This window comes from Desulfogranum marinum (assembly GCF_963675105.2).
GTDB classification, from domain to species: Bacteria; Desulfobacterota; Desulfobulbia; order Desulfobulbales; family Desulfobulbaceae; genus Desulfogranum; species Desulfogranum marinum.
The window spans coordinates 461,372-519,042 of record NZ_CAXXRO010000004.1; the positions used below are offsets into that span (position 1 = coordinate 461,372).

A 57,671-nucleotide genomic window follows, 5' to 3' on the forward strand; every position below is an offset into this window, starting at 1 on the left:
TTAATTTACCCCGAACTATACAGCAATGCTCCTAATGTTCACAAGCTGACCGATTAGCAAATAAGCCCCGACCTCGATACATCTGTATACTGGGGGCGTATCATGGAGAGTTGGAGTGCTGCTGAACAGGTACTGCAATAATTATATTATATGAGTAAGCAAACAAGTCATGCCAGAGCTGACACAAATCATAATCGACTGTATATAAGGATTGGCAGAAAGTTAACCAAACCAGATCTAGACAACCTGTACACTGATATCAGATTTTGCGTTGCTGATCTATCACCCGGTTTTAGCGTTATTACAGACCTTTCCCAATGCACTATCGCCTCGCTGAGCGGCCTGCCTACCTTAAGGAAAATATCGAATTTTCTCATTGATAATCAGGTCGGTACCGTTGTCAGGGTGATGAATGATAAAAGTGTTGTTTTTCGGCAATTCATGAACCTGACGGATAGAACACAAGGGTATAAGCCCATCAATGTATCGACGGTTGATGAAGCGGAAAAAAGATTATTGGAGGCTGAAAAACGAACCGCACCACGATTTCGTTTATATAAACAACCGGTAGAAATCCATAAAAAAGACATTCAATATACTGGAGTCGTGATTGATATCTCAACAGGCGGTTGTGCCATTCAAACAGACACATCGTTGCCGGAGCTAGGTGATGATTTATCCATAAAAATACATTTTAATGATCACGAAGAATTCATATCAGAATTCAATATCTCCGCTCAAGTCGCAAAAGTTATGGATGATTGGTTCGCTGTAAAGTTTATCTCTCTTGGCGAGGAAGTAGAAAAACAGCTAGAGCAAAGACTACTGCATGAATCAAAGAGTGATTTAATACTCTAACGAGGCAATTCATTGTAAGTGTCGCTGCCTCTCAATTACGTTCTCCATCCTCTCGCCTTCAGCGAGATCCATTTCATTGCAAAACCAAGCTACCTTTACAGAAAACACGTTAAGCCTGGGGCTTTTACAAACACAGTTAAAAATGCCGGAGAGAAGGTTAAATCAGCTGTTGTTGGAGATGTTACACCTTGGCTTTGTTTATTCCCCCTTTGAGTCAGCCATACAGCGCCAGCGATTTCAAAACATGTTGTATAGAGCATGATGATATTGCCCGGCTGACACCCCTCAAGGGACTTCTGCCTGAATTTACAACGACATCTGAGAGGATTCAGGTGCCGTTGCAAATTTGACTGTCTGTTTCTAAAACAGCCGGACAAGTAAATTGGATTTACCCGGTAGCGTCAGTAATAATTGCATTGAAACCACATTCGGGTTCGCATGCGCCGCAATCAATACAATTCTCATTTATCTCATAGTAATTTTTTCCTGGGGGATTGAAGATTGCATCAGCAGGACAGGCGCTTATACATGCGCCACAAAATTGACATTCATCAGGGTCGATTTTATGCATTTTTTCTCCTTTAAACGACTAAAAAAGTTAATATTCGAGAATAAAAAATATACATTATCGTAAGAGAATGTCAACAGGTAACCCCCACAGAAAAAGCCGCGTTTTTTCAAACGAAATTGTTAAACTTGAAGGTGAATAGAGGCAGTTTAATCTGCACTACGCCCGGCGAACCGTAGAGTTCGCCTCTGTTATTCGTCAAAACCACTTTTGATTACCACACGCCGGTTTGCTAAAAATTTCTCCGCAGCACATGAACAGGAACCGTCTTCAATTGCGGAAAAAACAACCTTTCGCAGGACGTCCTTTCCAAAAATGAAGGTGAAAATCCAGTACCAGACTTTTCAATCATATTGGATTGATTACCTTGAGCGTCATCTCCAGGACTTAAAGCTGTCTCAGTTGCTCTTTCATGCGGGTTATTGTCACTTCCTGCGATCACTGCGAAACAGTCATACTGACAACTGTAATGAATACTGCTAAAATGGAGATCCATAATAAAACAATTGACATGAAAGAAAGACAACTGAGCTGATTGACATGGACATGCGATATTTACTCTACAAATTCTGCAAAGACGGTGATCGCCATCTCATCACCTGGCTGACTGCCTCAGGATTTGAGGAGGCCAACTTGGCAGTGAAGCTATTGCGCAAAAACCATCCCCAGGCTCAAGACCTGACCTTGAGCGAGGGAGAGTTTTTTGAGATAATCGAAGAAAACCAGCTCAAGCCTGGTGAGTGGGAGCAGGCTATAGAGATATTGTCCCAGCGCAAGGAGGGCCTGCATTCCGATGTTGAGAAGGGTATAGGGAGACCCAACGCCGACTGAGCGACGAGGAGCTCTCTTTTGCTGAAAGGTTGGCGGATTGCCTCGGATTGTAGATACAGGAAGAAAGTGAAAAATGGACGAGCGGAGCTTCTGGAGCCGGTGTGATAGGGCAATTTTAGCCATGCTGCTGTTGCACCTTGCTCACAATACGAACCAAAGCAACACAGGCATTGCAGCCTGGCTAAACTATTCAAAAATCTATCTTGGCTATTCCCTGTTCTTCCGAACATCGCCAGGTCGTGCACCCGCCCACGGCCAAACTTATCAAACCGCACTTCCTATTCAGGTACAGCACGGTCGAGCACAAGATCCTGCTCTATCACGCTGCTCATCCGATGCCGGAGAACAGCGCCCCCATCATGATCCACAGCGAAATCAGCAATTGCATGAGCGCTACGTCCGATCTCCATTGATGCGCTGTTTTAGCCGAGTTATATAAGCCAGCCCAATCAGCAAGGGTTTCAAATTGCCGGCAACGGTGAATCAAATGAACCCGGCTGGCACAGACTACCCATCATTCGTATCCTCTCGCTGTTTGCTGTAATGTTTGCCTGATGTCTTGAATAAAACTATCTGGAGATAATACCTGAGCATCATTTCCCCACGATAAGACCCAACGCTTGAATTCCAGCAGATGGTTTACAGTTAGCGACAAGATGATATCACCATTTTCGCAATCCTCCAATTTCTGGCTTACATGCCATGCCCTCTCACGGACATAATCTGCAACCCGCATTGTAAAACGTATTTTCACCTCGACTTCGCCATCACTCCAATGAATACCGAAATGACTGCCTGTCAATTTTTGAAAATCAAAGTCGTCAGGAACCTGAAATGATTTACCCGTCTTTTTCGCTTTTATAATTCTGGATAAACTGAATGTTCGAATGGCATCACGCAGGTGACAATACCCCATCACGTACCAATCGCCCTCAAAACGAACAGCATGATACGGGTCAAGAGTTCAACCCGAATTTCTCATGAACTTTTTGACTTTAAACTCAACTGATTGATATTATTTCTTAAAAATTAATTGCCCAATTAACAGTATGTTTTTCGTTTTCAATCAAAAAGTATCCCCTTCGGGTCAATAGATTTTTCCGCAGGGTCTACGTTACAAACCACTTGCGGTAGTTTACTATCGGAGTCTGCGCTTACCTGCTGCGCGGCCTGTGCCTTGCCCTGCGAAAAACTTTATTGATGAGAAATCCGGGCTAGTCTCCGGTTCTTTTCCGGGTGTTTTGTATTGGATTCTCGCCTGCTGTGATGATCGCAAACAATTGATCATTGTTTCCCAAACAGCAGCGTCAATAGTGGTAGAGAATGGCGGGATAACAGTGAATTTTGCTTGCTCTCTCGCCGGATCCATGGAGATTTTATCAGGCAGGGACGCTTCAATCTTATTAAAAACAGAGCAGAGACTATCGTAAATGGGCGTGCCTTCGTATTGAACAAGCAATTTTTCGGCTAAATACACCCCAAACAGATCACTTTCCCGAATTTCAATGGCCGGCAACTGATACTGTTCTTCAGTGTAATAATAACCACGTTTTTTGGCCAAATATTGGAGAGGCGCATCAAGCTGATAACGCATGTATTCCAGGTCTCTCTGGATGGTCTTGGGACTCACCTCCCATTCTTCCGCTAGTGAGGAACAATTTGGATACCTCCCTTCTCTTATCTTGCGATCAATAAAGAGCAATCTTGAATGCTGCGGTTTGTATTTTGCCACAATAATTTCCATTGGTTATCTGGTGGGACGCTATTTGTCCAACCAACTGGAGTATTCTCTTTTGCACATCATTGCACCAAGGTATCGTTTGCTGTGGTTTTAATGGTACCCGTTGCAGTAACTCAATCCATAATGTTACTGAGGAAAAATTATGGAATACATTTCACAGCCTGCGCACAACTTGATACAGTATACTGTCTGAGTGGCGGTACTTTCTGCAAGATATATCTGTTTCGGCGGGAATTGATCCTGTTGATTAGCGGTACTATGAAAAAATCAGACACAACCAATACCAGGCAACTCTGTAGGGTGGAGAAGCGCAGCGCATCCACGCTGAATCCGGCGGATGGCATTGATGGATGCGCTACGCTTATTCATCCGTACTATCCTCTTGCAAACTATTTTTGCGGTATCCATTGAGGGCCAACCTTTATTATTCAACCGGTTTGGAGAGCATTAAATGCTAAAGCATTTATCTGTAGTACTCACGGCAATATTCATTTTTTTATTCTTCTTCACCGTTCAGGCAGAGTCAGAAGAATGGTCGGATCTGGCAAGAGAGGCGGCAGCATATTCAAAAAGGGTTGGCATTGAAAAAGAAGTACGCCCCAAACCAGGACAAGCCGGAATCATGCGGTTGGCTGCCGGAATGATGATGGAGGAAAAAGACTGCTATACAGCTCTGAAGCTCTACAAGCAGTCTGTCCGATATAAGTCGCAGAGAGATACTGCCGACTGGCTCAACATTGCCAAGGCTGCTTCTTGTGATAATCAGTGGGATGAGGCGAGTATGGCCTTGTACCTTGCCTCCCAGAACCCGGATAATCTTGAGCAGCAAAAAACCACCTTACTCCAACTCGCTCAAAGCCTTGAGAAGAGAAGAAGTTACAGCAATAATTGGAATCCGGCAGCACTGACTGCCTATAACGCTCTGCTTGAAATAGAGAATACAGCATTCATACAGCAAAAAATAACCTCACTGCAAGAGCAACAACCTGTACTAGAACTCAATCGTTCTTTTTCCAGGATCAAAGGCAAACACCCCTCTCTCTGCCTTCGGTTTAATGAACGACTTGTAGAAGACGACAGTGTTTATTATGGCGATTACATTCGAATAGTCCCGGAGTTGCAGTCAGAATTTATTGTCGACGGCAGGGAGATTTGTATCGGTGGCGCCGAGTACGGAACACAGTATGCTCTCACCATTCGTAAAGGATTACCAGCAAACGAGGTAACGCTGCAAGAAAGCAAACAGCTTACCATAGAGACGGACCATCGTTCACCTGCCATATGGTTCGAGCAAAATGCGTACGTCTTACCCATGTCATCCCAATCCAGTATCGGACTCCATTCTGTCAACGTAAACAAAGCCGAATTGCAGCTCTATCGCATCTATGAACGAAATATCCTCAGTGATTTCGTTCGCTCAAAGTTTCGAAAAAAACTCGATCAGTACAATCTCGACAAAATACGCAACTCAGTTGGAGAAAAGGTCTGGCAGGGAAACACTGAAATTGAAGCGCCGGAAGACGTCGAACATACCAGTGCTTTAGTGCTGCCGAAGAGTGTTATCCAAACACCAGGTCTTTATGTCCTTGTTGCTGATGATGGCGATCAGGAGTTTGGAAGATGGCAGGATCGTTCAAGTCAGTGGCTGGTGGTAACTGACGTCGGCCTTACCACCTATAAAGGTGATGACGGCATGACCGTTGTTGCCCGCAGTTTGGCAAGCGGCTTACCTGTCAGCGGTATTGATGTCACCCTTTATGCCCGTAACAACAAGCTGTTGTCAGCTGCTGTAACTGATCACCAAGGGGTAGCTCATTTTGCTCCCGGCCTCCTTGAGGGTGAAGGGGGGATGGAGGCCGTGTTACTCGTTACAGAGAGTCCTGAACGCGGTTTTACTTTTCTGCAGCTTGGCCGCGCACCCTTTGATCTCAGTGATCGCGGGGTCAATGGTCGTCCGGCTCCTGGCCCCATTGATGCTTATGTGTACAGTGATAGAGGTATGTATCGCCCCGGTGAAACGGTTAACCTGGTGGCTCTGATTCGTGATCAAAAGGGGGGTGGGATTGATGGACCGCCACTGACCCTGCGCCTGCTTTCTCCGGACGGTAAAGCTGTATTGGAGCGATTGTTGCCTCAAGATGCAACCGGCAGCTATGCAACAGCCCTGCCCCTTGCCGACTCCGCCCGCACCGGAGATTGGACGGCAGCTCTGTATGTGGATGTACACAACAAACCCGTGGGCAAGGTCAATTTTCAGGTCCAGGCCTTTGTCCCGCCACGTTTAGAGGTCAAAGTAACGCCGTCAGGTATTGTGGGATTCGTGACCAACGCAGCGTTGCAGGTGCAGGCAGATTACCTTTACGGCTCCCCCGGATCGTCACTTCAGGTCGAAGGCAGGATGGAATTGGTTCACGATCCGTCCCCCTTTGCACCATATAAAGGATATTATTTTGGCAGAGAAGGGGCTCGCCTGGATATCCCTGCTGTGGATCTTGACCCCGTTGAAACAGACAGCAAGGGCAGCGCAAACCTCCTTTGCCCCCTGCCTGATATACCACTCAGCCAACAGCCGCTTAAGGCGGTTGTCCACGCCAGAGTGGTTGATGTGGAGGGGCGAGCTGTTACGGCCCATGCCTCACTACCAGTACGACATCTGCAAAAATATGTTGGCATCAAACAACTTTTCCCCAACCAGCATGTTGCCGAGAACAGTCATGCCGATTTTGAGATAATCGTCCTTAATGCCGATGGCGAACCTGTTCCAGCTGCTGACTTCCACTATCGTCTGGTGGAGGAAGAGGTTGACTACCAGTGGTTTATAAAAAACGGCAACTGGGGCTACGAGCGAATCATGAATGACCTGGAAATGGAAACAGGAAAACTTGATGCCACCAGCGCTACCCTTGCCGCCCTTTCCATTTATGTTGCTCAAGGTTCCTATCGTTTAGAAGTACGCGGCGCAGATTCATCTCTGCTTGCCTCAAGACGTTTTGTTGCCGGTGACCAGGTGCAGGGGACAAACAACGCTCCAGATGCGGTGAAACTCGTCCTTGAACAGCCACAGTACAAGGTTGGCGAAACTGCCCATATTCGGATCAAAGCCCCTTATTCCGGTGAAGCAAGCCTGATTCTTGCCGGAACCGGTGTCCATTCCATTCAACATTTTCAGCTGGATGCTCTGACCCATGAACTGGACATTCCAGTGCAGGCCGAATGGGGATCAGGTACCTATGCTCTGGTAACCGTGTATCGCCCTGGTGCCGGCAACAAGAAAGGTGCGGGAAGAGCCATGGGCTTGGTCTGGATTGGGGTTGATCAAGCAGATAAGCAGTTGGGAGTACACCTGGAGGTACCTGAAAAAACAAGACCGCGACAGACCATCGACATTCCGGTGACTATAGAAGGCGGGACTCCTGGAGAGGCTATCGGCATGACCTTGGCCGCTGTGGATGAAGGTGTCCTGCAGATGACAGGTTTCGTCTCACCAAATCCACAGGCCTATTTCTTTGGCAAACAGCAGCTTGGCACCGAAATCCGTGATCTTTACGGACAATTGATTATCGGCCCGGACAGTCGGCCCCTTTCTCTTCGAACCGGTGCCGGAGATACCTCTCGTCGCGGTGCAGCCGAATCAAATGTTCGGGTAGTGTCATTGTTCTCCGGCATAGTACGGGTAAGTGATGAAGGGGGCGTCAACATTCCCCTTACCTTGCCTGATTTTAATGGTCGGTTGCGCCTGATGGCCGTAGCGTGGAGCAAGACCAAAATAGGATCGGTCAGTGATGATCTCCACGTGAGTGATCCTGTGGTGGTGTCTCCGTCGCTGCCACGTTTTCTCGCAAGAGGCGACAATTCGACCATACAGGTGCTGCTGGAAAATATTGACGGCCCGGAAGGCGAATACCATATTCAATGCACATCTTCTGGTGCGGTCAGGTTAAACGGTAAAGCCGGGCAACAGGTCATTTTACAGCACGGCAAACGCAAGAGCGTTGACTTCTCTGTCATGGCGCAGAGTATCGGCTCAGGAAAAATACACGTAAAGGTCAGCGGCCCGGAAGGCTACAGCTACAGCGGCGACTTTGCCCTCAATGTGCGGGGGAAATACCTTCCCTTGTTGACCAGAAATTTTTCACGACTTAATCCGGGCGATACCCTGACTGTTGATTCGCAACTCACCCAAGGATTGTATCCGGAAACCGCGCAAGTAGCCGTGAGTATCAGCAGCACGCCTAATCTTGACGTCCCGGGCCTGCTGGCAGAGCTTGATCGTTATCCCTATGGTTGTCTGGAACAGCTTACCAGTCGGGCGATGCCTCTGCTGTACGCCAACATCCTCGCTCAGCGATGGCAGTATCCCTTGGACACGGACCTTGCTGGACGGATTGCCGAGGCCATAGATCTCATCCTGCAGAAACAGCGAATCGATGGCAGTTTTGGTCTCTGGTCCGACAGAAGTTCTCCAGAACCCTGGCTGACTTCTTATGCCATGGAGTTTCTCAGCCGAGCTCGTGAGCAAAGCTTTGCAGTGCCCGACTATTTTTATAACAAGGGCATACAGTGGCTTACGCAGCTAGTCGTTGAAGCTCACCAGCCAAATCCAGATGACTTGGCAGCACTGGCGTATGCCCATTATGTGCTTGCCGGGGTTGGACTGGGAAAACCAGAGGATGCACGGTACCTGTTTGATAACTACCCGGCTGCAGCTTTTACGCCTCTTGCTCTTGCTCAACTCTCAGGAGCCCTTGCCTTGCAGGGAGATATAGAGCGGGCAAAAAAGGGATATGCTGCAGCCTTAGAGCATGATGAAAGCGAAACCAAATATTGGCAGAGTTATGGTACCCGTTTGCGTGATCTTGCAGGTACGATCAATGTGATGCATGCATCAAATCCAGCCCTTGCTGATCCGGCTGCTGCCTGGGAAGAACTCACAAGACTGCTGGCAAACAAACAATACCTTTCAACCCAGGAACAGGCGTGGTTGGTGATGGCGGCTCTTACCCTGGAGGCAAGTCAACCGCTGCTCCTGGAGGTTGACGGCAAGGCCGTTGCCCAGGATAAAGACTTTTTCCTGCTGCAGCGTAGCGGGCAGGAGCTTGCAACGGCCACCAGCCTGCTCAATAGTGGTCAAACCGCTGTCTGGGTATCGACCACTCTCCAGGGATCACCTGCTCAAGAACCACCAGCAGCAGCCAAAGGGTTCAGTCTGCAACGCAGGTGGTACAATGATGATGGTGAACCGATAACCATGAATATGGAATGCCAACAGGGAGATCTTTTTGTGGTTGTACTGGAGGGCAAAGTTGCGGCATCAAAAGAGTATCGCGCCCTGATCGTAGACTTACTGCCCGCAGGGTTTGAGATTGAAAAAACAACGATAAACACAGATCAAGAGTCAATCTTCAGCTGGCTGGCAGAGAGCAGCCCGACTCTTTACGAAGATGCGCTTGATGATCGCTATGTGGCAGCGTTTAACACGGAGGCTCTGGACAGGGACGAGTATGACACAAGCAGTCGTACATTTAGGCTGACGTATCTCGTGCGCGCTGTCACTCCCGGAACCTACACCCTGCCGCCATCAGAGGTGGAAGATATGTATCAACCAGAGTATCGGGCCAGGACCAAAGCCGGACAAGTAACCATTGGCAAGTAAACCTGTTTGGCGTGTCCTGCACGTAACCTGTATAGGTCTTACCCTCTTGCTGGGTGCATGTTGGTTCCTGGATCGTATTCTCCCCTCGCCGGTCCCGGAAGAGGTCGCGTGGTCGACCAGGGTGGTCGACCGGCAGGGGGAGATACTTCGCCTCTTTACTACTGATGATGGATTCTGGAGGTTGCCCGCCCGTTTGCAGAAAACCGATCCAGAATTCATCGACCAGCTCCTGGCTTATGAGGATAAGCGGTTCTGGACGCATCCAGGAGTAGACCTCCTTGCTGTTGCACGTGCAACCTTACAAACTTTAGCAAGCGGCAGAGTAGTCTCAGGCGCCTCTACTCTTACCATGCAGACGGTACGACTACTCGAGCCCCGTCCCCGGACAATTGCCGGCAAGCTGGTAGAGATGGTCCAGGCACTGCGCCTTGAACGAAGCCTAAGCAAACAGGCTATCCTGGAATTGTATCTCAGCCTTGCACCCTATGGTGGCAACATACAGGGCATCGAAGCAGCAAGTCATTTTTATTTTCACGCAGCTGCTACCCATTTTACCCCTTCCCAGGCCGCACTGTTGATCAGTCTGCCCCAATCACCTGAAAGCAGACGTCCGGATCTCCACCCCTTGCGGGCAAAACGGGCTCGTCAGGGAGTGCTTCATCGCCTCAGAGATTCAGGGCTGCTGAGTACAGAAGACGCTCAGCTTGCCGCTCTCCAGCCGATACCGGCAAAACGATACCCTGCACCATTTTCAGCACCCCAGTTGAGCCAATCCCTGCGAAGGGAATACGCCGGTAACCATCGTATTACAACCACCCTTAACTATAAGCTGCAGAAAAAGGCAGAGGCGATTGCAGCCCAGGTGCAGCAGGAATTACCATCCGGCAAAACCCTGGCATTACTGGTGGTGGACAATCAAACCCGCCAGATATTGGTCCATGTCGGTTCTGGTGACTTTCAAACCAGCCAGCTCGATTTGACCCGCGCTATCCGTTCACCAGGTTCAACACTCAAGCCCTTTATCTATGGCCTTGCCTTTGAACAAGGGAGACTCCACCCTGAGACCAGAATCCTTGACAGGCCCCGGCGTTTTGACGCCTATGGGCCAGCCAACTTTGACGGCAACTATCATGGATGGATCTCAGCACGGCAGGCATTACAACAATCCTTGAATATACCCGCAGTGCAAGTGTTGGAACACGTCGGTCCTCAGCGCCTGCTTTCCCGTTTTTCGCAACTCGGGGTTGCTCTGCACTACCAGAAATATCCTGGTTTATCGCTTGCCCTTGGCGGAGTTGGCTGCAGCCTGCAAGATCTGGTAGCTCTCTATAGCGGCCTTGCAAATAATGGCGATTATCAGGCCTTACAAACAATTCTCAAGAGAGAGCCAACTAAAAACGAAAAACTGCTCTCACCGCTTGCAGCGTGGTACGTGGATGCCAGTCTGCCCACTTTGCCTGCATCTGCCAACCAGCCGGGTATTGGGGGACGGAGCAATACAGTACGTTTTAAGACCGGAACCTCATATGGATTTCGCGATGCGTGGGCGGTTGGCTATAACCGCGACTATACGGTAGGGATCTGGGTGGGACGACCCGATGGAGGTTACGGTAAAGAGACCACTGGCGCCAACACTGCGGTGCCGGTTCTGCGCCGTGTTTTTGCGAGTTTGCCCCAGACAAGCTCCCTGGATGGAGATGCAGCGCCTCCACCTGGTGTCCTTTTGGTTGATTACGATCAATTACCAGCTCACCTTCAATGGTTTGCTGGTGAACAGCCGGATACCTTTGCAGCGAGAAAACCAAAGATTTATTTCCCTGTGGACGGCAGCACTCTAGACCTTACTGAAACCGCAAAAAATCCAGCGGACCTTGCACTAAAGAGCTACGGCGGAACCCCACCTTTTTACTGGCTGATTAATGGCCGGCCTCTTGGTCCCGCCACCAGTGATTCTGTTGCAGCCTATACTCCACAGGGACCAGGCCAGACACAAATCACGCTCATCGACAGCAAGGGCAAACGTGACAGCGTTGCTGTCTGGCTGGAAACGCGGCCTGTGGACAATTGAGCTTACACAGGTAACGCAAAGTATGTATGAGTTTTTTTGATCGGTCACTATCTGTCCTACCACCTATGCTAAGGTGGTTTTCAATAGAGCAAACACATATTCGATTTTTAAGGAGAACATCATGGCATATGTTTTTTTGCTGATCGCACTGTTGGCCGTTGCAGCGATCTATGGTTACAGACAGGTGGAACGGATCAAAACCCGTAAAGGCTGGTTAAAAATTAACCGATGCAGCGAGCGGGGCATTACCTTTGGCTTTCAACCATTTAACAACTGGGAATCCTAGACTGTATTCGCCTTGAAACTTTTGGGATAATCCTGAAGCCTTGCTCAATATGTTGAACCAATACCGAGGCGATCAAATTTCTCCCATTCCTTATGCCATATTTCACTTATTTGTATTTACCAGCAGAGAAATATCCTGCTGTACCAGCCTATTTCTTTATCTCTAGGACTGATGTATATCAAAACAATGAAGAAAAAATACCCCCTTACAACAAATATCTACTTTAAAGACCGACTCAAGCGGGACGCTTTCCTGCGCAAAACAGTCATTACATCCAGTGCAGTGGAAGGTGTCGGCAAGTCAGCTGCAAAAGCACTCAAAACGCCTGGCAATGCTCCCACTTCAGCTTGACAGTCTCTTCCAAAACACCACCAGTGAAAAGGTTGGAGGATCCGACACAACCTGTCCTGCCTTATTTGAAGAAGGAGTTACAGTTCTGAGTTACTGAACCGGAATGTAGAGAAAGTCGACCTGTAATATGGCCGATTTTATGTGTCGTCATTCAATGTGAGTGGGAGTGAATTTTAGCAAGATATTCACCATCGGAGCCGGCAATGATCCGTTCACATTGAAAACCGTAAAATTCAGCGAATGATTGAAGGGTGTCGAAATCGACATACAACCAACTGAATTGTTCGGAAGAAATCTTTTTGTATTTCATTATAAAATCAGTCTCACCAGGGTAAATTTCAGAAGGGTGGTAATCTTCCCTCGAAATACCATCAAGCACAAACGGGTCGGTTGAATCGACAAGAATCTGACCACCTTCTGCCAGTAATGTCGGGATGAATTGAAAAAAAAAGTGAAGACCGTCGACAGTACCGCAGATGCCTATACCGTTCATTAACATAAGAACTGTGTTGTATTGACATGTTTTAAGTGAAAAAAGATTCTGATGAATAACATGCTGTATCTTGCGTTCATTTAAGACCTGCACGCAACCTGGGGAAATATCAAGAGCATGGACGTCTTTTCCCTGTTGTTGCAAAAACAGACTGTGACAACCGCTACCCGCACCAACATCAAGGATTTTACCTTTACATAATGCAAGAGCATGCTGTTCGAGTTGTTCCATTTCGGAATACTCTCTGAACATGGTTGCGCCAGTCATGGTTGTCATCTCGAAATTTTCTGCTTCTACTGTAATGGATACTCCTATATTGCCATGCATATATTCAAGCAGCATGGCACCTAGTGGGTCTTTTGCTGCATCTGTTTTGTTTATATTCATAAGTTGTTTGCCAGCGAGGGGTAGTGCTCCGGATATTAAAAGTAATTTATGTTGTAAATCGTCATTTTTTTCACGTTATCCTCAATGCATCAGAGTAATTCAATTTCTTTTCTATAACATGACAGAAAACAATGGGAATCACACTCAACTGGGAGCATCCGACGTTTATGGAATCACTTGACTACGCGGAGCCTCTTTTCCCGTAAAACTCGTTTACCTTGTTCGTTTTTCTCGTACAGTGGATGTACAGGAATAGTGTAAATGTGCAGAATTGCTTAAATGGTTAACATTGCCAATACTAGCCTCTTTCATTGTGATATCATGCGTCCCTGTAACCTCTCATGGATAAGGTCAACTCTCAGGTTGCACTTTTGTTGTTAGGATTTGAAGGCAGCGTAACTTTATGGATTCAGGAACAAGGTTAGTTGAGAAAAACCGGCAGATTGGCCAAGATTAGGTAAGGCAATATCTATTTCAAAATGAAAATGGATCGGAGGGCACGATCAATAATCATTGTCTGTTAAGTAGATTAGTTGTTAGAATTTCTCGATACAGGCTCTATATCTATATGCAACACCGCCGGGTTGCCAAGACTCTGGATCACTCGCTCATGAAGTTTTTTGTGTTCTTCGGCTGTGAGGCTTCTTGGTGACTTGAGTGTCACATCGACCTGGCTATTACCAGAGCTGGTGGCTGAAAGTTTCCATTCAGTGAGAACGGCTGGTATTTCGAGCGCTTCAAGAAAGGATGTGAGTTCATTTTCAACTTCTTCTTCAAAGCTTGTTTGGTTAATCTCCTGTCTCGTTTCAACGATAAGTAGCAGTAACATTACGATTACCAGAGATCCCGAGGCGCTGAATATCCGGGTGAATATCCTGGTTCTGCGCTCTCTGGTGGTCGCATTGAAATCGGGCCTGAAGCCGAAACTCGCGAACACGACGGCACTGGCAAAAACAATTGCCACCATGTTGCTAAGAAACAGCTTGAAAGCCCCCCACGCCATCAAGAAATAGCCAATGGATAGGCATACCCCAACCGTTGCCAGCGGTGGCACGAGCGCCACGGCAATGGCAACCCCGGGAAGTGAGTTACTGACATTTTTGTTGCAGATGGCGTACGCGGCTGCTACGCCGGAAACTAAAGCGACGGCAAGATCGAGTATTGAAGGTGCCGTCCGCTGCAGCATCTGAGCGGTGGCCTCGCCGTGAAAATTGATCAGGCCGAGCAGAAAACCGGTTACAATGGCAATCAGCGTTCCTTTTAACGTTGCTCTTAACGTTTGCTCCAGGAAACGGGCATCACCTTGTATGATGGCCATTCCCATCCCGACAATCGCGGACATCAGAGGAGCCACCAGCATGGCTCCGATAATCACGGCGCCACTGTCGAGAACAAGACCAAGACTGGCAATGGCAGCCGACAGGGCGATCATGGTAAAGAAATCGCGGCTTGGTCTGCCGCCGCGGCGAATCGTACGATATGCTTCGATGCGGTCTGCCTTCGAGAGGGTCGGCAACAGATTGTCCAAGAACCGCCAGCCAGCTGAAAAAGAAGCGCCAGCCCGCCCCTGATACTCTCTGATAATGATACCCGGACCATCGTACTCGTTGATCAGTTCGACCCGGGTATCGCCGAAAAGCGTCCGAGTCAACCAGTTACCTTTACTCGCCCCGACCAGAAAAAAATCGTAGGTGCGAGCCTCGCCAAGCAGAGTAGCCCGCACATCCGTGCCCCGCAAAATTTTGCGATGAAAGCAGGGGCTATCGCTCCACTTCTGAGTTTGCTGGCAGAACGCTTCTTCCTGCATTGCCAGATCTGCTGTATCGGCTTCCTCTGGTACGACTATTGCGCAGGTGATGTGTAATTGTGGATTAACGGCAAATGCCGTATCGATGGCAAATCGAGAGTTATCATCGTCCCAGAACGGAATAAAGGTTCGCGGCGAAGCGGGAAGACTCCATTCCCGTTCGCTCTTGACCAGATATACCGGACATCGAGCCTGCTGAACGATCTGGTCGAGTTCCTTTCCTGCGGGATACCGAGGATCGTGCTTCTCAATCTCGAGCGCTAAGCCAATAAGAATAGGATGGAAAGGTTTCAGACTGCGAAGAATATGGGCTGCCGGTCTTTTGCTGTCTACTCGTTCGATGGTAATCCGATCTTGCTCGATTCGTGCCAGTGAAGCACTGAGTTTGGAAAGATCCAACTCCGGCAATGCATATACGATGAGATGGGCGTCGCTGTCTATCGCAATCCCTATTCCGGTTGAAATGAGTGCCGATATATGATCGCTTCTGTTGATGACGATAGCGATGATATCTTGTTCACCCGGTTCTAATAGGTCAAACGGTGTGCCGAATCCATGCATCAAACAGCCCCCCTCTTTACCTCGTTTGTCGGACAGCCACAAGATCTTTAAGAATGCATATGCCGTGCATCAAGGGCTGCTGCGAGCCACGATATTGCTTTATTCTCGGTCCCAGTGCATTGCGAGTTATCGGTTAAGTTCCGTTTACTTTATGGCGGAAAAGGGATTGCAGCTTATCCCAAAAGTCTCCTCCGAGGACGAAAAAACTGGTGATGAACATGAGATCCCCGGCCATGGCATAGGGCAACGGATTCTGCTGAAATCCGGGAAGGAACCGGGGAATATACACCGATACCCAGCCGAAGATCAGTGGTAAGCAGAACAGCACCAGGCCAATGCGGTAGCGAAACCTACTGACGTGCTGTAGCGAGCCGTGGCGCTTGAGCAGGGCGGCGGCTTTGCCTTTCAAATAGATATAGCCGGGTTTACCCATAACCGCAACCGCCGCCAGACCGAGCAGTTCACCGGCCGCCAGCAGCCCCCCGGACAGGGTCGCGGTGAGCGTTCCGTCCAGGTGCAGGAAGCCCACCACGGGAACGCCGACCACCGGCACCGCGAGGCTGAGCCCGAACAGCACTACCCCGGCCTGTAGCCGCCAGCCGAATGGAGCCGAGCTCTTCGTTTCAGCAGATTCAGTTTTCCGCGTGCTGTTCATCCCTGTCACCAATCATCCCCGTCTACCGTTGCCGGATGCAGTTCCGGGAGCCACTGACTTATGGGTAAACAGGTTACCAAGCTTATCCCAAAAATCACCCCCCAGCACCAAAAAGCTGGCAACGAAAATAACATCGCCGCCGATGCTCAACCCGAGCCGATACTGTGCAATTGCCGGCAGTATCTCGTCTAGGTATGGATATGCCCATCCTATGGCAATCGGCAAAAAAAAACATGACCAGGCCTACCCGATAGCGGAGCTTGCTCACCCTTGCAGGCGGCGCCAGGCGATGCAGCAAGCCAAACAGGAGCTCTTTGAGACGCGTAAAGCCTTGCTTGCCGAGCACCGCTGCGGCGAGAACGGTGAACAGATCGGGCAACTCGAATACGCACTACACCGAAAGCACATTTTTCCAACCCTTATCGAGAGAAGAACTGCGTACGAGCGGAATCAGCAAAAACGTTAGACGGCCGCAGACAAACAGAAACACCCCGAACATGAATCTCCGCCTGGAATAAGCAGGCGGCAGACTGGCGCTTGTGGCCTGCACCTGACTACCTGCCCGGTGTGATATCCTCATAGTCCTGCACTTTCTCCTTGTCGAGAGGGAGATGGACGATGGTGTGAGGGTTCTTCGCAAAATCGAGTTCCGTTACACGCAACATCCTTACCCGACGATTGTGCTGTGTGTGATAGTAGAGGATTCCCTTATTGAGGTCCCATGCCGAGGTCCATATGGTCGAACTGCGCATCCCCTCGAGCATTTTGTTTGCCTGGCCTGATCCTTCCGCGCTACCGAGCGGTAAATTAAAATTGTCGAGAATTCGTAGCAGTTCGTAAATCGTTTCCGTGGATGTTTCCGTGGGGCGGGCTGTTTGGGTCCAGGCTACCGCGCGAACAAAGCGTGATGGCGGAGTATTGTCTCCCGGCAAGCCGATCATGCCGCTGCCCGCGCCCAGCGGATGAAAGTCGATGTCCTCGAGTTTTATTGCCGGTAGGGCGATTGCCGACAGGTTGACATGATTTCGCAGGTTGGTCATGTGCCAGTGATACTCTGGAGAGTTGGTGATGACACCCAGCGGATTCTCGAAAATCTGCAGCTCACCTTTGAGATACTCAATGACGATCGACTTGCCGGTCCTGTCTACAACCATCCAGTGCAACGGAACTTCGATTCCACCCATTTCCTCCATCGCAAGACCGACGACCCGAACCCTTTTTATCCCCTCTGCCACCTCATCGACTGTGGCAAAATTTCCGAGTACATAAGCGCCAAGGTCAACGGCCGAAATGGTGTCAGCCACGCTGGCCTTATCGTACTTCATATATGACGCAAAGCCGGGCTGATAAAATGCACCGATGGCCAGACCTTTCTCGTTCATGGCATCGCCAAATTTGTCCTTCTCCAGTACGTCGATGGCGACGAATCCATACTTGGCCTTCCATTGCCTGCCATTGAATCCGTCGGGAGTCTGTCCGGTAAAGCTGTAACCGCGAGGCACGATCGCAACACGGGAATTCAGGTCGAAGGCTCCCCACTCCATGGTCCGGCCGTAAACAACCGTGTTATCCTTGGCTTTGAGCATTATGCCAGTGCATCCGTTGGAATTGACCGCAAAGAGGGCAAGGAATGAAAGCAAGCAGCATGTTGTTATGATAAATTTTATACTCTTCATGACCGGTTCTCCCTTTGGTCGAAATGACAACGAGTTACACAAAATAACATGATACCTTGCTGAGTTTTAGTGGTAATCAGGTAAATATTTATATTTCGCGAAATATCGCTACTGAATATCGCGAAAACTGGGATGGGTAAGGATCAAGTTGAACAGAATCAGGGCTTGCGAATTTCAAGTTGAATCTGAACATCTTACTTCACTTGCATGAATTCAGCATTGTATTCATCAAGCATGACCTTAAGCCGTTTGTTCTCCAAGGCATACTTGGCGTTAACCATATACCCAGGATTATTGATTATAAGGGTGTCACCCGCCACCCGGTAATGCTCTTTATCGGTCTTACTCGTACCATCGGAAAACGTTTCTGTCGTTTTGAGCCAACCGTCTTGTCCGAATTCAATGAGATATGTTTCGTACGGCGGGGACGGAACAGGGTCCATGCTGACCGCCTTCCATTTCGTCCCGCCCAGAACGCCGGTTTCAGGTGCCTGTTGCATGGATGCAGCTTTTTTATCCTGGTCATTGCCGATCAGGTAACCAACCCCGGCACCGATACCGGCACCGATAAGGGTACCGCCCGTATTCCTTCCGATCGCCTGGCCGATAAGGGCTCCCACCCCGGCACCGGCCAGCGAGCCTGTCTGGCCATGGGTGGCACAGCCATAGAGCGCGGCCGCCATAAGGGATACAACTGCACAAATCGAAATAAGACGGTACCGTATGGTTCTGTTCCATTGCATAACACTCCTCCTTTTATATTCATTTGGGTTTACCCTTTCCCCTGCCCGCTTTGTCCTGGGCAAGCTTGTAGGAGATATAATACTTGTAGATATTGCTGACGTACTGCACTGTTTCACGGCCGATCCGTTTTGCGGCAATGACCTCGACGTTCTGGAACCAGACATTGGGATCGAGTCCTTTCTTTTCTGCTTCCTGCCGCAACCGGTTCACTTTGGCCGGACCGGCATTGTACGCTGCGAAGGTGAACAGGTATTTATTGAGAGTATCAATCTGTGGATCGTTGAAATACCGGTCCTGAATAAACCGCAGGTACTTATGCCCGGCATGGATGTTTTTCTCAAGCTGTTCAATATCCGGTATGCCGACATTCTTGCCGGCAGCTGTTGAAGGTAGTATTTGCATGATGCCCAAAGCGCCGACATGGCTTTTTTTACTGTGGTCGAGCTGGGACTCCTGGTAGGCAAGCGCCCCGGTCATGAGATAGTCAAAATCATAGGTGTCAGCGTATTTTTCAAAAAGGCCGACCACTTTCTCAAATTTTCCCATCTCTTCGGGATCCAATGCATTGCGGGCCCACTTGTTGTCTTTCAGGTAGCGTTTGAAAATAATGTTGCCGAGCAGTGATCCTTTCCTGTGCTGCTGGACAAATTCATTAATGACAGCAGCAAGTTTGGGGCTGTCATTACGAAAAGCCCAGGCGATCTCGCCCCCTTCATTGACAGCGATATCGTGATAGAGGATAACTTTTTCAAAGATCTCTGCCCAGAACCTGGCCTTGTGATCGTCAACAATGACCATGGGAATGAGACCGGCATTGACCATTTCCAGCAGGTCCGAGTCCTCCAAAAATTCGCTTGCTTCAACTATCATGATTGGCGCCAGTCCCCGTTGTTCAAAATCCCTGTTCAAGGTAACGACATGCTGGTAGTAACTGCTGGAGGGACGCAAATGCAGTTCTTTGCCGGCCAGGTCGTCTATGGATCTTAATTCCGGTTGGCCCGGACCGGCAACGACGATTTCCTTTACACCTTTCAGCAGCGGGTTGCTGAAATCGACTAACTTCTGGCGTTCAGGCGTGATGGTCAGGTTGGCTGCAACTATATCGCCTCTGCCCTCTGCCAAAGCAGTGAACAACTGGTCCCGCTGCACAGGTAAAAATAGAATCTTTATTTTAACAGTGCCGCTCTTCTCTTTCTTGTTGATGAATTTCTTGAAGGCATCGAACATGTCAACATTGACACCCCGCTGGCGGCCCTGATCAAGGAAGTAGAGCATCTTATTGTGTACCACCAGCACCCGGATGAGCTTGCGCTCAACCATACCGTCAAAATCACCGGACCACTGTTCAGCAAGGTGCAGGTCGCCGAATCCTTCCTCTATCTCACCGCCAAATCCTGAACTGGTGGGTAGAGTACAGATGGAGACAAGAAGTATTAAGCAACGGAGACACAATATCATAGTGCCAAACCTCCTGAGCGATTATGGTTAGAATCATCTTTTCTTAAACGTCACCCTGGTCATGATACATGAATATTTTAGAATCCGACAACCAGGTACAAAAGAGGTCCGTGATAGGTATATTCAACATCGGTTTCCTGCATGTCCCCCTTGATTGTTAAGTCAGCCGTATTCAGGGTATAGGCCAGGCCAAGGCCCACATGCTGCCAGGGACGATATTCCAACCCGCCGAAGCAGTCAAACATGGTCCCGTCCACATCACCGATGTCGAAGGAAAAAAGACCCGCCCGGGTTGTCAGGTACAACTCCCGGGAAAAAGAATAATTAAAGAACATGCCAATGGTCGGGAGAGGTTCACTGACATCAAGTGAAGTGACCAGCACACCAGGCAATCCAGTCAACTGGGCGCCAAAGGATTGTTTAAGGGTTGTATAATTCACTCCCAGGTCAATAACGAATTCACTGTGATCACCGCGATAGAAAGCATACCCGAGAGCGGCCTGCAGCACCTCTGTTTCCAACTTGCCATTCAAACTCAAACCGGCTGGTATGGTCAGGCCTCCCAGGTCGATATCAGCCCCGAGGGTCTCAGTAGACTCCTTGCTGATACCGGATGACCCTGCTCCAAGCCTTATTCTGGGTGTAATGCACCAGAGACCGTAAATGGCAAAATTGATGTCACTGTATCCACTCCCTCATCAATATCCAGTTCCTGTCCATATGCCTTGACCGAAGCATCCAGGTTTGCCAGGAACGGCCCCAAACGGACGGTAACGGTTTCATCCAGGGCCGGGTTGCGGGTCTGGTTCGTTGCCCATCCGCTCCCTTAAAGTGCTAGAACAAGAATCAGTGAACAAAAAACTTTCATGCATTCTCCTCCGGTTTCGCTGTGACCATCATTTATCCTCCATTTAATGTGTCGGCAATCTATCTCGGAAACAGAAACTGCAATGTCCAGTTCAGGGACCATTCAGTTGCATCAGTTGTTAGCTGCCGGCTTACACCGCTTACTCAGCCTTTTTAATATCTGGCAGTACCCAACTGCGATCCATGAAAGCTTTTTTGGGTGAATAAAGACGGAAATATGGAAACCATGCTTTGCCGGCAACCGTCGGAATCCAGTTCTGTTCTTTGCCTTTGGGCGCATCCGGCCCCATGTAGATATCTACTGAGCCGTCTGCATTCTTGATCAGGTCCATGCGGGATGATCGGTCGGCGATCTTCTGCTCGTTCTGCAGAAGGCATCGGGTGTCTACGTCGTAAAGGGTGATGGACCAGAAAGTTTCCGCCGGGGCATCGGGTGGAACGTGCAGGACATAATTCCTACCGCCGTCGAGCCAGTCACCGTCCTTGTCTTTGTTGGAGGCCATATAGACCTGTCCCTTACCGGTGCGTTGGCCGTGCATGGCTGCATTGTTAGTCACCGCTTCGTAGAACCAGGCGGCACGCTCGTCGAGCTGGTCATAGTTCTCGGCTTTCTGGTCGGGAAAGGCCACCGTGGCGAAATACCAATGGGATCCTTTAACGTACTTTCCGGTCTTCAAGCGCTTGGCAAAGTTGTTTGCCTTGGCCATGCTCTCTCCCACGAGCGCTGCGTCGGTAAGAATTTTCTTTTGGCGTTCGGTTGGCTGGAATGGCTTGCCTTTTTCGATGCCGAGTTCTTTTAACATGGCCATGAAGAAACGATCACGCTCGAATACAGGCTCGCGGTTGACGACATCCGCCAGTCGTTCCCAATATGCCATGCCACGTGGCTGTGCGGCCAGCCACCGTTTCCCGTCAGGGGTAATGTAGCCGCGCGGACGCGGATTTTTGCGCTCGGCCCAAGGGTAAATCTCGATCTTCTTTAGTTGTTTGATTCTTTCATCGCGGTCGGTCGACATCAGGCGGATTCCAAGCAGCAAGCTGTTGGTTGGCGACTTTGTAATCTTGTATCCTTCAGCCTCCTCACCTTCAGGTACTTCCTGGCCGGGGCCAACAAACATGTATTTGCCCGGCTCGGTTAGGGTGGTCATGGCGATCTGCCACATGTCGTGGGCGGCGCCGCGAACCTCTCCCTCGGGCATCACTGCGACCCAGGGTCCGTCAGCCAGGTCGATAAAAGGCAATACGTAGGGAGTTGTCGAGTTGTAAGTCAAGCCGCCCGCACGATCATCATAGGACTCGATGAAAACGATCTGGCCGTTCTCAGCTCCGAGTGTCGCCATGTGCTCATGCTGCCACTGCGACATTGAGACCACCGGAATGGCCCAGAGATAAGCCTGACAAGCGCGTTGGAAATCCATCTCGTCGAAGATCTTCTCCACCGTGGCATCAGTGGGGTAACCATTGGCGAAATCATACGTGAATTCTAGTTCCCCGATTCGTGTTTGTATTTTTTCAGCCTGAGCGCAGTGTGCTCCGGAAAGGAAGAATACTGTGGCGGCAATCGCCATAGAATAATTTCTCATTTTCATACTAGTTCTCCCTTAGTTTATTTTTTCAAAGTCACCTGGTTTCCAAGTCTGGTCAAAAAATGGTTTGCTTGGGCTATAGAGACGAAGCAAGGTAAACCATCCTTTACCGGGTACTGTTTTTAAATAATTTGCCTCTGGAGCGCCATTTGGAAGTTCTGGGCCGAAATAAAGGTCAACCGATCCGTCATCATTATATTTCAATTTATCTAATGATCCGATAGATGGGAATGGCTGGCCGTTTTTTAAGCCGGAAGCGTTATATCCATCATAAAGCGTTACCGACCAGAAGTTTTCCGCAGGGACGTTGGGTGGAAGGTGTAATTTATAAGAGGAACCGCCAGAGAGGTGGTTGCCATCGGAATCACGGTAGGCGAAGGGATACTTGGAGCCTTTGCCGACCATGTTCATGACCATGGCCGGACTGATGGAATAGCCGATCTTGAACATGCCCATGCGTGCATCGATGTCGATGTAGGTTTCCTGTTTGAACTCGACGTCGAGGACGTTGAGGACGTTGTGCCACTGGCGGTCATCGTAGTAGAGGGTGTTCGGAAGTTTATCCCCATGACGTAATGCCTGGGCCATCTTCATCCCAACATCCGCACCAGCCGCCAAAATCTCTTTCATGTGGGCATCTGGTTCGAATGGTTTTCCTTTAATAATGCCAAGAGATGCCATCATACCGCGCATCGACCAATCCTCGGGGCCGACGTACTCATTGCTCACAAAATCAGCGAGGCCTTCGAAATAGCTGTAGTCCTGAGGGTAGAGCATGTTGGCCGCCCTACCGGTGCCGTTCGGGAACACCATTTCCGGTGGGTTATTTTTTTTGCTGAGCGGATAGATCTTGGTCTGCTCCATCAGAGCAACTCCCTCCTTGGTGCCTCCGTCCTCATCGCGAAAAGCGCGCCAGAATACGAAGACGTTGTATGTCGAGGACTTGAAAGTGAAGTAGCCTTCTGGGGACTCGCCCTTGAAGTCCGGAGGCAGGATGAGGTATTTGCCACCTTCGCCCTTGTCCGGGCCGACAAACCCAACATCGGTGAGCGGGCGATGCCAGAAGTCATCAAGGATACCTTGGAGTTTTGGCGGCACTTCGATGACAGTGGGACCGTCCTTTTTTAGATCAAGGTAACCCATTCCGTAGATCACATCGGAGTTCGGGGTGCTGACAATGGTTTCGGCGCTAAGGCGATCCTTCCAGATGGGAAAGACATTGGAGCCCTCGCCGAACTCGGCTTCCGAGCCCTTCTTCATTGCCCACAGGGCGGTGGCCGGCAGGGACCAGATGACGACCTGGCAAGCGCGTTGGAAGAGGACTTCGTCGTAAAGGCGGTCGGCGGATTCTTTGGTTGGGTAATTTTCAGGAAACGGCAGTGAACGTAGTTCTTCCCAGTCTTTTTGCTGAGATAAAACGGCTGTGCTCAACCCGATAGATAGATATAGACCCAACAATATACTTGTTATAAATTTCATAATTGCACACCTTACCTTGGAAATAAGAATTGTAAGGTCCAGGAGAAAGACCAGTCCGGAGCACCATCTGGTTTCTCAACATTGTAATAGGCTTCCAGCTTGGTATTCATTTTCTGGCTGCCGATTGCAAACATTTTACCGAAACCGCCTCCCAGCGGCACAGTCCATCGATTTCCGGAGTCCGCCTCCCAGTTAGCGGTGATGATCATATCGCTGATTAAATACCAACCTCCTTCCAGGTTATAGTTAATGAAAGGCTCAAGAAGCAGCTGGCTGACGCTGTTGCGGTCGGAGTCCCCTGCAAAGGACCAGAGTTGTCTGCCAAGGAGTCCTAATGTCCAGGGCTTCGGCTGCACGAGTACAACTGCGGTAGGGCCGAGGCTCCATTTACCGCTGCCCAGTTGATCGTTTGTGGCAGTGTCCATCATGAGTGAAGGCCCAAGACCCCAGATGATTTTTTCAGGCTCAGCAGGAGATAGAAAGACAGAGTAATTGATATCGCCGAGGCCAGTGGCGCCGTCTCCTGGAATTGGGTTTGGAATTTCCGGTGTCCCAGTCACTGCGCCAGGGGTATCAATGAGAGGCGCAATGACGCGGTGAATTAAATTCCATTCCCCGATTGTCTGTGGCAAGACAGGCTGAATATTGAGAAAACTTGCCTCACCATTGTCGGCGCCGTAATCAAAACTGAACTTGAAAGGTAAACTGTACATGGCGCCAACCGGATTCTGTGTTTTGGCCGCTAAATCATCGCCGCCTGATTTTTGCTCTTGACTTTGAGCCAGAGTGCCGCCACTAAAAAGCATTAGAAACGTGAGCAGTAGACATATTTTTTCTGTGCGCATAGTAGTTCCTCAATTGAAATGGAATAGAGTTTGAATCAGGTTCTCGACTGTGAAACGTGTGCTTCATAAGTATTTATTGCCTCTTGCTCTATTTCCTTTGAAAATGTAGAATATTCTACGATTCTAGCTCGGGCCTCTGGTGCTTTTGACCGGCGCCAATGCTGCAGAGCAGTGACACAGTCGCAATAATTTTCTTCTATCTCCTTGAGCGTGGGATCTTCGTCAAGTCGTTGTCTGATTTTTTCGCTCTCTTCAGGGAAGCGCCTTTGCAGTATCGTGAGTAGATCAGTCATAAATGGACCTGCCATTTGATGTACGCGGCCTTTAATTGCCTGCTGGACCAGAATCGTATATTCACGGTTAGTACAATTATATAATTTTTAGATCGTGCAGGTAAGTACGTTACTGTAACGTACATGTTACAAAGGCAATTCAAGATATTGAACAAATTAGAATTTAGTGAACCATAATGAAAGTTGACGGTTGCCGTGACGATGCGCCAGAAGAGATTGTTCGAACCCATTTGGAACGTCTCATCCAGAGTTCTCGATTCAACGCTTCGGAAAAACAGAAACGTTTTCTGAAATTCATCGTGGAACAGACCTTACAAGGCAGAGCAACTCAGCTCAAAGCCTATACGGTGGCCATCGCCGTGTACGATCGGCCCTCTTCTTTTAATCCTCAGGTGGACCCGATTGTTCGGGTGGAAGCGGGAAGACTGCGCCGTGCCCTCGAAAATTACTATCTCGCCTCAAATGAAGTAAGCCCAGTAAGAATAGAGATCCCCAAAGGTGCTTACGTACCGTTGTTCAAGGACACCAGGCAATCTCGCGGCGGTGATGATTGGCAGCAGAAAGCATCAGGGCGGGAACTTCTTTTACCAGGACCCTCGATAGTACTCATGCCACTGAAAAATCTATCAGGTAATGAAGAGCGCGACTATTTCGCTGACGGCCTGACCGAGGAGTTGACTTCTGAGCTGGCAAGATTTCAGGATCTTTCTGTCATCGCTGCACAGTCGGCCATGCATTTCAAGGATCAAGAGGCAGATCCTAAAAAGATCGGTCAGGAACTTGGCGTGCGCTTCCTGCTCGCTGGCAGTATCCGAATAGGGATTGCTGAAATCAAGACAACAATCCAGCTTTTCGACACCCTCACAGCTGAACAGGTCTGGGGCATGAGCTACAAGGAGAAACTTGCTGCCGTTGACCTGATCGCAATGCAGGAAACTATCGCGCAACAAGTGGTTGGCAGTATCGCCGATCACTATGGGTTAATTAATCGACGCCTGTCAAAGGAGTCACGCAAGAAAAGACCATCGGATCTGAAAACATATGACGCCGTATTGAAGTTCTACCATTATGAGACGGTGTTGACCCTGGAATCCTTCAAGCAAGCGCTAAATGCGCTTGAAGAGGCGGTGCAGCTGGACCCAAATTATGGCTTGGCCTGGGCCATGCTCGGCCATCTGCATGCTGACAACCACGCTCTCGGCTTTCTTGATAGGGCCGACTCTCTTGATAAAGCACTTGCCTGCACCAAAAAAGGTATGGCCCTTGATAAAGATAATCAATTCGTACAGGACGCGATAACCCTGGTACATTTTCATCGCGGCGACAAGAAATTGTTCTTGAAAAGTGTAACCGAAACTGTCGCCCTTAACCCCAATGCGCCCTACATTGTCGGCGTTGCCGGTTGGCACCTCTGCCTCTATGGAGAGTGGGAACGTGGTCGTGATCTCCTGGCCAAAGGGATGGTGCTCAACCCTTACCATCCAAGGTGGTTTCATCTTGCCTTGTTCATGGATTATTACCACCAGGGTGACTATGAAAATGCCTTCGCCGAAGCGCTGAAATTTAATTACCCCGACCTGTTCTACGATCCTCTCATGCGTGCGGCTGCCCTCAGCAGGATGGGGAAGGTGCATGAAGCTCAAAAGGCCGCTGAAGAACTGCTTGAACTGGTACCAGATTTTTCCAGTAAAGCAAAAGAGCTGATAGGCAAGTATGTAAAAGTGCCTGACTTGATCGACAAGATCATTGAAGGACTGATTCCAGCCGGGTTGAAGATAACTAAAAGAGCAAGTCGAGAGCCGCCGTTCTTATGATCTCATTGCTGCATACCATCAACTTGTTGGGTAGGAAGCGGACTGAAGATAAGTCATGGCTCTCTCATATTTCCAATAATCCCTCAGCATAACCTTCTTCCTGAGAGGATAGACCTTTCTATTTCCATAGAATTGATCAGAAATGGAGCAACTATGGAGTTGACCTTACCAAAGATAGCGTAGGTTTGGTAACTGCGCGTTGGGCTTGATACTGCCAGGTCGAAGGTAACGAATCTGGACAATGGCTCTAACCCGACCTTCTTCCTGTTTATGACCGATGCTGACAAGTCGGTCTTCAGCTCCATATCTTCCCAAAAATGTTACTCCATTTCCATGATCATTGGAGGGACCACCATCATGCTTCCAACACAAAAATAAGTGGTGAGGCACTCTGTCAGGTAATATTATCGTGTCACCGAGAATACAGGAAAGAGGAATAATGTGCCGTTTGTATCACCCTGAGAACGCGATTTAAGGTAGACATTTCTGAGGTAGTTTAATGTTCTGCAGAAATGACTGATAAGGTTAAATTATACCTCAAATGGCCTGCCTACAGCCGTTTTCGGCACTAAAATCCGGTTCAATTTACCTTCATCAGGAGTTATTTCCGAAATGGACAATCAAGAAGGTCAATCCAAAATAATTTTCCATTTGCTTAACCTTATCAATGGTCACCTACGGTTAGATTGCCATCGGCCACGGGTTAAGATGCTGCCTGTCGGGTGACCGCAGGCAACCTAACTTACTGGCACTATATATATCAAACCGTGACCTAAACTCTTTTACTTTCGGTTTTTTCTTGCCACCTCATCACCGAATTGTTCCAGTTCTTTTGCCGTGATCAGACGGTAACTTGTACTTCGTCCTCCGCCCGGATTTTGAATTAGAATATGCCGGGTGACGAGTTCTCGTATATCCCTAAGTGCAGTGTCCGATGAACATTTGGCGCACTTGGCATATTTCGATGTGGTCATGTGTCCCTTAAAATTATCGAGCATGCGATTTATAATAAGCCGCTGTCGTTCATTCACTGGGTCAAAATTGACCCGGTTCCACAGTTCCGCCTTAAATAGGACCAAGGATAGTGTATCTTCTGCATTATCAACAGCATGCGAAAAGCAATTCAAAAACCATGACAGCCAAGAGGTAATATCGACACAGCCTTTTTGCTGTCTTTCAAGCTGTGTGTAGTATGCTTTGCGTTCCTTCTCAATTTGTCTGGACATAGAATAGAAGCGACTAGATGTTCCATCTGCCCTTGCCAGAGCCATATCCGCAATTGCACGAGCAATTCGTCCATTGCCGTCTTCAAATGGGTGAATAGTGACAAACCATAAATGGGCAATACCCGCTTTAAGCACTGGGTCCAGCCTCAAGTCAGTTTCGAACCACGAGAGAAACTTCGCCATTTCCGCATCAAGCCTGGATGCTTCCGGCGCCTCATAGTGCACCGTTTCATGCCCTATTGGACCAGACACAACCTGCATCGGGCCTGCTTCTGCTGGTCGCCAAGCACCAACGGTGATACGATGCATACCGCTTCGACCTGTCGGAAACAAAGCCGCATGCCAGTCGAACAGACGTTCCTCTGTCAAAGCCTGATTGAAATTTTGTGTCGCATCCAACATCATCTCAACAATGCCTTCAACATCGCGACCGATAGACTTGTTGTTTTGTAGCGGAATACCTAATCTTCGAGCAATAGAAGATCGGACTTCATCAGTATCAAGTTTTTCGCCCTCTATAGCTGACGAGTTTACAACATCAGTTGTGAGGATATTCAGGCTGGCCTCCTGTCTGATCGGGAAACCTAACGCCTCCATCTTACCCAGTAAACGCCCCTGCCGATGCCGAGCATCGGCGAGCAACAACGCAAGGGTTTGATCGTCCCAGGTAAAATTTGGCCAGTCTTTCTCTTCATAAATCCACATGCATAATCTCCGTATCATATGCGGTGATTATATAGAATATTTGCCGCAAAGGGTATTAAAAACGCAAATCATGCGGTGAATAGTAGCCTTAATCACCGCAAACGGACCCTGATTCGGAGAGCAAAGGAATATTCTTAACTTTTGATATTTTCCTTTAATCGAGCGGGGAAATTCTTATCTCGGTTGCCGTTCTCAGGTAGCACTTTAAGGTGCAATTGATTTATGCCACAACAGAATCGTGCAAAAACAGATCGAAGATTAGAACTGGCAGTTCTAAACACAGAGTATTGCCACTGATTTTACCTTCTTACTGTGAATTTCTGATTTCCAAAAGTCCAGATATCTCCTATAAACCTGGCCCCCAAGAATGAATCAGTAGCCGCTGTTTTGATGCAAAGGGTGCCATGGACATTCGTGCGTAAATTTACGCTAAGGCATTCTTAGATATCCTCAATTGCAATAAAAGGGGGGCAGAATGAGCAATCCCTTCCCTCACTTATTGCAAACCAAACTTCCTATTAAACTCAGAAATAATTTCCCAAAAAGATTGGGGCAGCCTTTGCCTGACTTGGTGGACAATCTCCTCTGGAATCTTCTTATAATAGGCCTGTGCTATTCCGCCGGCAATGCAAGCCATTGTATCGCTATCACCTCCCAGAGAGATCGCATTTCTAATCGCATCCTCATAGTCAGTAGAGCTTAAAAAGGCAATAATTGATGCAGGCACAGAGCCTTGACAGGAAATGTCAAAAGAGTATTGAGGCCGTATTGCATCAAGGTCTCGAGTAAGATCATAGGAAAAATACCTGGAGATCTCTTGCTTGATTTCTGCTTTACTTGCTCCCATGCGGGCCAACAAGATTGCCAACGCTGTTGCCTGAGCACCCTTGATTCCCTCAGGGTGATTATGGGTAACCTCCGCGCTTTTTTGAGCTTCAGCTAACACTTCTTCAACTGTGTCGAATGCAAAACCAACAGGACTTACTCTCATTGCCGAGCCGTTCCCCCAACTGTTGTAGGGTTCACTGTTGGGAGAAAACAACCACCGGAAGAAAGCTCCACCATACCCTGCATTCGGATATTTCCGTCCAAAGAGTTTCAAAGATGAGGCATATTCACACTTCTTAAGAATAGCCGAGGCCACCGCCACCGTAAGGACGGTATCATCCGTAAAGACACTGGCCTTTTGAAAAAATGGAAAATCCTTGGACTTGATAGGCATTGCTTCGTAGACAGAACCGATTATATCTCCAGCAATTGCACCGATCATCTTATTCCTCCTGAAAGAATGTCAGCATAGTATAGGATAGTATGAATTCTATACCTGTCCTCCACATTTGCTACAATTGCCGCCCACCCTTTCTTTCGTTCACAATCTGCTTCAGTTCATCGTTGGTTATCCGGGACCACATGGAAGGGGCAACTCTTTGCTTGGCTCATCTCGCTTATATACTGTTGCGGCTGTGTTGGTTGTATTCGCGCAATCCCTGCAGGGCTTTTGTCATTTGGCACCCCTGCTTACTTACATTCAAAAAAGAGTTTCTGCTGCGCAGCCTCAGAGATCGCGGCTACTGCAGGATGCCTGATAATCCGCTCCACTGAAATAGCATAAAACTTCTCCCTTATTTTATTTGTACGTCCAATCAACCGGACTTGAAACTGTTGTTCAATTTCTTTCTCGATAACTGTTGGAGCCATGAAAACACCTTCACCAGCTTGACCAAACACGTTAACCAACGCATTATCATCGAACTCGCCAACGATCACAGGGTGGACCCCAATGCTTTCGAACCACTGATCAACCATGCCCCTTGATGAGCTCATGGGCATGGGCATGAGCATGGGCGCTTCGTCTAAAGAATAAGGGAAATTGATCTGTAGCGGTTTGGCAATTTTTTCGATCCCAAAAAAAGAAATACCACACTCACCCAGAAGATGATTGTAGGCCTTGATACTTAAACTTGATCGTAGTGGAGTATCGGTCAAAACCACATGGAGATTATGTAGGGCCAATTCGGCAAGTAACTGTTCATCTTTTCCCTCGTGGCAAATGAGACGTACTTTTTCAGGCAATTTCCCTGTTGGTTCAAGTAGTTTTCGGGCCACAAGTTTTGGAATCACATCAACAATGCCGACTTTCAGCGATAAGGGGCCGGCAACCGGCCGACCGCGCACAGAGTCCATCATTTCTCGACCCAGCGAAAATATTTCATCTGCATACCGATAGACAAGGTGCCCCATGTCTGTGGGTTCGATATTTCGACCTACCCGCCTGAACAGTTTTTCCCCTAAATTCTCTTCAAACCTTGATAATTGAGCGCTCACCGTTGACTGAGCTAAGCTGAGCTTGGTGCTTGCTGCGGTGATGCTCCCTTCCTGCATTACAGTCCAGAAGTAGAACAAATGATGATAGTTGAGCCATTCCATAATCTTGTAGTCTATCCAGGGTTGATTTATGCAGCTTTGCTGCAAGCGAACATGTTTCGTTATTATCGATACAATGTACTGTTTTTATCTATTTGTTCTATTTATTTTTGACTCTATATTTTGATTGTTGATGGATTCAATATACGTGTCGAACCGTAGAATTTAATGGTCCTTCATGTTGCACAAAATATTTCGGATTTTGGTTTGATTACATTTTTCTCAAGCTATTTTTTTTGATATCTACAAGGCCCAAATAAAGCGTAATTTCAAATCTAAAAGGAACCTATTACGATGGTTGATATGAACAAGCTCCTAGGTCAACTGCTCGGCAGCAGCGCAGCTGGTGGATTTGCAGGAGGATTGGCAGGAGGAGTTGCCGGCAGCATGCTAACCGGCAAGAAAGGACGTAAGCTGGGTAAAAAAGCACTCAAGGTGGGCGGAGTTGCTGCAGTGGGTGCTCTTGCATACTCTGCATACCAGCGCTACACCAATAAAAATACCACATCAACTCAGCCCGCCTCCCCAGCAGATCTGATTGCAGCTCCGCCAGGTACGGCGTTCATGCCGGAGGAAAATGATGATGTGGCCAATGAAGCACTGGGACTTACACTGGTGCGAGCAATGATTGCAGCTGCACGTTCGGATGGGCGCCTTGATGCGCAGGAAAGTCAGTCCATTTTCCAGAAGATCCAATCATTGGACCTGGACAACGAAAGTCAGGCCCTGCTGGTCGAAGAGATGGGACACCCTGTTGATATGGACGCCATCGTCAACAGCGCAACCAGTCCGGAGATCGCAGCAGAAATCTACGCGGCATCGCTGCTGGCCGTGGACGTCGACACTCCGGCGGAAAAAGGCTACCTCGGCATGCTGGCGGCACGCCTACGGCTTCCCTCTGAGTTTGTCGTGGAACTTGAGAGGCAGGTTGCAGCTCAAAGGGGATAATAGACCTTTTGCAGGCTGTAAAACAGTAGGCTGATTTTCTACCTCCGGGCTACAACGAGGCATAGGGTTGATGTTGTAAGACAACGATTAATTGATAATTAAGCAAAAATATTGAGGCGGTAAATGTTACGAATTATTCTTTTTTTAGCCACTAACCTGGCAATTCTGGTTTTACTCGGCATCGTAATGAGTATTTTCGGGATTGATTCCAGAAGTACATCCGGATTGCTGTTAATTGCGGCCCTCTTCGGCATGGGCGGGTCCTTTATTTCTCTGGCTCTCTCCAAATGGATTGCCAAAAAATCAACCGGTGCTCACGTTATAGTGAATCCAAGCAATCCAACCGAGCGCTGGTTACATGATACCGTCGCTCGGATGGCAAATGAAGCTGAAATAGGAATGCCTGAGATTGCAATATACGATTCACCTGATATGAATGCTTTTGCAACGGGAATGAAGAAAAACAATGCCCTTATCGCTGTTTCTTCCGGATTGCTGCAAAACATGCCACAGGATGAGATAGAGGCAGTTCTTGCTCATGAGATCACCCATGTGGCTTGTGGTGATATGGTTACTCTCACGCTGATACAAGGTGTGTTGAACACCTTCGTGATCCTTCTCTCGCGCCTTGCCGCCAACATTATCAATAATTTTTTAAGCGACGAGGATGGAGAAGGTCTTGGTTTCATGGGATACATGGCAGTAACCATAGTACTGGAAATTGTATTGGGACTCTTTGCCTCCATTATAGTCATGTGGTTCTCTCGGAGGAGAGAATTTGTCGCTGACAAAGGCGCTGCCTATCTCTGTGGCAAAGAAAAAATGGTGAACGCACTGCAAAGGCTGCAGGCTAACCAGCTCCCTTCTCATCTCCCTGATCAGGTCGCGGCTTTCGGTATTTGGCCCTCCAAGGGGCTGGTAGCTGGTCTTTTCAGGAGTCATCCACCAATTGAGGACCGAATTGCTGCTCTTCGCAACCTTTAATCGTTGAGTAGGAACTGACAGTTCGTACCAGGCTTGCCTGGTACGAATTCAAGGCTCAAGGCTCAAGGCAGCCATTTTCGCATCGAGAAAAACTTGCAACATTGGGTAGCAGGCATACCTTTTTGTCGAGCATATCCTGTGCCTGGTGAGTTTGGCTGTGCAACTAACGGTAAACGTGAAATAAGTCGGTAGTAGGCCTTAGTGCTACAAGGCCTTCTACCAATATTCAGGTTTATTAAGTGCTTTTACGCAATATGCATTACCTGCAATAGGTTTAATTTCCTGACTAACCAATGATTGACCAAGCCATCCTTCCGGCTGTGTCAGTGCAAAGGGGGCTTTTACTACTTTTTCGCTAATTGGAGTAAAACCGACTTTCGAGTAAAAATGAGGATCACCATAGGTAAATACTATTTCCACTCCGTTTTCTTTTAAGCGATCAAGACCAAAGTTAATCAACCTTCGGCCAATGCCTTTGCCTTGGTAGCGTGTATGTATGGCGACAGGAGCCAGAAGAAAAGCATTGTTAACTCTATTTTGAAAACGCAATCTTGTAAAAAAGATACTGCCGATGATCTGTTTATTTTCAGTGGCAACAAATCCATAAAGGTCTTGTGTATCGGTACCGGTCATTATGTCTGCAGTTAAATTTCCGATTACTCTGCCTTCCGCCTCTCCTTCAGAATCTGAAAACACCTTTGTGAACAGTTGTTTTATTTCTTCGTTGTCACTTGCTTTGTATGGCAACAGTTCCATTGATTTATACCTTTTTTAGACAAACATTACAGGAATCGGGGCGATATGGTTTCAAGGGTTATTTTCTCAGCTCAAAAAGGTTCAGATAGTACAGGATTGCGGTTTCGCTATGTATGAGTTCTTTACTCTTTTTCCGAAAAAAATATTCATTTCAGACGCATACAACCACAGTCGAGTTGCTCGACACGCATCTACCCTGGATTTCTCATCAGTTCAGGCAGCGCCAGGTTCAAAGTTTTTGGTAATGAATAGGTAAGCGTAGACTCCGATAGTCGCCTATATTCATTGCCAAAATACTGAAGAAAATGGTGCTGGATGGACTGACCTTTGGTGAACAGTGTGAAAAACTTTCAACTTCATCTTAGTTTGTATAACATATAAAATTGTTTGTAATTTGACAGGTTGACACAATGTTCATGAGAAATTCGGGCTACCGCCCCATCACCAGATGCTGTTGAAAAAATGTGCGATACTCATCTTCCCTGTGACTCACATAGAGGATGGTACAGAGCTGTTCAGCGGCTACGCCTTCCAACAGATCAAGAAGAGCTGCTCTGTTGGCCTGATCAAGCCCCTGGGTAGGTTCATCAAGCAGGAGCAGCTGCGGCACCTTGATCAATGCTCGGCCAATTAACAGCAGCCGTTGCTGGGCATAGGTCAATCGTCTAAACGGCTGCCGCGCTTTCTCCTCCATCCCAAGGCGATGGAGCCATTTTAAGGCAAGCTGTTGCTGCGTTTTGTCAGGCTTCTGGTATAAGCCTATGGAATCAAACAACCCTGAAAGCACAACCTGTTGACTGGATCCGGGAATGTAGTGATTACGGTGCAAATCCGGGCTGACCACGCCCAGATTACGCTTTATATCCCAAATAGACTCTCCGCTTCCCCGCTGGATACCGAACATCTTTAGATCATTGCGATAGCAGAGGGGATGATCCCCGGTGATAAGTTGGACCAGAGTCGACTTACCACTCCCGTTTGGTCCGGTTATAAGAGTATGCTGCCCTTCACTTATACAGAGATCCAGGCCGCTGAAAACGGTCTGGTCGCCGTACCCGGCAAACCCATTACAGAGCTGTACCAAAGGGACCTTTTCCTGCAAGGTGTTGTGGTGGAGTCGTTCCCCTTCCATTTCTGCAGGAGAAACCTCTATGGCAGGTAATGCAGAGGCAACCAGTTGTTCTACCTGCGGCAGCACCTCTTTCCTAGGCCCCTGGATGGAAAGGGTTCCATTGGTGAAGGCACCGACATGGGTGCACCACAACGGAATATCCCCGGTATTGTTTAAGGTCATAATCAGCAATACACCCTTTTCCCGTAAAGCAAGAAACATAGTGTTCAGGTCGCGACAGCTCTGCGGATCAACCCCTTCATAGGGGTTCTGCACAACCAAACAGGAAACCCCACGGGTTATTTCACGCAGCAGGCACAATTTGCGAGACTGGCCAGAGCTCAGTTGGCGGTATCCCTTATGGAGCGAATCGGTCATATTACATGCTTCAATCAGGTCTGAGTGCTGGTCGATATCTGATAAAAAGGCGGCCGCAGGAGTTCCCGGATCAAGCCTGTCCATAAAGTCGGTATCATCCTTGCGCAACTCCTCTTCAAAAAGAGCCTGCTGCCTGTTGAAAGTGAAAATGCCTGCTGTTTCCGGGATGACACACTCATCAAAGCAGCTATCATCGGGCCGCCGGCCGATAACATCACAAAACCGGTCAACTCCGGAGTCGTTACTGCCTATAATGCACCAGCCCTGTCCGGCAGATGCTGAAAAATGAGGAATGGTTATTCCGTATCCATTGAAATGGTGTAGCTTGATCATGATTTTTTCATTTTCCTTATAAAGAAACAGCCTCTTTTTGCATCATTTTCCAGCAAGGGCTATACTGGATGTATAAAATATGCGCCCCCATACACACCAAGGCCCACCCATTGATACGACAATTTTTCCTGCCACAATTGACCCGAGCAACACGCTACCGAATTCTGGGGGTAGCCCTGCTGAGTCTTATTATCTTTCGCTATATCCTTATTCCGGTACATGTCCAGGGTATGAGCATGGAGCCGACCATCAGTGATGGCAGTTTTCATTTTTGCTGGAGGTTGAGTTATCTGTACCATCCTCCCAAGCGTTTTGATATAGTCACCTTCCGCTTTGCCGGTAACAGGGTGTTGCTCCTTAAACGGATCATCGGTCTACCCGGTGAAACCGTCTCCTTTCAACAGGGAGTCTTGTATATCAACGGCAAACAAATGGAGGAGCCCCAGCATATGTTTCCCTCCACCTGGAATCTTGCGCCTCGAAAAGTATCGGCAAACACTTTTTATGTGGTGGGAGATAATCGCAGCGTTGATATGGATCAACATCGTTTTGGGCAAATCGACGCCAAACGAATAATCGGCAAGGTAATCTGGTGAAAAAATATCATATCCTCATTGCACTCGTCCTTGCGGCTGCAGCTGTGTCAGCCTGGTTATATCTTACCAGCGACACCCGCCGGATACGCAGCCGGCTTGATACGCTGGTAGAACTGAGTGAAAAAAACGGCCCTGAGCAAGGAATTGAAGCGCTCACCAAGGCTGCCGGAATCGGCAAGCTCTTTAGCGAACAATGCACTCTGCACCTGGAAGAGTATGGACATCGAGGGTCCTATCATCGCAAGGATATCACAGATAGTGTATTTATGATTCGTAATCGCAGTCATCAGATTACCATTGCCATGTATGACATCACGATTGCGGTAGAAAATTCAAGCCAAGCAGCTATTGCCTTGACCTTGCACCTCTCAGGAGTAGTAGGGGAAGAACAGGCTGTTGAAGTGAACGAAATAGCCCTGACCATGAATAAAGAGGAAGGAGACTGGCTTATAGACTCGGTCACCGTGGTTCAGGTGTTAGAGCGTTAGCCCGAATTTCTCCCTCCTGGTTAACCGGACGTCCCCTGGTATCCATCCTCTGCTTTCAAACAAAGATTGCTGTCTCTTTTTCCTCATCACTGGCCGCAGCCATTGCTTCTATGAAGCTTGCGGTTGCGACATGGTCATAAGGAAAAGCCTGTTCCGGACACTGCTGGACACACTGCATACACAACACGCATAAATCTCCTATAATCGGTACGTTACCCATAGTGATCGCCTGGACAGGACAACACTCTTCGCAGGTGCCGCAGGCGGTACATGTATCAGGATTTGCAGCCAAGGGCGGACGGGATGCCTTGGCAGCGGCAAGATTTTTGCCGGCAGCATCTGCCCGTAGCGCTGGTGACAGATAGTCCAGCACCTCGGGGGCAAGAGACTCTTTTACAGGCTGTTCAAGCTTGTTCACCACCTGCTCCACGAGCAAGTTGACCTTATCCAGGTCCTGTTTTTGCGGGTGCCCCTGTGCCAGCGGCTGCTCTGCCCCCCACATGGATGAATGCTGGGCAATTACCTTTGCTGCCCCGAGGAGATGGTAGCCCTGCTGCTCCAATATTTCTCCCATCTCCGCCAAAGCCAGACCACTGGTGACGCCCCCCCAGGTAACAAAGGGAACACTGTATCGCTCTGACACCGTGGGAAGCTGGCCAAGTAGCGCCTCCACCAGGGGGACAGCATGGTCGCAGTAGACAGGTGAGCCTACCCAAACACAGCATGGACCGGATTGGGAACAAAAATCAATGATTGCAGCACGTACCTCGTCCACACCAAGGGAAAGATCAAAAACCGTTACTGACCGGCCAAGTTCTTTTAACCGTTCTTCAATGGTAATCGCCACTTGCCGGGTCGATCCGGCAGGTGAAAAATAAACGATTCCGTGTGCACAGGAAGCGACTTCAGACTCCTTTGCCATGGTCAAACCTCTCCGTCCCAAAGATTGTCCAGCGTGTAGGGCGAGCCGGGAGCCTGCCAGAAAGAACCATCAACATAGCGATAATGCTTGTCCAGCCCCTTTATCTTTGCCATATCATCGTTATCGAGCTTGATATCAGCTGCCGCAAAATTATCCCGCAGGCGTTGCGGATTGACTGATTTTGGAATAACCACCGTATCACGTTGCAATGCCCAGGCAAGCAACACCTGCCCTGCCGTTGCCTTATGTTTGTCTGCAATAGTGGCAATAACCGGATGCTCAAGCAGGCTGGGTTCATTATCTTTTTTCAATCCCACAGGCCTATCACCCGACCCAAGGGGGGAGTAAGCCGTCAATAAAACATTATTTTCCCGACAGTACTCCACCATCTTCTCCTGCTGGAGAAAAGGATGCAGTTCTATCTGGTTCATAACCGGTTGTATAGTCGCATTCTGTTGCAATGCCCGCAGCTTGGTAATGCTGAAATTGCACACCCCGATATGTTTGACCAGGCCTTTGTCCACGCATGCCTCAAGGGCCTGCCAGGTCTCCTGAGTGGGTACGCTTTCCAGGGCAATAAAATCTTCACCACTGCGCGGAAAAAAGACCTCGCCTGCAAAAATAACCGGCCAATGGATCAGGTACAGGTCAAGATACTCAAGGCGCAGATCACCAAGCGTCTTTTCCAAAGCCGGTAGGACTTGAGCACTCTGATGAGCATTATTCCATAGTTTTGAGGTGACCCATATCTCCTCCCTGCTGATCTTGCTGTTGCGCATCCCATCCTGCAGGGCTTTGCCCACCTCATTTTCGTTTTCATACGCTGGTGCGCAGTCAAAATGACGGTAACCGATGGTAAGTGCTTCCGTAACAGCCTGGTACACCTCGCCGGTGCTCGATTTCCAGGTTCCCAGTCCCAGACCGGGTATGGAATCGTTGTTAGGCAGGGAATAATATTTCATTTCAGCCTCCTTTGTCCTATGAGTTACTTTTTCAATTGTATAATTGTATGCACCTGGATAGCTCATCCACCCTATCGTAACTGATGAGAAATCCGGCCTGATCCGATTACGTTAAGACCGTTGATGGTTACACTCCGAGTATTTTCTTTAAACAATGGTCCCAGGTAAACGCTTACAATGTTTTTTTTGCCTGCACCATCTACTTGACCAGCGATGCTTCACTACCATGAAGAGTAATCATTACGGAGGCTTCCCTCAAGTAAGCAGCATTGAGTCCATGGAAAGTTCCTCACCCTGTACAGTGTAAAATCGCTGCAACAGGTCATCCACCGTTAATTTACTTTTTTCAGTTCCATCTACATCAAGGATAATCCGGCCCTGGTGGAGCATGATCAAGCGGTTGCCAAAGGCAATGGCATGCTTCATGTTATGGGTGATCATCATCGTGGTCAGGTGTTGCTCGCCAACAATATCGCTGGTCAAACCGAGGATCTGGTTGGCGGTTTTCGGATCAAGTGCTGCAATATGTTCATCAAGTAAAAGCACCTCAGGTTTTATCATGGTTGCCATGAGCATGGTCAATGCCTGCCGTTGGCCTCCGGACAACAACCCAACCCGATCAAGCAGGCGCTCTTCAAGGCCCAGGTGCAGGTGGCCAAGCTTCTCACGAAAAATGTCCCGCTCGCTGTTTTTCACCCCTTTGCCAAGCCCCCGCCTTTTACCGCGTTTTATGGCAAGGGCCAGGTTCTGCTCAATGGTTGCAGAGGGACAGGTGCCAAGCAACGGGTCCTGAAAGACCCGGGCAATAAACCTGGCCCGCTTGTACTCCGGCCACTTGGTGACGTCATGGTTATTAATGGTGATAGTACCGCTATCCGGAAAAAAGGAACCGGCAATGCAGTTCAACAGGGTGGACTTCCCTGCCCCATTGGAACCGATGACCGTGATGAAATCCCCTTCCCTGATTTGAAGGCAGATATCATTGAGTGCATACACCTCGTTGACACTGCCTTTATGGAAATATTTATGACAATGGTCCAGGGTGATCATCGCTGCATCAACCTCTTTTTAATATTAGGCATGATCAGAGCGCTGACGACAAGCAAGGCAGTAATCAGGTTCAGGTCACTGGGGTTAAAAGAGAAATCGCCAAATTCAACACCCAGAGCAAGGGCAATGGCCAATCGGTAGAGTATAGATCCGAGAAGAGCGGCGAAAAAAGCCCGCGCTATGCTGGCCGTACCGAAAACAGTCTCACCGATAATAACCGAGGCAAGACCGGCAATAATGGTACCAATGCCCATCCCCACATCTGCGGCCCCCTGATTCTGGGCCACCAGAGCACCGCTCAAGGCGACCAGTGCATTGGACAATCCAACTCCGAGGATAATAATGGTGTGGGTGTTCACCCCAAGACTGGTGATCATCTGCGGATTATCGCCGGTGGCGAGGATGGCCTGCCCGAGTTCGGTACTTAAAAACCAGATGATAATAACCGCCACCAGGATCGCAAACAGGGCAAAGACAACCACACCCGCCAGATAAGGCGGAACACCGAGAACACTTACCGCATCAAAGACCGTGGGCGTGCCGAGCAACGCAATATTGGGACCGCCCATTATCCGGATATTAATCGAATACAAGGCGATCATGGTCAAAATGGAGGCAAGAAGGTGGAGAATTTTAAACTTGGTATTAAGCACCGCCGTAGCGACCCCGGCGCAAAATCCGCCACCCATGGCCAAGACCAGGGAAAGATACGGGTTGATACCGCCGGTGATGGCCACCGCTGAGATGGCAGCTCCCAATGGCAGGCTTCCATCCACAGTCAGGTCTGGAAAATCAAGAATACGAAAGGTCAAGTAGACGCCGATAACCATGATGCCGTACACCAACCCCTGCTCCACTGCCCCTAAAGCTGCATAGAGTGTCATATGCTCTTCCGCTAATTGTATATCTTTGCCGCTTGCTCAAGCAGTTGTGCTGGTGGAGGGGTGCCCATCTTGTCTGCAAACTTGGTATTAATATGCAGCTGCAGCTCCTTTTGAAACTCCACAGGAATGGTTGCAGGATCGGCGCCTTCAAGAATACGCAGGGCCATGGCGCCGGTCTGGTACCCATGTTTGTAGTAATCAAATCCCATGGCAGCAACCGCACCACGGGCAACGGAATCCACATCTGCGGCAAAGACAGGTACCTGATGCTGGATGCCGATTTTCAATACCGACTCCAGGGCTGAGATAATGGTGTTATCAGTGGGGATAAAAATAGCGTCCACTTTTCCAATAAGACTTTTTGCAGCCTGGTATACATCCGCCGTTTTGGCCGCAGTTGCCTCCACCAGTGTAAAGCCCATGGACTGACTGAGCTTTTGAATCGCAGCTACAGTGGACTTGGAATTCGCCTCTCCAGCGTTATAGAGTATGCCCAGTCGCTTTATTCCCGGTTTAAAGGTAAGCACCATTTTCATATGCTCCTTGACCGGTAATAAATCGGAGACGCCGGTGATATTCCCCTGGGGATGTTGCAGATCCTTCACCAGCCCTGCAGCCACCGGATCAGTAACAGCGGTAAAAAGAAAAGGGCGTTGCATGGATTGAGGTACTTTGCTCAATGCCTGAGCACAGGCCTGGGCAGAAGGGGTGGCTATAGCCACGAGCAGATCTGCCTTTTCACCCATCATCTGTTGAGCAACCTGGGTGGCGGTAGCCATGTTTGCCTGGGCATTGTGCAACTTAAAGTCTACAGTAACCTGCTGCTCTTTAAAATAATCGCTTAACCCGTTGAACACTGCATCAAGAGCTGGGTGCTCGACAAATTGGTTGACCGAAACAGTATAGGTTTGGGCCAGGGCAGAGCACGTCATAAGGCTGAACAACAGCCCGATAGTCAAGGTAATTTTTTTCATAATGTCTCCTGTTGGATCGGCAACAGTTAAAAAGAACGATTGGCAGTTGCAAAGGTACAGAGCAAGCGATAGTCACCAACTCCTCCTATAATAAAATTTTCCGAGAAGGTAATTGCTTTTTTCTAGCAGAGATAGGTGCCCTCTGCCCTAATAGTTGTCATTTTTAGTAACTCCTGGTCATTATTTTTTGTTTTGTGCATTTTTTTAGGCACAATGGTAGGTTGCTGCCTGCTCAATTATCGATGATTATAATATTTAGTGTCTCTTTAAAGGATCTTATGCATTATTTAGTTTGTGTGGATGATACAGATATGCCCGGTACCAAGGGAACCGGCTGGCTGGTCCAGGAAATGTGTGAACACATTGAAAACAACAATATGGGCACTTGCCATCCCATTAGTCGGCACCAGCTGTTCGTCCATGAAGATGTGCCCTATACCTCCCATAACTCGTCCATGTGCTTTGAACTCCAGCTGAAGCAAACCAAGGTCGGCAGGGTAATTGACTTTGCCGCCGATTTTCTGGAAAAAAAATCAATGCAAGGGTCTGATCCGGGACTGTGCGTCGTCCAAAAAAATGAGCAACTTGATTCGGACCGGCTAATCGCCTTTGGCCAAAGTGCGAAGCAACAGGTCCTCTGCAAGGAGCAGGCATACCGTCTTGCCAAGGAGTCGGGAATACACCTTTCTGAACACGGAGGAACCGGTGATGGAGTTATAGGAGCTCTGGCCGGGATAGGACTACGGCTCCAGGGAGAAGATGGAAGGTATCGCGGCTGGTATCACCTGGGCTTGCCGGGAACAGCGATAACAGTAGGTGAACTCTGTCACTACCCTTTTATTGATACTGTTCTCACTCAATCGGGCTCTATTCTTGCCCCGGATACGCCTGTCTGTATCGGCTCTGAAAAAATTAAAACCATCCGCATGCGCAATCAGCAGGTGGTAATGGTGACTGAAAACGAAACAACCGAAGAGAACACGCCTTACTACCGGACTATTACTCATCGGGAAGCAAAGATGTATTAACGCCATGGCGTGCCCTGCTCTCTTCTTTTTCCGACTCTTTAACAGGCCAAAAGAAACGAAGCTGGTATGAGCTCGCTGTATTAAGCTCATACCTGCTTCGTATTTCATCGGCAATGGTGCAGCGACTTTTGGTTGCAGCCATTACGGTTGCCTGTTTCGGCGCTTCGCAGACTACCTTGAAAAATTGCTTTTCAAGGTTTTCCACCGTCCATTATTGCTGCACCTGCTCCACACCGTTGATCCTGACTTTTTTATCGACAGTGCGGCATTTTTGCAACCAGCGATACCGTACATCTCTATCAGATGAAAGCATCTGGGTCTCATCATCACAGTTTACTTTGGGCGCGCAGCCAACTAAACACAAACAACACAACAAAAAAATGTAGCGCATTTTCATTACTCCTTGAAAACACCAGTTCTTTGAAATATTTCTCCACCATCCTCGAGTTTCAGCCTCATACACCAATACATCATATCTGGCTATCCATTCCTTCCTAATTACCAGCTTCTGTTCCTGTCCTATCTGGCTTATTCCCAAGCTACACACTCACTCACATTTCTCGCCTTGCAACCAGAAGGATTCATCATTAAAAATGTGTTAAAGGTACTCCAACACTCCATTCTCAATGAGGAACACATGCGCCATCGAGTTGAGCACGACACCATGGGCGAAATTGCGGTACCAGCAGATAAGCTATGGGGAGCCCAGACCCAGCGAAGCCTGGAAAATTTTCGAATAAGCAATGAGCTTATGCCGCTGAGCTTAATTTATGGGTATGCCCGGCTAAAAAAAGCCTGTGCATTCGTCAACGAAAAGCGCGGCCTCTTGAAAAAGGATATAGCCCTGCTGATAATGCAGGTGTGTGATGAAATCCTGGCAGGTGACCATGACTCTCAGTTTCCCCTTTCTGTGTGGCAGACAGGAAGCGGCACCCAAACAAACATGAACCTCAACGAGGTGATTGCTAATCGAGCATCGTTAATTGCCAATGGTCGTTTGGATCTCCCCCGTTTGGTTCACCCCAATGACCATGTCAACATGTCACAAAGTTCCAACGATACCTTTCCCTCGGCCATGCATATTGCAGCTGTCTATGCCCTGGAGGATAGGTTGCTGCCGGTGCTTGAAAAAACGTCCGCTTTATTACAAGAAAAAAAGATTGTATTTGAAGATATTATAAAAATAGGCAGGACCCATCTCCAAGACGCCACCCCACTCACCCTGGGACAGGAAATAAGCGGTTGGGAAGCCATGATCCGCTCAAGCATGGACCACATACGACTTGCCTCTACCAAACTGCAAGATCTTGCCATAGGTGGGACAGCTGTGGGAACAGGCCTGAATGCTCCCAAGGGGTTTGGAGAGGCGGTCACAGAAAAACTCTCCCTGCACAGCGGAAAAACCTTTACCTCAGCACCCAATAAATTCCATGGACTGACCTCCCACGACCAGCTTGTTTTTGCCAGTGGAGCTGTAAAAGGCCTGGCAGCAAATATCATGAAAATAGCCAATGATATCAGGTGGCTTGCAAGTGGCCCCAGGTGCGGCATCGGGGAGATCACCATACCGGCGAACGAACCGGGAAGCTCCATCATGCCTGGTAAGATTAATCCCACTCAAGCCGAAGCGGTAACAATGGCTGCCTGTCAGGTGTTCGGCAATGACGCTGCCATTGGTTTTGCCGCCAGCCAAGGTAATTTTGAGCTCAACGTCTTTAAACCGGTTATTATCTATAATTTCCTCCAATCCGTCCAGCTCATGGCAGATGCTATTGCCTCCTTTGCCGGCAACTGTGTGGCTGGTATAGAAGTGAATAAACAAGTCATCGACCACCACCTGCACAATTCCCTGATGCTAGTTACTGCCCTCAATCCGCATATCGGCTATGATAATGCCGCCATAATTGCCAAAAAAGCGTATCTCGAAAAAATCAGTCTTAAAGCAGCTGCAATAGCACTGGGCCTGCTCAGCGCGGAGCAATTTGATGCATATGTAGACCCCAAGGCAATGATATGTAAGCCGTAAACAGCCATTATTTTTTTGGTGGAGGCTACTCCGCCGCAATATGGCGAAAAAACGTATTCCAGCAAATACAAAAAGGCATTTACTTCATGTTTTGGTAATACGTTTACACCTCTTCCCTTGTCGCTTATCATACAAACACAGCGCCCTTTTCCTTACTGCTATCTCAAAACGTACACCATATGCAGTGTTTTACGTAACACCTAAATCCTGCAATTGCCAAGTTTGCCGAAGGTGCGAGGCTGCGTACACGCAGACGTACTGTAGTACTTCAAGTGTTCGCAAACAAAGCAGATTCGGTAAAATCGGCAATCCCGAAGGGTGGCAAGCATGAGAAAAATGCTCTTAAATGTAACTCACATAAAAAGTGAACTGATTTCTTGTTGATAAAACCGACAACAGTCTGGAAAAACATAACTAAAAGCATTTTTCTCATGCTTGACTTGCAAGATTTAGGTAACAAGGAAAATCAATGCGTTTATCTGTTTACTTTGTATCAGCAATGCGGGTTAAAATGTATAAACTCTTGATCCTTAAACAGGATGTCTCTATACTACACAATGCAGCACCTTCTGTTTGTTGTAAAATACGTCATCACCCATAACCTTAAAAACCTCATCATATGTCTAAAAACCCTGCCTATTTGTATCCCCCTATCGTAAGCCTCCTCATGAAAGAAGGGATCATTACCTTACAGCAAGCGGAGCACGGGGTCAGAGTCCAGCAAAAACTCAGTACCTTTCAACCACTACTCAAGGTATTAAAAGAGCTCAAGGTTGTTGATGATGAAGTTATTAACCAGGTCATCCGCTCTGCTGCGCACAATATACGCATCGGCGACCTCCTGACCGAACTGGGATATATTTCCCCGGAAGACCTTGATGCAGCCTGTCGTGTCCAACAGGAGAGTGAATCCAATGAAAGGCTAGGGACTATCTTAGTTAAACACAACTTTATTCAGGAACAGCTCCTGATAGAAATCCTGTCTATCCAGATGGGCTTTTCACTGGTGGAACCAAATCTGGCAGTACTTGATCGCAATCTCTGCCGAAAAGTTCCCCAAAAAATGATGAAAACACATTGTTTTCTGCCCATCAAAAAAGAAGCTGACGGTCGGGTTAAAGTGGCCTTTGCCGATCCCCTTGATCAAGAGGCTATTGATATTGCAAAGCGTTTTTTGGGAGGCTCCATAGTTCCGGCCATTGCCCAGCGGGACCTGATCAATAAAACCATTGAACTCCTCGTTGACAAACTGTCCCAGAAGGCTATTGCTGTTGACACCAAAACAGTTGTCGGCACAGTGAATTCCATCATCCTTGCCGCCGTCGCAAATAACGCCAGTGATATTCATATCGAACCCCTCGCCGACCGGCTTCAGGTTCGTTTTCGTGAAGACGGAATCCTTGTCCACTATAAAGACTTTCCCCGGGAGATGGTACCCTCCATTTCCAGCAGAATAAAAGTACTGTGCGAAGCTGATATAGCAGAAAAACGTCGCCATCAAGGTGGACGAATTCTTTTTTCTTACGACGAAGGAGAGCTGGATCTACGAGTGTCCATCTATGTCACTGTTCATGGTGAAAAAATTGTCCTTCGTTTGCTCAACCGAAAACAAGAGCTGTTTGATATACAATCCATCGGCCTTAGCCCGCGTATGCTCTCACGGTTTCTTGAGGAAGCCGTTTATCAGCCAAGTGGTGTGTTATTGGTAACAGGCCCCACAGGCTCCGGCAAGACGTCCACGGTTTACAGTTGCATCCATAATCTTAAAGGTCCCCAGGTAAGCATCATTACCGCCGAAGAACCGGTGGAATATGTAATCGAGGGTATTTCCCAATGCTCCATTGATCCAAAAATTAACCTGACATTCGAAGAGACACTGCGCCATATTGTACGCCAGGATCCGGATATTATAGTTATCGGAGAAATACGTGATACCTACTCTGCTGAAGTTGCCGTCCAGGCTGCGCTCACTGGACACAAGGTGTTGTCCACCTTTCACACGGAAGACAGTATCGGTGGCCTGGTAAGACTACTGCACATGAATATAGCGCCTTTTTTAGTCTCCTCCACTGTGGTCAGTGTATTAGCGCAACGGCTTCTGCGAAGGGTTTGCCCAAATTGTGCAACCAGCACCCAGCCGACTCCTATACAGCTCCAGCGACTCAAGTGCAGACCTGCTGATCTTCAAGGGGCTCAATTTCAAAAGGGACGTGGTTGCAGCAAGTGCAACCATTCGGGATATAAAGGACGAATCGGTGTATTCGAACTCCTCATCCTGGATGAAATGGTCCGCAACGCTATACTTGAAAAGAAAACCAGCCACGAAATTCGCAGTATAAGTATCGAGCACTCCGGAATGGTGACCCTTCTCGAAGACGGCTTGATAAAAGCCGCTTCCGGACTAACGACTCTGGACGAAGTCCTCCGTTGCCTTCCTCTTTTACAACCACCCCGCCCGATTGCAAAACTCAGGCGTTTATCCAGTAATTAATATGAACCAGCAAAAATCTTTTATTGATATTGTTAACCACTATATCCAGTCCGACACTGTCACCCTTCCTGTTTTTAGTGCTGCCGCTTCAAGAGTGCAGCAGGAGCTGGCCAAAAAAGAACCGGATATACGCATTATTGAAAGAATTATCACTGCTGACCAATCTCTTTCAAGCCAGGTTTTAAAAACCGCTAATTCCGCGTTTTACAAAGGGCTTTCAGAAATATCGACCATTCGCAACGCGATCATCCGGCTGGGCGTCAAAGAAATACAAAAAATAGTGCTGCTGGCAGCCACCCGCAATACCTTTCAATGCAAAGACAAACTGATTAATCTAATAGTAAAGAAACTTTGGCAGCACTCGGTGGGCTGTGCCTATGGGGCTGTATGGATCTGCAAACGCCACGATTACGATGTGGATCCAAGTGAGGCCTTTTTTGGAGGCCTGTTTCATGATGTTGGTAAACTGTTCATTCTCATGGTGATTGAGCATATCAAACAAAAAAACAAGCAGACGAAAATAACGCCGAGCCTGATAATGGAATCCATGGTCAAACTCCATACCACCCAAGGGTACCAGTTACTTAAGCACTGGAATGTTCCCAACCAGTTTGCTGTGGTTGCAAGAGATCACCACCTTCTTGATATCGACCAGGAAAACACATTGCTGCTCATTGTTCGCATGGCAAATCAAGTCTGCTGTAAACTGGGAATCAATACAGAGCCGTCCCAGGATATTATGCTCTCCGCCACCATGGAGGCTAATCTGTTGAATATATCGGAAATGGATATTGCAGAACTGGAAATTTACCTGGAGGACAGTAGGGTATTGACCGCCTGAGCATTAATTGAATAATAGTGTGTACCATACAAATAGTCGTTATCAACTAATCCATAACTAAGGAAAAACGCTATGACCATTGAATGGGCCTACTTGCGGAAAGGATGAGCATCCTGTATCAAAGCACAGTCTGTGTTTACAACCAACAATATTGTTCCTGCAGAAGTTACCGATGCCAGAAAAGAAAAAATCGAAGGCGATGATGCCTGGAATTTGCTGGGCAGCGCCGGAGAGATTGTCGTTGGTCGGGGGAAAAAATTTACAATCTTTCATCCGGCAACCGATGATAAGGAAGCAATCTTAAAACAAGCACTCGGACGTACAGGGAATCTGCGGGCTCCAACGCTTAAAATAGGTGACCGACTCATTGTCGGATTCTGCGATGAAATGTACAGTCAATATGTAGGATAATTCATGGAAAATACACTCCAGCAGCAACTTGAAGGCCAGCTACAAACCATCATCGACCAAGGACAGCTGCGGCATGTCATCCCTCTTCATCATCGCGACCAGGGGTGTGTTGAAATTAACCAGACCACGTACTTGAATCTGGCTGGGAACGATTACTTGGGTCTTGCCACCAACCGTGAAATGCATCAGCAATTTTTTGCTGATCTCTCACCCGATACGATCCTTACTCATTATGGGATGGGGAGCACTGCCTCCAGACTTATGACAGGTAACACCGCCCCTTACGCACAGCTTGAAAAAGGCCTGCAGCAACTTTACGGCAGTGAGGCTGCCCTTGTTTTCAACTCAGGATATCACCTCAATATTGGTATTCTCCCGGCACTGGCCGGTAAAAATGATCTCATCCTTGCTGATAAACTTTGTCATGCCAGCCTGATTGACGGCATGCGGTTATCGCGAGCCAGGGTTATTCGCTACCCACACCTGGACTACGAAGCCATTGAGCGTATCCTGGCAAAGGAACGTAAAAAGTATCGCCAAGTGTACATCGTTACTGAATCTATTTTCAGTATGGACGGTGACGAGGCTGATCTCTCTGTACTGGTGAACATCAAAAACAGGTGGAGCTGTGTCCTGTACGTCGACGATGCCCATGGTGCCGGTATTCGTGGTAAAACCGGTTGCGGACTTGCTGAAGAGTATGGAGTGGTGGATGATATTGAATTGCTCACAGGTACCTTTGGTAAGGCCTACGGAGCCCAGGGTGCTTTTATTGTCTGTAGCCGCCAATTGGCAGATTACCTACTCAACACTGCCAGGTCGCAAATATTTACCACGGGCTTACCCCCCATCAATGTAAACTGGTTGTGTTTCGTCCTTGATAAAATCCCGCAACTCACCGAGGAACGAAACAAAGTTGCAGCACTTGCCGATCAACTGCGAGATGGCCTCCGCAGTAAAGGGCTTGAGACCTTTGGTACCAGCAATATCATTCCGGTAATGATCGGTGATGCAGCCCTGGCTGTTGCCACTGCTGAAAAAGTATGCGAGCACGGTTTCTGGGTCAAGGCGGTACGTCCACCAACTGTTCCGGCCAACACCTCCAGGTTACGGCTGAGCTTGAATGCCGCCATGCAATGGGAGCAGATAGCTCCGCTTCCGGGATTGATTGCCGAGGCGCTTGCGGCGAACTAGGATGCGCTACAGCTGGCTCAACCAAAACGGATTGTCCACATGTGTCCTTTTCATGACTGGTTGGGGGATGGACCCGTTACCCTTTTCTTCCATTCCGTCCGGCCGCTTCGACATCCTCATGCTCTCCGACTATCAGCACCTGGAGCCGGTCAACATGCAACTGCTGGCTCAGTATGAGCAGTGTCACCTTGTCGCCTGGTCCATGGGTGTCTGGGTCGCCGGGCATCTCTTACACGAAGTGCGGGACCGCTTTACCACCCGCACTGCCATTGGCGGTACCCTTGATCCAATACATGCAACAACCGGCATTCCTCCGGAGGCGTATGACTCCATCCTTCAAAACTTCACCCGGAATCTACTCAACGACTTCCATCTCTCCATGTTCACCGATGAGCAAGAGGCGCAACGCTTTTTCAACAACAGACCCGATCGAACCCCTGACGACCTGCTTGCCGAACTTGACGCCTTTAAGAAGCACTATTTAAACTACGGAACGTCAGCGGATATATTTACCCAAAAGATAGTGACCAGTCGTGATCGGGTTTTTCCTTTCAAAAACCAACTTCGCGCCTGGGGTAAAAAAGAAAGTACAATTCTGAAACTTCCCCACTTCCCTTTTTATACACTGCCGGGCTGGGAGGCTTTGGTGGACGGTGCTTTTTAATTCTGTCCGCCTGTGGCCCTGGAAAAAACTTCAAAAATGAACATTAGTGACTTTTTCGAAACGGGCGCTCTGCAAAACATCACAAAAAAGTAATTTTCTGTGTTGTAGAGACCTTTTGAATGTGCTAGTAGTGGACGGTCATATGCGAAAAGGACTTGGTGGAGAAAGGACAAACAGCGCAGCAACCCACTGCGGCAGCGTAGGAAAAAATACGTAAACAGGTTCGGCGGATAAAAAAATGCCGGTTGGAAAAATCCAACCGGCACGAAAAAGCATATGGCGGAGAGAGAGGGATTCGAACCCTCGGTGGAGTATAACCCCCACACTCGCTTAGCAGGCGAGCACCATCGGCCAGCTCGGTCATCTCTCCAAAAAAAAGTGGCGGAGGAAGTAGGATTCGAACCCACGGTACTTTCGTACAACGGTTTTCAAGACCGCCGCCTTCAACCACTCGGCCATTCCTCCACTCGATGGGTTAATTACCATTTCAGAGAGTACCTGTCAATACTCTCATAACTGAAGAATGCAATGAAAACGGAAAATAATCAAAATTCCTTCTCCCAGGAACATGAAATTCAAAATCTGACCTGTCTGTATGAAATTACCAGACACCTGGCTTCGGCCACTAACCTTCAGGACTGCCTTGAAAAGGTTATGCGCAGCCTCGCCGAAATAAAAGGGATGGATAACGGCACGGTCTCCATAGTGAACCCATCCACCGGCGAGTTGGAAATAGAAGTTGCCCATGGAATAACTGCAGAAGCTCGAAAAAGAGGTCGCTATAAACTGGGAGAAGGTATCACCGGTAAGGTTGTCGCCACCGGCGAACCGATCATTGTTCCCCAGATAGGCAATGAGCCGCATTTTCTTAACCGTACCCGCAGCCGGGGTGACGAGTTGAAACAAAAAAGCTCATTTCTCTGCGTTCCCATCCTTACCGGGAACCAGTCTATTGGTGCGCTTTCCATCGACAGGATTTATAAAGACGGATTTGGTTCACAATCCGAACAAGATATTCGTTTCTTAACAATTACCAGTGGACTGATTTCGCAGACAGTGGAAAGAATCCTGCGCGTCAACGAAGAGCAGGAAGCTCTGCGCAAGGAAAACTCACGCCTGAAAAGAGAGTTGTCGGCCAAAAACAAGGTCGAGGAGATTGTAGGTAATTCCTCCAGGATGCAGGAAGTTTACGACATGGTGCAACGGGTGGCTGACTCCAATGCAACTGTTTTGCTGCGTGGTGAATCAGGAACAGGAAAAACCATGGTCGCCAAGGCTCTCCATCATAACTCCCAGCGCTGTAAGGGGCCCTTTATCGTTGTCAACTGCTCTGCTCTGCCGGAATCCTTGCTTGAAAGTGAACTGTTCGGCCACGAAAAAGGAGCCTTTACCGGAGCAACAGAAACCAAAAAAGGACGTTTTGAGCAAGCCAAGGGGGGCACCCTGTTCCTCGACGAGATTGGTGAAATAAGCCCCAGCGTCCAGGTCAAACTGCTCAATGTGATTCAGGAGCGCACCTTTCAACGTCTGGGTTCTTCCAAAGTCATCCAAACAGATATCAGGCTGGTAGCTGCAACTAACAAGGACCTGGAAACAGCTGTTAAGGACACCAGCTTCAGGGAGGATCTGTATTACCGATTGAATGTTTTTCCTATTTACCTGCCTCCGTTAAGAAAACGGCGTACTGACGTGCTCCTCCTGGCTGAATATTTCCTTGAAAAATACACTCGAGAAAATAACAAACAGATACAGCGCATATCCACCGCAGCCATTGACCTGCTCATGCAGTATCACTGGCCAGGCAATGTGCGCGAGCTGCAGAACTGTATGGAAAGGGCTGTGCTCATCTGTGATGGCGTCTCGATACAATCGATCCACCTGCCCCCTACCCTGCAATCTCGAGAATCAATTCATTCCGACAAACCGCTTTCCCTGGCAACGGCTGTTGAAAATTTTGAAAGAGAGCTTATTGTTGATGCGCTGAAGAAGCATAACGGCAACCAGACAAAAGCGGCGAAAAATCTGGACACAAGTTTACGTATCATCAACTATAAAATTCATAATTACGGTATTAACCCGAAACAGTTCAAGGTTAAATAATGGATATACTCCTCCACTCCTGTTGTGGCCCCTGTTCCATATACCCGGTTGAGCAACTGACAGGCAAAGGGCATCGTGTATCCGGATATTTTTACAATCCTAACATTCACCCTTATCGTGAATTTAAACGACGTACGGTTGCACTGCGACAATTTGCCGAGCTGTCAGGATTTGAGGTGGAGATTGATACAGACTACGGACTAACTGAATTTCTCCGCAAGGTGGTCTTTCACGAGGCCGGCAGATGTTCACTCTGCTACGACATGCGCCTTGAAAAAACCGCTCAAAGAGCGGCTGAAATCGGGGCAGATGCCTTTACGACCACCCTGCTCTACTCAAAATATCAAAACCACGACCTGCTGGTCAAAAAATGTGAAAAATTTGCCCAACTGCACGATATTGATTTTTATTACCAGGATTTTCGCATTGGTTGGCAAGAGGGTATCGATGCATCCATAGCCATGGACCTCTATCGACAGCCCTATTGCGGTTGTATTTATAGTGAGCAGGAACGATACGACAAAAAACTGAAGAAAAAAATGCGGTTGGCAGCTGCACAGGCACAGCAGACAGAATAGTGACACTTTTTTTTATAACTAGAAGGCTCTTTCCTTCATCGGAGTATACTCATGGATAATGTTATTGTGTTAGCAACAGGTAATAAAAACAAACTAAAAGAAATTCAGGCACTCTTAAAAGATTCGCCTGTTACGGTAAAAACCATCAAAGATTTCGGCCCGATGCCTGAACCTGTGGAAGACGGTGAAACCTTTGATGACAATGCCTATAAAAAAGCACTCCACTATTCAAAAATGCTCGGCCTTCCCTGCCTTGCCGATGATTCAGGCCTTGTTGTCAATGCCCTGGGCGGCCGACCAGGAGTCTATTCAGCCCGGTACGCAGGAGAAAAAGCCTCGGATTGGGACAACTGTGAAAAATTACTGCAGGAAATGGAAGGCAAGGAAGACCGCTCCGCATATTTCATGTGCGTGCTCTCCCTTGCTACCCCACAGGGACCGGCTTTGACCTGGGAAGGCAAGTGTGATGGAGAAATCCTTACCGAAAGAAGAGGGGAGGCCGGCTTTGGATATGACCCTATCTTTTTCTATAAACCGTTTAACAAAACCTTTGCTGAAGTCCCGATGGAGGACAAAAGCGTGGTTAGTCATCGTGGCAAAGCACTTGCTGAGTTTGCGGCAGAGATAAGCAAGGTTCAGGTATGGCTGCGGCAGCGGATGGCAGAAAACAAACCGCCTAAAACCGATCACTCGGAATTTGAGCACAACGATTGGTCTCAGGACAAAATGTGCTGAGAAGGTACAGTAAAATGCAGGTTTGCTCTTGAAGAGAAACCTATAGGCACAATAAAAAGGACGATGAGAGTTGCAGGGCCGCTCATCGACCAGATAGACCCTCTGCAACTGTAGCCTCTTGACTGATACGCAACCAGTCAAGAGGCTTTATAACTTACTGTTACTCCTTGGTTGCTGTTATTTGAAGACCATGGCGGCTTCAACAGCTTTTCGCCACCCTGCATACAGCTCTGCGGATTCTTCTTGGTCCATCTTGGGATAGAAATCCCTATCGATGCCGAAATTCTTGATAATATCTTCCTTGCTCTCCCAGAAACCAACCGCGAGACCTGCAAGATAAGCAGCGCCAAGAGCAGTTGTTTCAATACAGATCGGGCGCTCTACCGGGACGCCCAGCAAGTCTGCCTGAATCTGGAGCATGAGATCATTGGCTACTGCACCGCCGTCAACGCGCAGTTTCTCCAACTTGATTCCAGAGTCTGCTTCCATGGCGGAAAGTACATCCTTTGTCTGAAAGCACAGTGACTTGAGCGTAGCACGAACAAAATGTTCCTTGGTGGTACCGCGGGTAAGACCGAAGATTGCACCGCGAACCTCAGAATCCCAGTACGGTGCCCCCAACCCGACGAAAGCCGGAACCACATAAACACCTTCTGTGCTCTGAACACGAGTGGCGTAGAGTTCGCTGTCCTTTGCATCGCGAAACATTCTCAGACCATCCCGCAACCACTGAATGGCTGAACCAGCTACAAAAATTGAACCTTCAAGAGCATATTCAACTTTTCCGTCTACCCCCCAGGCAATGGTAGTCAATAAGCCGTTTTTGGAAGGAACTGCTTTTTCACCGGTATTCATAAGCATAAAGCAACCGGTACCGTAGGTGTTCTTTGCCATCCCTTCTTCAAAACAGGTCTGTCCAAAGAGGGCTGCCTGCTGATCACCAGCCATACCTGAAATCGGCAGTTCTAATCCCTGAAAAGCAGTTTTGTCGGTGTAGCCGTAGATTTCGGAAGACGGACGTACCTCAGGCAGCATAGAGGCAGGAACAGTGAGGTGCTTCAGCAGTTCTTCGTCCCACTTAAGTTCATGGATGTTGTACATAAGGGTACGGGAAGCGTTGGTATAGTCGGTTACATGAACATTCCCTCCGGTCAGCTTCCAGACCAACCACGTGTCAATGGTGCCGAAAATCAAATCCCCTTTTTCCGCTTTTTCACGGGCACCTTCAACGTTATCCAATATCCATTTTACCTTGGTACCGGCAAAGTAAGCGTCGATGAGTAACCCGGTCTTTTCCCTGATTACGGGATCAAGACCTTTACTTTTAAGGTCTTTGCAAATATCCTTGGTCTGACGAGACTGCCACACAATGGCATTATATACGGGTATACCTGTGTTCTTGTCCCAAACAACAGCCGTTTCACGCTGGTTAGTTATACCGATCGTAGCGATCTCTGAGGTTTTAATATCCTGATGGGCCAAGGCCTCAGCAACGACAGACTGGACAGACGACCATATCTCCATCGCGTCATGTTCCACCCAACCCGGATTGGGAAAATGCTGGGTAAACTCTTTCTGGGTAACGTTGACTATATCGCCTTTCTTATTGAAAATGATAGCTCGAGAACTGGTGGTACCTTGGTCGATTGCCATTACATATTGCTTGCTCATAACTTTCTCCATTAAAGAAATAGATTTACTAAACACCTATCCTATCAGTCACAAAACCATCACCTCACTTCCAGGGAAATGCTCCTCTAAGACCACCACACCCAAACAGGGGCAGTACCATCATTCCAACCCATTGACTGAAAAACAAATTCATAATCAACTCCTACTCCAGTAAAGGTATGTAATAAGTTCCCCCCTCCAGAATCGAACGCTAGCCCTGTAAGAGGTGCTATCGTTGCCTCCTTGTCGCATTGTTGCGGCAGCGCAAATTCAGCACTCCTGCTAATTGACGATATAGTTTTCAGCGAGTTTGGTGAATTCCTCCACCTGCTCTTTTACCCATGCCTCATCTTTGCCAAGTTCTTTGGCCATTATTTCTGCTGCTTTAGGGGCAGCCTCGATAGCGGCTTTGGCATTGAGGATCAGAGCACGAGTACGTCTTGAAAGTGCGTCGGAAACGGTTAAGGCCCATTCATTTTTGACTGCCCATACTACTTCGAGCCAGGAATATTGGAGTTGCTCATGCATTTGCTGGTCAAGCTCCGGGTAGTCTGCTGCAAGAGCCTGTATCTCTTCTCTATCACTACCGTAAACATGCATGTGATCTTTAGGATCAAAATCATCCGTGTATCCGTGGAGTTTCATATCTTTTGTAGGTGAGGGTCGAAAAGGGTGGCCTCCCATTTTTATGGCATTATCAATACAGTCTTCTGCCATTTGTCTGTAGGTTGTCCACTTCCCACCGGCTATGGTGAGCAGTTTACTGGGCGAGATAGTCAGATAATGATCCCGTGCAAGGCTAGAGGTCTTGTCATTAGAGTCGCCTGTGGCGATAAGAGGTCTTATACCAGTGAAGACGCTGAGGACATCATCACGGGTTATTGGGTGTTCCAGGTATCGGGCGGAGTGTTCAACCAAAAAATCAACTTCTTCTTTAAAAGGTTTTGGCTCCATGCATACGCTACTGATCGGCGTATCGGTTGTACCTACAACAACTTTATCGTGCCATGGTACAAAGAAGATAACTCTTCCGTCATCGGTCTTGGGCACCATGATACCTGTTTGCCCGCCCAGAAATTTACGATCAATCACAATATGGACGCCTTGGCTTGGTGCAATCAGCTTTTTATGCTCAGCGTTATCCATATTCATTACGTCATCGGTAAAAATACCGGTGGCATTGATAACAGCTTTTGCCTTCACCTCGTAAGAAGTGTCGCTTAGGGTATCAACCACCTTTACACCGTTGACGTTGCCTGCATCATTTTTCAACAACCCGGTTACTTTTGCGTAGTTGACAGGACAGCCATCATGATCAGCCATGGTGTGTGCAAGAGTGATAGCTAATCGTGCGTCGTCGAACTGACCATCATGATAGGTCACTCCGCCTTTCAGCTTCTTCGTACGTACCCCGGGAACTTCTTTGATCACCGATTTACTGGAAAGAATTTGTGACTTCCCAAAGCTGTACTTGCGAGCCAGCATGTCATAGGCTTTAAGCCCTATGCCGTAATACGGGAGCCCCCACCATTTATAGCCTGGAACAATAAATTTTTGGTTGTAGCACATGTGAGGAGCATTCTTCAGTAAAATGCCGCGTTCTTTAAGCGCCTCCATGACAAGAGAAATATTCCCTTGCTGCAGGTACCTTACCCCTCCATGGACCATTTTTGTGCTGCGGCTGGACGTTGCTTCTGCAAAATCTCCCTGCTCAAGCAGCAGGACCGAATACCCTCTTGCTGCAGCATCAAGTCCCGCGCCCAAGCCGGTGGCACCACCGCCAACTATGATGAAGTCCCACACCTTTGCACTGTCTTCCATCCTGGAGATAAAATCTGAACGTTTCATATACCCTCCCCCTTCTTTTAGTTTCGGCAAGGGTAAGCCGAACTGGTTTAAAAATATGATAATTACGTTTCAAGCTGTGGGTAACCTACTATGCAGTCGCTTTCCGAATCTGGCTCATTTCTCTTCAATAGAGAAGCATAAACAAACAATTTACTTTCGTTTATGTCCACATCGTGCCACAGGAACGACCGCAATTCAAGATAATACTTTCACTTTCGAAAACAAAAATGGAAACGAAAACAAAACAGACCTGTCACAGCCCCCTTACCTTCCCAGTGAACAGCACAACAAAAAGCCCAGCAAAACAGTTGCTTTAATAAAA

Annotated in this window: 51 protein-coding genes, 2 tRNA genes and 1 pseudogene; 22 read left to right on the plus strand and 32 right to left on the minus strand. The window is 48.2% G+C overall.

From position 1 onward, the window contains the following. Positions 1 to 150 precede the first annotated feature (150 nt). Positions 151 to 858 (plus strand): PilZ domain-containing protein, encoded by a 708-nt coding sequence (locus ACHZCY_RS10905; RefSeq protein ID WP_319548911.1) that lies wholly within the window; start codon positions 151 to 153, stop codon positions 856 to 858. A gap of 388 nt (positions 859 to 1,246) precedes the next feature. Here ACHZCY_RS10905 and ACHZCY_RS10910 read toward each other — a convergent pair whose 3' ends face one another. Continuing rightward, entirely contained in the window at positions 1,247 to 1,429 is a 183-nt protein-coding gene (locus ACHZCY_RS10910) for an indolepyruvate ferredoxin oxidoreductase subunit alpha (RefSeq protein WP_205223096.1), read from the minus strand. A gap of 537 nt (positions 1,430 to 1,966) precedes the next feature. Between ACHZCY_RS10910 and ACHZCY_RS10915 the strand changes: the two genes are divergently transcribed. After that, positions 1,967 to 2,257, plus strand: a complete 291-nt coding sequence (locus ACHZCY_RS10915; protein ID WP_205223097.1) for a hypothetical protein — start codon at positions 1,967 to 1,969, stop codon at positions 2,255 to 2,257. Between the two features lie 278 nt (positions 2,258 to 2,535). On the opposite strand, the gene ACHZCY_RS10920 is transcribed toward ACHZCY_RS10915, so the two are convergent. The 4 genes and pseudogenes from ACHZCY_RS10920 to ACHZCY_RS10930 form a co-directional block, all read right to left on the minus strand. Then, complete coding sequence (locus ACHZCY_RS10920) at positions 2,536 to 2,667, minus strand: hypothetical protein (RefSeq protein ID WP_319548912.1); 132 nt, start codon at positions 2,665 to 2,667, stop codon at positions 2,536 to 2,538. A gap of 104 nt (positions 2,668 to 2,771) precedes the next feature. Then, complete coding sequence (locus ACHZCY_RS23625) at positions 2,772 to 3,011, minus strand: WYL domain-containing protein (protein WP_462687166.1); 240 nt, start codon at positions 3,009 to 3,011, stop codon at positions 2,772 to 2,774. Positions 3,012 to 3,122: 111 nt separating this feature from the next. Then, positions 3,123 to 3,209, minus strand: a pseudogene (locus ACHZCY_RS23630) (WYL domain-containing protein); the annotation flags it as partial. Positions 3,210 to 3,395: 186 nt separating this feature from the next. After that, positions 3,396 to 3,989 (minus strand): helix-turn-helix transcriptional regulator, encoded by a 594-nt coding sequence (locus tag ACHZCY_RS10930; protein ID WP_319548913.1) that lies wholly within the window; start codon positions 3,987 to 3,989, stop codon positions 3,396 to 3,398. Positions 3,990 to 4,449: 460 nt separating this feature from the next. On the opposite strand from ACHZCY_RS10930, the gene ACHZCY_RS10935 reads away from it, so the two are divergent. The 4 genes from ACHZCY_RS10935 to ACHZCY_RS10950 all read left to right on the plus strand — a co-directional run bounded on the left by ACHZCY_RS10935 (position 4,450) and on the right by ACHZCY_RS10950 (position 12,356). After that, positions 4,450 to 9,651, plus strand: coding sequence for an alpha-2-macroglobulin family protein (locus tag ACHZCY_RS10935; protein WP_319548914.1), 5,202 nt, complete (start codon positions 4,450 to 4,452; stop codon positions 9,649 to 9,651). After that, positions 9,641 to 11,719: a penicillin-binding protein 1C gene (gene pbpC / locus ACHZCY_RS10940; RefSeq protein ID WP_319548915.1), complete on the plus strand. Its 2,079-nt coding sequence runs from the start codon at positions 9,641 to 9,643 to the stop codon at positions 11,717 to 11,719. Before ACHZCY_RS10935 ends, pbpC begins: the two co-directional genes overlap by 11 nt. A gap of 121 nt (positions 11,720 to 11,840) precedes the next feature. Continuing rightward, complete coding sequence (locus ACHZCY_RS10945) at positions 11,841 to 12,005, plus strand: hypothetical protein (protein WP_319548916.1); 165 nt, start codon at positions 11,841 to 11,843, stop codon at positions 12,003 to 12,005. A 171-nt stretch (positions 12,006 to 12,176) separates the two neighbouring features. Beyond that, positions 12,177 to 12,356 (plus strand): hypothetical protein, encoded by a 180-nt coding sequence (locus ACHZCY_RS10950; RefSeq protein WP_319548917.1) that lies wholly within the window; start codon positions 12,177 to 12,179, stop codon positions 12,354 to 12,356. 151 nt (positions 12,357 to 12,507) lie between these two features. Here the strand turns inward: ACHZCY_RS10950 and ACHZCY_RS10955 are convergent, their stop codons facing one another. From ACHZCY_RS10955 to ACHZCY_RS10965, 3 genes are all read right to left on the minus strand, one after another. Then, positions 12,508 to 13,236, minus strand: coding sequence for a class I SAM-dependent methyltransferase (locus tag ACHZCY_RS10955; protein WP_319548918.1), 729 nt, complete (start codon positions 13,234 to 13,236; stop codon positions 12,508 to 12,510). A gap of 529 nt (positions 13,237 to 13,765) precedes the next feature. Further along, a complete protein-coding gene (locus ACHZCY_RS10960) occupies positions 13,766 to 15,604 on the minus strand; it encodes a TIGR00341 family protein (protein WP_319548919.1) in 1,839 nt (612 codons plus the stop codon). A 133-nt stretch (positions 15,605 to 15,737) separates the two neighbouring features. Then, positions 15,738 to 16,259 (minus strand): hypothetical protein, encoded by a 522-nt coding sequence (locus ACHZCY_RS10965; protein WP_319548920.1) that lies wholly within the window; start codon positions 16,257 to 16,259, stop codon positions 15,738 to 15,740. On the opposite strand from ACHZCY_RS10965, the gene ACHZCY_RS10970 reads away from it, so the two are divergent. Beyond that, the gene (locus ACHZCY_RS10970) at positions 16,249 to 16,725 is read left to right on the plus strand and encodes a hypothetical protein (protein WP_319548921.1); all 477 of its coding nucleotides are present in this window, start codon (positions 16,249 to 16,251) and stop codon (positions 16,723 to 16,725) included. The genes ACHZCY_RS10965 and ACHZCY_RS10970 overlap by 11 nt on opposite strands. 88 nt (positions 16,726 to 16,813) lie before the next feature. On the opposite strand, the gene ACHZCY_RS10975 is transcribed toward ACHZCY_RS10970, so the two are convergent. From ACHZCY_RS10975 to ACHZCY_RS11010, 8 genes are all read right to left on the minus strand, one after another. Beyond that, positions 16,814 to 17,965 (minus strand): choloylglycine hydrolase family protein, encoded by a 1,152-nt coding sequence (locus tag ACHZCY_RS10975; protein WP_319548922.1) that lies wholly within the window; start codon positions 17,963 to 17,965, stop codon positions 16,814 to 16,816. Between the two features lie 164 nt (positions 17,966 to 18,129). Continuing rightward, entirely contained in the window at positions 18,130 to 18,678 is a 549-nt protein-coding gene (locus ACHZCY_RS10980) for a glycine zipper domain-containing protein (RefSeq protein WP_319548923.1), read from the minus strand. A gap of 19 nt (positions 18,679 to 18,697) precedes the next feature. Beyond that, positions 18,698 to 20,137, minus strand: coding sequence for an MltF family protein (locus ACHZCY_RS10985; protein ID WP_319548924.1), 1,440 nt, complete (start codon positions 20,135 to 20,137; stop codon positions 18,698 to 18,700). A gap of 77 nt (positions 20,138 to 20,214) precedes the next feature. Further along, positions 20,215 to 20,670, minus strand: a complete 456-nt coding sequence (locus ACHZCY_RS10990; protein WP_319548925.1) for a hypothetical protein — start codon at positions 20,668 to 20,670, stop codon at positions 20,215 to 20,217. Positions 20,671 to 21,144: 474 nt separating this feature from the next. Further along, positions 21,145 to 22,593 carry a DUF1254 domain-containing protein gene (locus ACHZCY_RS10995; protein ID WP_319548926.1) on the minus strand — a complete coding sequence of 483 codons (1,449 nt, stop codon included), beginning with the start codon at positions 22,591 to 22,593 and terminating at the stop codon, positions 21,145 to 21,147. Positions 22,594 to 22,605: 12 nt separating this feature from the next. Beyond that, positions 22,606 to 24,069 carry a DUF1254 domain-containing protein gene (locus tag ACHZCY_RS11000; RefSeq protein ID WP_319548927.1) on the minus strand — a complete coding sequence of 488 codons (1,464 nt, stop codon included), beginning with the start codon at positions 24,067 to 24,069 and terminating at the stop codon, positions 22,606 to 22,608. An 11-nt stretch (positions 24,070 to 24,080) separates the two neighbouring features. Continuing rightward, the gene (locus tag ACHZCY_RS11005; protein ID WP_319548928.1) at positions 24,081 to 24,914 is read right to left on the minus strand and encodes a hypothetical protein; all 834 of its coding nucleotides are present in this window, start codon (positions 24,912 to 24,914) and stop codon (positions 24,081 to 24,083) included. 35 nt (positions 24,915 to 24,949) lie between these two features. Continuing rightward, positions 24,950 to 25,207: a hypothetical protein gene (locus tag ACHZCY_RS11010; RefSeq protein ID WP_319548929.1), complete on the minus strand. Its 258-nt coding sequence runs from the start codon at positions 25,205 to 25,207 to the stop codon at positions 24,950 to 24,952. Between the two features lie 176 nt (positions 25,208 to 25,383). On the opposite strand from ACHZCY_RS11010, the gene ACHZCY_RS11015 reads away from it, so the two are divergent. Further along, positions 25,384 to 27,021: a hypothetical protein gene (locus tag ACHZCY_RS11015; RefSeq protein ID WP_319548930.1), complete on the plus strand. Its 1,638-nt coding sequence runs from the start codon at positions 25,384 to 25,386 to the stop codon at positions 27,019 to 27,021. Positions 27,022 to 27,186: 165 nt separating this feature from the next. Here ACHZCY_RS11015 and ACHZCY_RS11020 read toward each other — a convergent pair whose 3' ends face one another. The 4 genes from ACHZCY_RS11020 to nhaR all read right to left on the minus strand — a co-directional run bounded on the left by ACHZCY_RS11020 (position 27,187) and on the right by nhaR (position 31,379). Further along, a complete protein-coding gene (locus ACHZCY_RS11020; RefSeq protein ID WP_319548931.1) occupies positions 27,187 to 27,336 on the minus strand; it encodes a hypothetical protein in 150 nt (49 codons plus the stop codon). A gap of 467 nt (positions 27,337 to 27,803) precedes the next feature. Next, entirely contained in the window at positions 27,804 to 28,952 is a 1,149-nt protein-coding gene (locus ACHZCY_RS11025; RefSeq protein WP_319548932.1) for a Fic family protein, read from the minus strand. A gap of 496 nt (positions 28,953 to 29,448) precedes the next feature. Next, positions 29,449 to 30,222, minus strand: a complete 774-nt coding sequence (locus ACHZCY_RS11030; RefSeq protein ID WP_319548933.1) for an ADP-ribosylglycohydrolase family protein — start codon at positions 30,220 to 30,222, stop codon at positions 29,449 to 29,451. A 248-nt stretch (positions 30,223 to 30,470) separates the two neighbouring features. Beyond that, the gene (gene nhaR / locus ACHZCY_RS11035; protein ID WP_205224423.1) at positions 30,471 to 31,379 is read right to left on the minus strand and encodes a transcriptional activator NhaR; all 909 of its coding nucleotides are present in this window, start codon (positions 31,377 to 31,379) and stop codon (positions 30,471 to 30,473) included. A 300-nt stretch (positions 31,380 to 31,679) separates the two neighbouring features. Between nhaR and ACHZCY_RS11040 the strand changes: the two genes are divergently transcribed. Continuing rightward, positions 31,680 to 32,324, plus strand: coding sequence for a tellurite resistance TerB family protein (locus ACHZCY_RS11040; RefSeq protein WP_319548934.1), 645 nt, complete (start codon positions 31,680 to 31,682; stop codon positions 32,322 to 32,324). 123 nt (positions 32,325 to 32,447) lie between these two features. Further along, positions 32,448 to 33,308 carry a protease HtpX gene (htpX, locus tag ACHZCY_RS11045; protein WP_205224421.1) on the plus strand — a complete coding sequence of 287 codons (861 nt, stop codon included), beginning with the start codon at positions 32,448 to 32,450 and terminating at the stop codon, positions 33,306 to 33,308. 216 nt (positions 33,309 to 33,524) lie between these two features. On the opposite strand, the gene ACHZCY_RS11050 is transcribed toward htpX, so the two are convergent. Further along, positions 33,525 to 34,064 carry a GNAT family N-acetyltransferase gene (locus ACHZCY_RS11050; protein WP_319548935.1) on the minus strand — a complete coding sequence of 180 codons (540 nt, stop codon included), beginning with the start codon at positions 34,062 to 34,064 and terminating at the stop codon, positions 33,525 to 33,527. A gap of 430 nt (positions 34,065 to 34,494) precedes the next feature. After that, the gene (locus ACHZCY_RS11055) at positions 34,495 to 35,886 is read right to left on the minus strand and encodes an ATP-binding cassette domain-containing protein (protein WP_319548936.1); all 1,392 of its coding nucleotides are present in this window, start codon (positions 35,884 to 35,886) and stop codon (positions 34,495 to 34,497) included. Positions 35,887 to 35,954: 68 nt separating this feature from the next. Here ACHZCY_RS11055 and lepB point away from each other — a divergent pair, with 68 nt between their 5' ends. Then, on the plus strand, positions 35,955 to 36,482 hold the full coding sequence (lepB, locus tag ACHZCY_RS11060; RefSeq protein ID WP_205224416.1) for a signal peptidase I: 528 nt from the start codon (positions 35,955 to 35,957) through the stop codon (positions 36,480 to 36,482). Further along, positions 36,479 to 36,970 carry a hypothetical protein gene (locus ACHZCY_RS11065; protein WP_205224415.1) on the plus strand — a complete coding sequence of 164 codons (492 nt, stop codon included), beginning with the start codon at positions 36,479 to 36,481 and terminating at the stop codon, positions 36,968 to 36,970. The genes lepB and ACHZCY_RS11065 overlap by 4 nt, the downstream gene beginning before the upstream one ends. 55 nt (positions 36,971 to 37,025) lie before the next feature. On the opposite strand, the gene ACHZCY_RS11070 is transcribed toward ACHZCY_RS11065, so the two are convergent. From ACHZCY_RS11070 to ACHZCY_RS11090, 5 genes are all read right to left on the minus strand, one after another. Beyond that, complete coding sequence (locus ACHZCY_RS11070) at positions 37,026 to 37,892, minus strand: EFR1 family ferrodoxin (protein ID WP_319548937.1); 867 nt, start codon at positions 37,890 to 37,892, stop codon at positions 37,026 to 37,028. Positions 37,893 to 37,894: 2 nt separating this feature from the next. Next, complete coding sequence (locus ACHZCY_RS11075; protein WP_319548938.1) at positions 37,895 to 38,854, minus strand: aldo/keto reductase; 960 nt, start codon at positions 38,852 to 38,854, stop codon at positions 37,895 to 37,897. 255 nt (positions 38,855 to 39,109) lie between these two features. Then, on the minus strand, positions 39,110 to 39,904 hold the full coding sequence (locus ACHZCY_RS11080) for an ABC transporter ATP-binding protein (protein WP_205224412.1): 795 nt from the start codon (positions 39,902 to 39,904) through the stop codon (positions 39,110 to 39,112). After that, positions 39,901 to 40,788, minus strand: a complete 888-nt coding sequence (locus tag ACHZCY_RS11085) for an ABC transporter permease (protein ID WP_319548939.1) — start codon at positions 40,786 to 40,788, stop codon at positions 39,901 to 39,903. Before ACHZCY_RS11085 ends, ACHZCY_RS11080 begins: the two co-directional genes overlap by 4 nt. An 11-nt stretch (positions 40,789 to 40,799) precedes the next feature. Continuing rightward, the gene (locus ACHZCY_RS11090; RefSeq protein WP_319548940.1) at positions 40,800 to 41,762 is read right to left on the minus strand and encodes an ABC transporter substrate-binding protein; all 963 of its coding nucleotides are present in this window, start codon (positions 41,760 to 41,762) and stop codon (positions 40,800 to 40,802) included. Positions 41,763 to 42,040: 278 nt separating this feature from the next. On the opposite strand from ACHZCY_RS11090, the gene ACHZCY_RS11095 reads away from it, so the two are divergent. After that, positions 42,041 to 42,790 (plus strand): hypothetical protein, encoded by a 750-nt coding sequence (locus ACHZCY_RS11095; RefSeq protein ID WP_319548941.1) that lies wholly within the window; start codon positions 42,041 to 42,043, stop codon positions 42,788 to 42,790. On the opposite strand, the gene ACHZCY_RS11100 is transcribed toward ACHZCY_RS11095, so the two are convergent. Beyond that, complete coding sequence (locus ACHZCY_RS11100; protein ID WP_319548942.1) at positions 42,762 to 42,995, minus strand: hypothetical protein; 234 nt, start codon at positions 42,993 to 42,995, stop codon at positions 42,762 to 42,764. The two genes, ACHZCY_RS11095 and ACHZCY_RS11100, sit on opposite strands and share 29 nt — an antisense overlap. A gap of 432 nt (positions 42,996 to 43,427) precedes the next feature. On the opposite strand from ACHZCY_RS11100, the gene fumC reads away from it, so the two are divergent. From fumC to ACHZCY_RS11130, 6 genes are all read left to right on the plus strand, one after another. Next, entirely contained in the window at positions 43,428 to 44,816 is a 1,389-nt protein-coding gene (gene fumC, locus ACHZCY_RS11105; RefSeq protein ID WP_319548943.1) for a class II fumarate hydratase, read from the plus strand. Positions 44,817 to 45,483: 667 nt separating this feature from the next. Further along, entirely contained in the window at positions 45,484 to 47,307 is a 1,824-nt protein-coding gene (locus ACHZCY_RS11110; protein ID WP_319548944.1) for a GspE/PulE family protein, read from the plus strand. Position 47,308: 1 nt separating this feature from the next. Further along, positions 47,309 to 48,148 (plus strand): HDOD domain-containing protein, encoded by an 840-nt coding sequence (locus ACHZCY_RS11115; protein WP_319548945.1) that lies wholly within the window; start codon positions 47,309 to 47,311, stop codon positions 48,146 to 48,148. A 117-nt stretch (positions 48,149 to 48,265) separates the two neighbouring features. Further along, entirely contained in the window at positions 48,266 to 48,559 is a 294-nt protein-coding gene (locus ACHZCY_RS11120) for an ArsC family (seleno)protein (protein WP_319550215.1), read from the plus strand. Positions 48,560 to 48,562: 3 nt separating this feature from the next. Beyond that, entirely contained in the window at positions 48,563 to 49,753 is a 1,191-nt protein-coding gene (locus ACHZCY_RS11125) for an aminotransferase class I/II-fold pyridoxal phosphate-dependent enzyme (protein ID WP_319548946.1), read from the plus strand. A gap of 1 nt (position 49,754) precedes the next feature. After that, entirely contained in the window at positions 49,755 to 50,417 is a 663-nt protein-coding gene (locus tag ACHZCY_RS11130; RefSeq protein WP_319548947.1) for a pimeloyl-ACP methyl esterase BioG family protein, read from the plus strand. A 277-nt stretch (positions 50,418 to 50,694) separates the two neighbouring features. Here the strand turns inward: ACHZCY_RS11130 and ACHZCY_RS11135 are convergent. Continuing rightward, positions 50,695 to 50,787 (minus strand) — tRNA-Ser (locus tag ACHZCY_RS11135). A 9-nt stretch (positions 50,788 to 50,796) separates the two neighbouring features. Then, positions 50,797 to 50,882 (minus strand) — tRNA-Ser (locus tag ACHZCY_RS11140). 63 nt (positions 50,883 to 50,945) lie between these two features. Here ACHZCY_RS11140 and ACHZCY_RS11145 point away from each other — a divergent pair. Genes ACHZCY_RS11145 through ACHZCY_RS11155 form a run of 3 tightly spaced genes read left to right on the plus strand, consistent with a single transcriptional unit; the run spans position 50,946 to position 53,830 of the window. Then, complete coding sequence (locus tag ACHZCY_RS11145) at positions 50,946 to 52,517, plus strand: sigma-54-dependent Fis family transcriptional regulator (RefSeq protein WP_205224401.1); 1,572 nt, start codon at positions 50,946 to 50,948, stop codon at positions 52,515 to 52,517. Beyond that, positions 52,517 to 53,095: an epoxyqueuosine reductase QueH gene (locus tag ACHZCY_RS11150; RefSeq protein WP_319548948.1), complete on the plus strand. Its 579-nt coding sequence runs from the start codon at positions 52,517 to 52,519 to the stop codon at positions 53,093 to 53,095. The genes ACHZCY_RS11145 and ACHZCY_RS11150 overlap by 1 nt, the downstream gene beginning before the upstream one ends. 51 nt (positions 53,096 to 53,146) lie before the next feature. Further along, the gene (locus ACHZCY_RS11155; RefSeq protein WP_205224399.1) at positions 53,147 to 53,830 is read left to right on the plus strand and encodes an XTP/dITP diphosphatase; all 684 of its coding nucleotides are present in this window, start codon (positions 53,147 to 53,149) and stop codon (positions 53,828 to 53,830) included. A gap of 177 nt (positions 53,831 to 54,007) precedes the next feature. Here the strand turns inward: ACHZCY_RS11155 and glpK are convergent, their stop codons facing one another. Further along, a complete protein-coding gene (gene glpK / locus ACHZCY_RS11160; protein WP_319548949.1) occupies positions 54,008 to 55,501 on the minus strand; it encodes a glycerol kinase GlpK in 1,494 nt (497 codons plus the stop codon). Positions 55,502 to 55,783: 282 nt separating this feature from the next. Beyond that, complete coding sequence (locus ACHZCY_RS11165; RefSeq protein WP_319548950.1) at positions 55,784 to 57,349, minus strand: glycerol-3-phosphate dehydrogenase/oxidase; 1,566 nt, start codon at positions 57,347 to 57,349, stop codon at positions 55,784 to 55,786. Positions 57,350 to 57,671: the final 322 nt, after the last annotated feature.

What these genes read in the sequence shown, in the direction of transcription:
- ACHZCY_RS11055 (WP_319548936.1), bottom strand. Translation starts at nt 35,886, where the DNA reads ATGATCAAGCTACACCATTTCAATGGATACGGAATAACCATTCCTCAT.
- ACHZCY_RS10980 (WP_319548923.1), bottom strand. Translation starts at nt 18,678, where the DNA reads ATGCAATGGAACAGAACCATACGGTACCGTCTTATTTCGATTTGTGCA.
- ACHZCY_RS10995 (WP_319548926.1), bottom strand. Translation starts at nt 22,593, where the DNA reads ATGAAAATGAGAAATTATTCTATGGCGATTGCCGCCACAGTATTCTTC.
- ACHZCY_RS10960 (WP_319548919.1), bottom strand. Translation starts at nt 15,604, where the DNA reads ATGCATGGATTCGGCACACCGTTTGACCTATTAGAACCGGGTGAACAA.
- fumC (WP_319548943.1), top strand. Translation starts at nt 43,428, where the DNA reads ATGCGCCATCGAGTTGAGCACGACACCATGGGCGAAATTGCGGTACCA.
- ACHZCY_RS10905 (WP_319548911.1), top strand. Translation starts at nt 151, where the DNA reads ATGAGTAAGCAAACAAGTCATGCCAGAGCTGACACAAATCATAATCGA.
- ACHZCY_RS11030 (WP_319548933.1), bottom strand. Translation starts at nt 30,222, where the DNA reads ATGATCGGTGCAATTGCTGGAGATATAATCGGTTCTGTCTACGAAGCA.
- ACHZCY_RS11050 (WP_319548935.1), bottom strand. Translation starts at nt 34,064, where the DNA reads ATGGAACTGTTGCCATACAAAGCAAGTGACAACGAAGAAATAAAACAA.
- ACHZCY_RS10965 (WP_319548920.1), bottom strand. Translation starts at nt 16,259, where the DNA reads ATGAACAGCACGCGGAAAACTGAATCTGCTGAAACGAAGAGCTCGGCT.
- ACHZCY_RS11070 (WP_319548937.1), bottom strand. Translation starts at nt 37,892, where the DNA reads ATGGCAAAGGAGTCTGAAGTCGCTTCCTGTGCACACGGAATCGTTTAT.
- ACHZCY_RS10950 (WP_319548917.1), top strand. Translation starts at nt 12,177, where the DNA reads ATGTATATCAAAACAATGAAGAAAAAATACCCCCTTACAACAAATATC.
- ACHZCY_RS11005 (WP_319548928.1), bottom strand. Translation starts at nt 24,914, where the DNA reads ATGCGCACAGAAAAAATATGTCTACTGCTCACGTTTCTAATGCTTTTT.
- glpK (WP_319548949.1), bottom strand. Translation starts at nt 55,501, where the DNA reads ATGAGCAAGCAATATGTAATGGCAATCGACCAAGGTACCACCAGTTCT.
- ACHZCY_RS11155 (WP_205224399.1), top strand. Translation starts at nt 53,147, where the DNA reads ATGGATAATGTTATTGTGTTAGCAACAGGTAATAAAAACAAACTAAAA.
- lepB (WP_205224416.1), top strand. Translation starts at nt 35,955, where the DNA reads ATGTATAAAATATGCGCCCCCATACACACCAAGGCCCACCCATTGATA.
- ACHZCY_RS11165 (WP_319548950.1), bottom strand. Translation starts at nt 57,349, where the DNA reads ATGAAACGTTCAGATTTTATCTCCAGGATGGAAGACAGTGCAAAGGTG.
- htpX (WP_205224421.1), top strand. Translation starts at nt 32,448, where the DNA reads ATGTTACGAATTATTCTTTTTTTAGCCACTAACCTGGCAATTCTGGTT.
- ACHZCY_RS11095 (WP_319548941.1), top strand. Translation starts at nt 42,041, where the DNA reads ATGCATTATTTAGTTTGTGTGGATGATACAGATATGCCCGGTACCAAG.
- ACHZCY_RS11010 (WP_319548929.1), bottom strand. Translation starts at nt 25,207, where the DNA reads ATGACTGATCTACTCACGATACTGCAAAGGCGCTTCCCTGAAGAGAGC.
- ACHZCY_RS10955 (WP_319548918.1), bottom strand. Translation starts at nt 13,236, where the DNA reads ATGAATATAAACAAAACAGATGCAGCAAAAGACCCACTAGGTGCCATG.
- ACHZCY_RS10985 (WP_319548924.1), bottom strand. Translation starts at nt 20,137, where the DNA reads ATGATATTGTGTCTCCGTTGCTTAATACTTCTTGTCTCCATCTGTACT.
- ACHZCY_RS11090 (WP_319548940.1), bottom strand. Translation starts at nt 41,762, where the DNA reads ATGAAAAAAATTACCTTGACTATCGGGCTGTTGTTCAGCCTTATGACG.
- ACHZCY_RS11075 (WP_319548938.1), bottom strand. Translation starts at nt 38,854, where the DNA reads ATGAAATATTATTCCCTGCCTAACAACGATTCCATACCCGGTCTGGGA.
- ACHZCY_RS10915 (WP_205223097.1), top strand. Translation starts at nt 1,967, where the DNA reads ATGGACATGCGATATTTACTCTACAAATTCTGCAAAGACGGTGATCGC.
- ACHZCY_RS10910 (WP_205223096.1), bottom strand. Translation starts at nt 1,429, where the DNA reads ATGCATAAAATCGACCCTGATGAATGTCAATTTTGTGGCGCATGTATA.
- ACHZCY_RS11150 (WP_319548948.1), top strand. Translation starts at nt 52,517, where the DNA reads ATGGATATACTCCTCCACTCCTGTTGTGGCCCCTGTTCCATATACCCG.
- ACHZCY_RS10935 (WP_319548914.1), top strand. Translation starts at nt 4,450, where the DNA reads ATGCTAAAGCATTTATCTGTAGTACTCACGGCAATATTCATTTTTTTA.
- ACHZCY_RS10945 (WP_319548916.1), top strand. Translation starts at nt 11,841, where the DNA reads ATGGCATATGTTTTTTTGCTGATCGCACTGTTGGCCGTTGCAGCGATC.
- ACHZCY_RS11115 (WP_319548945.1), top strand. Translation starts at nt 47,309, where the DNA reads ATGAACCAGCAAAAATCTTTTATTGATATTGTTAACCACTATATCCAG.
- ACHZCY_RS10920 (WP_319548912.1), bottom strand. Translation starts at nt 2,667, where the DNA reads ATGGAGATCGGACGTAGCGCTCATGCAATTGCTGATTTCGCTGTGGAT.
- ACHZCY_RS11000 (WP_319548927.1), bottom strand. Translation starts at nt 24,069, where the DNA reads ATGAAATTTATAACAAGTATATTGTTGGGTCTATATCTATCTATCGGG.
- ACHZCY_RS11125 (WP_319548946.1), top strand. Translation starts at nt 48,563, where the DNA reads ATGGAAAATACACTCCAGCAGCAACTTGAAGGCCAGCTACAAACCATC.
- ACHZCY_RS11080 (WP_205224412.1), bottom strand. Translation starts at nt 39,904, where the DNA reads ATGATCACCCTGGACCATTGTCATAAATATTTCCATAAAGGCAGTGTC.
- ACHZCY_RS11110 (WP_319548944.1), top strand. Translation starts at nt 45,484, where the DNA reads ATGAAAGAAGGGATCATTACCTTACAGCAAGCGGAGCACGGGGTCAGA.
- ACHZCY_RS11130 (WP_319548947.1), top strand. Translation starts at nt 49,755, where the DNA reads ATGCGCTACAGCTGGCTCAACCAAAACGGATTGTCCACATGTGTCCTT.
- ACHZCY_RS11040 (WP_319548934.1), top strand. Translation starts at nt 31,680, where the DNA reads ATGAACAAGCTCCTAGGTCAACTGCTCGGCAGCAGCGCAGCTGGTGGA.
- ACHZCY_RS11025 (WP_319548932.1), bottom strand. Translation starts at nt 28,952, where the DNA reads ATGTGGATTTATGAAGAGAAAGACTGGCCAAATTTTACCTGGGACGAT.
- ACHZCY_RS11085 (WP_319548939.1), bottom strand. Translation starts at nt 40,788, where the DNA reads ATGACACTCTATGCAGCTTTAGGGGCAGTGGAGCAGGGGTTGGTGTAC.
- ACHZCY_RS11145 (WP_205224401.1), top strand. Translation starts at nt 50,946, where the DNA reads ATGAAAACGGAAAATAATCAAAATTCCTTCTCCCAGGAACATGAAATT.
- nhaR (WP_205224423.1), bottom strand. Translation starts at nt 31,379, where the DNA reads ATGGAATGGCTCAACTATCATCATTTGTTCTACTTCTGGACTGTAATG.
- ACHZCY_RS11015 (WP_319548930.1), top strand. Translation starts at nt 25,384, where the DNA reads ATGAAAGTTGACGGTTGCCGTGACGATGCGCCAGAAGAGATTGTTCGA.